50 protein-coding genes (2 of these 50 cut by a window edge) are annotated in these 57671 nt (G+C 42.9%); 15 read left to right on the forward strand and 35 right to left on the reverse strand.

Annotation, left to right across the window (positions count from 1 at the left end):
- Positions 1-172: the beginning of an energy-coupling factor ABC transporter permease gene (locus L2747_RS11730; protein ID WP_248999215.1), read on the reverse strand. The gene continues 530 nt to the left of window position 1, outside the view; the window shows 172 of its 702 coding nt (coding positions 1-172); its start codon is at positions 170-172; its stop codon lies beyond the left edge, outside the window.
- 97 nt (positions 173-269) lie between these two features.
- On the opposite strand from L2747_RS11730, the gene L2747_RS11735 reads away from it, so the two are divergent.
- A complete protein-coding gene (locus tag L2747_RS11735; RefSeq protein ID WP_248999216.1) occupies positions 270-773 on the forward strand; it encodes a hypothetical protein in 504 nt (167 codons plus the stop codon).
- Between the two features lie 164 nt (positions 774-937).
- Here the strand turns inward: L2747_RS11735 and L2747_RS11740 are convergent, their stop codons facing one another.
- On the reverse strand, positions 938-1519 hold the full coding sequence (locus L2747_RS11740; protein ID WP_248999217.1) for an SRPBCC family protein: 582 nt from the start codon (positions 1517-1519) through the stop codon (positions 938-940).
- A 470-nt stretch (positions 1520-1989) separates the two neighbouring features.
- On the opposite strand from L2747_RS11740, the gene L2747_RS11745 reads away from it, so the two are divergent.
- The gene (locus tag L2747_RS11745; protein ID WP_248999218.1) at positions 1990-2775 is read left to right on the forward strand and encodes a 5'-methylthioadenosine/adenosylhomocysteine nucleosidase; all 786 of its coding nucleotides are present in this window, start codon (positions 1990-1992) and stop codon (positions 2773-2775) included.
- A gap of 151 nt (positions 2776-2926) precedes the next feature.
- On the opposite strand, the gene L2747_RS11750 is transcribed toward L2747_RS11745, so the two are convergent.
- The 4 genes from L2747_RS11750 to yqfB all read right to left on the reverse strand — a co-directional run bounded on the left by L2747_RS11750 (position 2927) and on the right by yqfB (position 8499).
- On the reverse strand, positions 2927-6037 hold the full coding sequence (locus L2747_RS11750) for an efflux RND transporter permease subunit (RefSeq protein ID WP_248999219.1): 3111 nt from the start codon (positions 6035-6037) through the stop codon (positions 2927-2929).
- Complete coding sequence (locus tag L2747_RS11755) at positions 6034-7377, reverse strand: efflux RND transporter periplasmic adaptor subunit (RefSeq protein WP_248999220.1); 1344 nt, start codon at positions 7375-7377, stop codon at positions 6034-6036. The genes L2747_RS11750 and L2747_RS11755 overlap by 4 nt, the downstream gene beginning before the upstream one ends.
- A complete protein-coding gene (locus L2747_RS11760; RefSeq protein WP_248999221.1) occupies positions 7377-7994 on the reverse strand; it encodes a TetR/AcrR family transcriptional regulator in 618 nt (205 codons plus the stop codon). Before L2747_RS11760 ends, L2747_RS11755 begins: the two co-directional genes overlap by 1 nt.
- A gap of 190 nt (positions 7995-8184) precedes the next feature.
- Entirely contained in the window at positions 8185-8499 is a 315-nt protein-coding gene (gene yqfB, locus L2747_RS11765) for a N(4)-acetylcytidine aminohydrolase (RefSeq protein WP_248999299.1), read from the reverse strand.
- Positions 8500-8733: 234 nt separating this feature from the next.
- Here yqfB and L2747_RS11770 point away from each other — a divergent pair, with 234 nt between their 5' ends.
- On the forward strand, positions 8734-8976 hold the full coding sequence (locus L2747_RS11770) for a DUF2986 domain-containing protein (RefSeq protein ID WP_248999222.1): 243 nt from the start codon (positions 8734-8736) through the stop codon (positions 8974-8976).
- Between the two features lie 75 nt (positions 8977-9051).
- Here L2747_RS11770 and L2747_RS11775 read toward each other — a convergent pair whose 3' ends face one another.
- Complete coding sequence (locus L2747_RS11775; protein WP_248999223.1) at positions 9052-10587, reverse strand: MATE family efflux transporter; 1536 nt, start codon at positions 10585-10587, stop codon at positions 9052-9054.
- Positions 10588-10646: 59 nt separating this feature from the next.
- Entirely contained in the window at positions 10647-11480 is an 834-nt protein-coding gene (locus tag L2747_RS11780; RefSeq protein ID WP_248999224.1) for an ion transporter, read from the reverse strand.
- A 212-nt stretch (positions 11481-11692) separates the two neighbouring features.
- Here L2747_RS11780 and L2747_RS11785 point away from each other — a divergent pair, with 212 nt between their 5' ends.
- From L2747_RS11785 to L2747_RS11795, 3 genes are all read left to right on the forward strand, one after another.
- On the forward strand, positions 11693-12196 hold the full coding sequence (locus L2747_RS11785) for a L,D-transpeptidase family protein (RefSeq protein ID WP_248999225.1): 504 nt from the start codon (positions 11693-11695) through the stop codon (positions 12194-12196).
- Positions 12197-12280: 84 nt separating this feature from the next.
- Entirely contained in the window at positions 12281-12841 is a 561-nt protein-coding gene (locus L2747_RS11790) for a VOC family protein (protein WP_248999226.1), read from the forward strand.
- A 144-nt stretch (positions 12842-12985) separates the two neighbouring features.
- Positions 12986-13690, forward strand: a complete 705-nt coding sequence (locus L2747_RS11795) for an SDR family NAD(P)-dependent oxidoreductase (protein WP_248999227.1) — start codon at positions 12986-12988, stop codon at positions 13688-13690.
- Positions 13691-13739: 49 nt separating this feature from the next.
- Here L2747_RS11795 and L2747_RS11800 read toward each other — a convergent pair whose 3' ends face one another.
- Together L2747_RS11800 and L2747_RS11805 are read right to left on the reverse strand one after the other, a co-directional pair.
- The gene (locus L2747_RS11800) at positions 13740-14003 is read right to left on the reverse strand and encodes a hypothetical protein (protein ID WP_248999228.1); all 264 of its coding nucleotides are present in this window, start codon (positions 14001-14003) and stop codon (positions 13740-13742) included.
- An 89-nt stretch (positions 14004-14092) separates the two neighbouring features.
- Positions 14093-15007 carry a M14 family metallopeptidase gene (locus tag L2747_RS11805; RefSeq protein WP_248999229.1) on the reverse strand — a complete coding sequence of 305 codons (915 nt, stop codon included), beginning with the start codon at positions 15005-15007 and terminating at the stop codon, positions 14093-14095.
- Between the two features lie 214 nt (positions 15008-15221).
- Here L2747_RS11805 and L2747_RS11810 point away from each other — a divergent pair, with 214 nt between their 5' ends.
- A complete protein-coding gene (locus tag L2747_RS11810) occupies positions 15222-15602 on the forward strand; it encodes a SpoIIAA family protein (RefSeq protein ID WP_248999230.1) in 381 nt (126 codons plus the stop codon).
- 92 nt (positions 15603-15694) lie between these two features.
- On the opposite strand, the gene lolE is transcribed toward L2747_RS11810, so the two are convergent.
- From lolE to L2747_RS11825, 3 genes are read right to left on the reverse strand one after another with little or no spacing between them, the layout of a single operon-like run.
- Positions 15695-16948, reverse strand: a complete 1254-nt coding sequence (gene lolE, locus L2747_RS11815) for a lipoprotein-releasing ABC transporter permease subunit LolE (RefSeq protein WP_248999231.1) — start codon at positions 16946-16948, stop codon at positions 15695-15697.
- Positions 16945-17643 (reverse strand): lipoprotein-releasing ABC transporter ATP-binding protein LolD, encoded by a 699-nt coding sequence (gene lolD / locus L2747_RS11820; RefSeq protein ID WP_248999232.1) that lies wholly within the window; start codon positions 17641-17643, stop codon positions 16945-16947. Before lolD ends, lolE begins: the two co-directional genes overlap by 4 nt.
- Before the next feature lie 56 nt (positions 17644-17699).
- Positions 17700-18923, reverse strand: a complete 1224-nt coding sequence (locus L2747_RS11825) for a lipoprotein-releasing ABC transporter permease subunit (protein ID WP_248999233.1) — start codon at positions 18921-18923, stop codon at positions 17700-17702.
- Between the two features lie 218 nt (positions 18924-19141).
- Between L2747_RS11825 and L2747_RS11830 the strand changes: the two genes are divergently transcribed.
- The 3 genes from L2747_RS11830 to L2747_RS11840 all read left to right on the forward strand — a co-directional run bounded on the left by L2747_RS11830 (position 19142) and on the right by L2747_RS11840 (position 24314).
- Positions 19142-19738, forward strand: coding sequence for a hypothetical protein (locus tag L2747_RS11830; protein WP_248999234.1), 597 nt, complete (start codon positions 19142-19144; stop codon positions 19736-19738).
- An 89-nt stretch (positions 19739-19827) separates the two neighbouring features.
- Positions 19828-23301 carry a transcription-repair coupling factor gene (mfd, locus tag L2747_RS11835; RefSeq protein ID WP_248999235.1) on the forward strand — a complete coding sequence of 1158 codons (3474 nt, stop codon included), beginning with the start codon at positions 19828-19830 and terminating at the stop codon, positions 23299-23301.
- Positions 23298-24314: a peptidoglycan binding protein CsiV gene (locus L2747_RS11840; RefSeq protein ID WP_248999236.1), complete on the forward strand. Its 1017-nt coding sequence runs from the start codon at positions 23298-23300 to the stop codon at positions 24312-24314. Before mfd ends, L2747_RS11840 begins: the two co-directional genes overlap by 4 nt.
- On the opposite strand, the gene L2747_RS11845 is transcribed toward L2747_RS11840, so the two are convergent.
- The 3 genes from L2747_RS11845 to nagZ all read right to left on the reverse strand — a co-directional run bounded on the left by L2747_RS11845 (position 24311) and on the right by nagZ (position 26736).
- A complete protein-coding gene (locus L2747_RS11845) occupies positions 24311-24586 on the reverse strand; it encodes an acylphosphatase (protein WP_248999237.1) in 276 nt (91 codons plus the stop codon). The genes L2747_RS11840 and L2747_RS11845 overlap by 4 nt on opposite strands.
- 529 nt (positions 24587-25115) lie before the next feature.
- A complete protein-coding gene (gene ycfP, locus L2747_RS11850; RefSeq protein WP_248999238.1) occupies positions 25116-25655 on the reverse strand; it encodes an alpha/beta hydrolase YcfP in 540 nt (179 codons plus the stop codon).
- 73 nt (positions 25656-25728) lie between these two features.
- Positions 25729-26736 (reverse strand): beta-N-acetylhexosaminidase, encoded by a 1008-nt coding sequence (gene nagZ / locus L2747_RS11855; protein WP_248999239.1) that lies wholly within the window; start codon positions 26734-26736, stop codon positions 25729-25731.
- 393 nt (positions 26737-27129) lie between these two features.
- Between nagZ and L2747_RS11860 the strand changes: the two genes are divergently transcribed.
- On the forward strand, positions 27130-28506 hold the full coding sequence (locus tag L2747_RS11860; protein WP_248999240.1) for an L-serine ammonia-lyase: 1377 nt from the start codon (positions 27130-27132) through the stop codon (positions 28504-28506).
- A gap of 88 nt (positions 28507-28594) precedes the next feature.
- Here L2747_RS11860 and cysB read toward each other — a convergent pair whose 3' ends face one another.
- A complete protein-coding gene (gene cysB / locus L2747_RS11865; RefSeq protein ID WP_248999241.1) occupies positions 28595-29569 on the reverse strand; it encodes an HTH-type transcriptional regulator CysB in 975 nt (324 codons plus the stop codon).
- 226 nt (positions 29570-29795) lie between these two features.
- On the opposite strand from cysB, the gene L2747_RS11870 reads away from it, so the two are divergent.
- The gene (locus L2747_RS11870) at positions 29796-30572 is read left to right on the forward strand and encodes a hypothetical protein (RefSeq protein WP_248999242.1); all 777 of its coding nucleotides are present in this window, start codon (positions 29796-29798) and stop codon (positions 30570-30572) included.
- A gap of 136 nt (positions 30573-30708) precedes the next feature.
- Here the strand turns inward: L2747_RS11870 and topA are convergent, their stop codons facing one another.
- Complete coding sequence (topA, locus tag L2747_RS11875; RefSeq protein ID WP_248999243.1) at positions 30709-33390, reverse strand: type I DNA topoisomerase; 2682 nt, start codon at positions 33388-33390, stop codon at positions 30709-30711.
- Positions 33391-33728: 338 nt separating this feature from the next.
- Here topA and astB point away from each other — a divergent pair, with 338 nt between their 5' ends.
- A complete protein-coding gene (gene astB / locus L2747_RS11880) occupies positions 33729-35066 on the forward strand; it encodes an N-succinylarginine dihydrolase (RefSeq protein WP_248999244.1) in 1338 nt (445 codons plus the stop codon).
- An 82-nt stretch (positions 35067-35148) separates the two neighbouring features.
- Here astB and L2747_RS11885 read toward each other — a convergent pair whose 3' ends face one another.
- Positions 35149-37632, reverse strand: coding sequence for an Ig-like domain-containing protein (locus tag L2747_RS11885; RefSeq protein ID WP_248999245.1), 2484 nt, complete (start codon positions 37630-37632; stop codon positions 35149-35151).
- Between the two features lie 217 nt (positions 37633-37849).
- Here L2747_RS11885 and L2747_RS11890 point away from each other — a divergent pair, with 217 nt between their 5' ends.
- Positions 37850-39178, forward strand: coding sequence for a dicarboxylate/amino acid:cation symporter (locus L2747_RS11890; RefSeq protein ID WP_248999246.1), 1329 nt, complete (start codon positions 37850-37852; stop codon positions 39176-39178).
- A gap of 101 nt (positions 39179-39279) precedes the next feature.
- On the opposite strand, the gene L2747_RS11895 is transcribed toward L2747_RS11890, so the two are convergent.
- The 16 genes from L2747_RS11895 to L2747_RS11970 all read right to left on the reverse strand — a co-directional run bounded on the left by L2747_RS11895 (position 39280) and on the right by L2747_RS11970 (position 56412).
- On the reverse strand, positions 39280-39834 hold the full coding sequence (locus tag L2747_RS11895) for a sugar O-acetyltransferase (RefSeq protein ID WP_248999247.1): 555 nt from the start codon (positions 39832-39834) through the stop codon (positions 39280-39282).
- Positions 39835-39945: 111 nt separating this feature from the next.
- Positions 39946-41250, reverse strand: a complete 1305-nt coding sequence (locus L2747_RS11900; RefSeq protein WP_248999248.1) for an inosine/guanosine kinase — start codon at positions 41248-41250, stop codon at positions 39946-39948.
- 265 nt (positions 41251-41515) lie between these two features.
- Positions 41516-42511 carry a ferrochelatase gene (hemH, locus tag L2747_RS11905; RefSeq protein WP_248999249.1) on the reverse strand — a complete coding sequence of 332 codons (996 nt, stop codon included), beginning with the start codon at positions 42509-42511 and terminating at the stop codon, positions 41516-41518.
- Between the two features lie 162 nt (positions 42512-42673).
- The gene (gene adk, locus L2747_RS11910) at positions 42674-43318 is read right to left on the reverse strand and encodes an adenylate kinase (RefSeq protein WP_248999250.1); all 645 of its coding nucleotides are present in this window, start codon (positions 43316-43318) and stop codon (positions 42674-42676) included.
- Between the two features lie 179 nt (positions 43319-43497).
- Positions 43498-44343, reverse strand: a complete 846-nt coding sequence (locus L2747_RS11915) for a tetratricopeptide repeat protein (RefSeq protein ID WP_248999251.1) — start codon at positions 44341-44343, stop codon at positions 43498-43500.
- Positions 44344-44417: 74 nt separating this feature from the next.
- Positions 44418-46334, reverse strand: coding sequence for a molecular chaperone HtpG (htpG, locus tag L2747_RS11920; protein WP_248999252.1), 1917 nt, complete (start codon positions 46332-46334; stop codon positions 44418-44420).
- A gap of 200 nt (positions 46335-46534) precedes the next feature.
- On the reverse strand, positions 46535-47134 hold the full coding sequence (recR, locus tag L2747_RS11925) for a recombination mediator RecR (protein ID WP_248999253.1): 600 nt from the start codon (positions 47132-47134) through the stop codon (positions 46535-46537).
- Between the two features lie 182 nt (positions 47135-47316).
- A complete protein-coding gene (locus L2747_RS11930) occupies positions 47317-48240 on the reverse strand; it encodes a hypothetical protein (protein ID WP_248999254.1) in 924 nt (307 codons plus the stop codon).
- A gap of 2 nt (positions 48241-48242) precedes the next feature.
- Positions 48243-48920 carry a tetratricopeptide repeat protein gene (locus L2747_RS21500; protein WP_248999255.1) on the reverse strand — a complete coding sequence of 226 codons (678 nt, stop codon included), beginning with the start codon at positions 48918-48920 and terminating at the stop codon, positions 48243-48245.
- Positions 48921-49203: 283 nt separating this feature from the next.
- Positions 49204-49533 (reverse strand): YbaB/EbfC family nucleoid-associated protein, encoded by a 330-nt coding sequence (locus L2747_RS11940; RefSeq protein ID WP_202719971.1) that lies wholly within the window; start codon positions 49531-49533, stop codon positions 49204-49206.
- 99 nt (positions 49534-49632) lie between these two features.
- On the reverse strand, positions 49633-52572 hold the full coding sequence (gene dnaX, locus L2747_RS11945; RefSeq protein WP_248999256.1) for a DNA polymerase III subunit gamma/tau: 2940 nt from the start codon (positions 52570-52572) through the stop codon (positions 49633-49635).
- A 199-nt stretch (positions 52573-52771) separates the two neighbouring features.
- Positions 52772-53323 carry an adenine phosphoribosyltransferase gene (apt, locus tag L2747_RS11950; RefSeq protein ID WP_248999257.1) on the reverse strand — a complete coding sequence of 184 codons (552 nt, stop codon included), beginning with the start codon at positions 53321-53323 and terminating at the stop codon, positions 52772-52774.
- Between the two features lie 269 nt (positions 53324-53592).
- Positions 53593-53961 carry a YbaN family protein gene (locus L2747_RS11955; protein ID WP_248999258.1) on the reverse strand — a complete coding sequence of 123 codons (369 nt, stop codon included), beginning with the start codon at positions 53959-53961 and terminating at the stop codon, positions 53593-53595.
- Positions 53962-54243: 282 nt separating this feature from the next.
- Positions 54244-54999, reverse strand: a complete 756-nt coding sequence (locus tag L2747_RS11960; RefSeq protein ID WP_248999259.1) for an HvfC family RiPP maturation protein — start codon at positions 54997-54999, stop codon at positions 54244-54246.
- Positions 54999-55847, reverse strand: a complete 849-nt coding sequence (locus L2747_RS11965; protein WP_248999260.1) for an HvfB family MNIO-type RiPP peptide maturase — start codon at positions 55845-55847, stop codon at positions 54999-55001. Before L2747_RS11965 ends, L2747_RS11960 begins: the two co-directional genes overlap by 1 nt.
- Positions 55848-55989: 142 nt before the next feature.
- A complete protein-coding gene (locus L2747_RS11970; RefSeq protein ID WP_248999261.1) occupies positions 55990-56412 on the reverse strand; it encodes an HvfA family oxazolone/thioamide-modified RiPP metallophore in 423 nt (140 codons plus the stop codon).
- 374 nt (positions 56413-56786) lie between these two features.
- Here L2747_RS11970 and dusC point away from each other — a divergent pair, with 374 nt between their 5' ends.
- Positions 56787-57671: the 5' portion of a tRNA dihydrouridine(16) synthase DusC gene (gene dusC / locus L2747_RS11975; RefSeq protein WP_248999262.1), read on the forward strand. The gene runs 60 nt beyond the window's last position; only the first 885 of its 945 coding nucleotides appear in the window; it begins with the start codon at positions 56787-56789; its stop codon lies beyond the right edge, outside the window.

A 57671-nucleotide genomic window follows, 5' to 3' on the forward strand; every position in this document is an offset into this window, starting at 1 on the left:
GGATTTGAGATTGTCTTGGTGGATTTTTTAATAACCTTGCCAACTCTGCTGTAGGCCATAAAACCCAAAGCCACAAAACTAGCAAAAATAACGCTGCAAAATCTCCAGCCGTAAATATCCAATCAATATTGTTAACCCTTTCAAACCAAAATTGAGTAACACTTGCATCCATTGGCGGTAAAATCCTGTAATCATACTGCTAACTTACTTCAATATACGTTATGCTGATGACTAATAATAAAAATTAGCCTAAAAACTAGAATAAAAATATGACAGCTAACTTACCAAATTTAATCATTTCCCCTCGTAAAAGAGGCGCTTGTTTACCTCATAAGGCTACTAAACACCTTAGCGCACTTGCCTTTACCCTATTACTCAGTGCATGCAGTAGTAGCAAGCCTGAAATTAATCCGGAGGAGTTTGCAGGCTTGGTGACCGACTCTTTTAGAACTGATATCAAAAGTAATGGCCTTAAGCTATTTACCTATCGCGCCTTATTGTCGTTACCAAAATCACAAACAGCGGCTTTACCTCACGAAGTTCGCTCAAATCAGAAAAAGCGTTCACGCTCTAAAAAGCGCTATCAAGGGCCCGACTTAAGTGGCTGGACTGCGCAAATTGAACATGGTTTGCAGCAAACAATAAAGATGAATGGTTATTGCCGCGATGGCTATATCGAACTTTATCGAAGTATTCAGTATGATCGCGGCACAATCCGCGGAGAATGCAATGATGGTGCTAATGAAGCGGATCTCACTAAATTTGATTCTTAAAAAATAAAAGCCCATGGGAAAACCGTGGGCTTTATTATCTAGGTAAGTCCATTTAGGTAAAGAGCCTAAATTCAGTGAAGCGACAATACTTATTCCAACTTTATCAGCTATTTAAACAACTCAGTGTTATGCCCCCTTAAAAGGCGTTAACAGAGCTTAATGCACTAAGAGCAACCATCAAACTTCTCCTTTAACGACGGCGCAAACACAGTATTAAAAAGTTTTTGTATTTTGGCTTTTGTTGCTTCTTTCCTACTCGGAGGAACATTTATACTCCCTGACTGAGAAAATTTAATAAGCGTGTAATCAACAGGTTTATCTATAAAGGTAACTTTTTCCAATGTGACTTTCGTCGTCCATGGCATCAGAGGTAAGGTCGAGCGATTAAATGTTGTCACCAATTGATAATTATAATCGGAAAGTACAATCAGTCGCTCTTCACTCTGACCAGTTGCATTTTCCTGTCCAGTCCCTGTATCAACTTCATAATTAACAATAGTTTCTAGCTCTCTGTTTCCTCCAGTGACTTTAATGCTAACCAAAAAATCACCTAATACCGATTCAAACCAGCTTTTTACATTGTCGACAGTTTTCCATGTTTTATCTATTGGACACTGAACAATAACACTGCCAAATGTTTGCATATCAGAATATTTATTGACTGTAGGGAGAGAGTCCACTGATGCTGATGCTGATGCTGATGCGCACAATAAAACATAAGTTAAAAGATATATAACTCTTTTCATAACCATACTCCTTCGGTGCTTGTGAGTGTTAGATTTTACTTTTGTGTGAGCCTATCAAAACCTAGATCTATTTAGCCCAACAATGAAGGGCACATTCTTTAACTCTATGGAGCAAACACCGCTATTCAAGCCTTAGCGTAACCAATCAACGTCTGGATAGGCATCATCTAACATAAGCTCTTTAACTATTATTTCGAAATTAAAATCAATTACTTAACTATTATATACTTTTGCCTACATTGCCTTAATTGAACATTCAGATTCGATCAGATGTATGGTTGGCATGATTTTAAAATATCTTGCTTGATACCTATAATTGCGAAACGGCCCCATACCAATGTTTAATTAAATTGGATGATGACTATGCCTTAGTCACTTCACGTTAAGAGAATATAAGCGTGCCCCACATTTACTCTCTCAAACGATGTGATTATGATGCGCGCATCTAAACTCTCTGGAATCCCACTAAGATGCGCACCGCTGCTGTTATTATCACGCTACTTTCATCACTTATGACTATTAATACTCAAGCAAAACCTGCAGATACCGCTACTAGCTCACAACCCATCGCGATTTTAGGCGCAATGGATGCTGAAATTGAAAAGCTGCTACCTGAAATTAATCAGCGCCAAACTCATACTGTAGCCAAAAATACTTATTACACAGGCTTTATCCAAGGTAAACCTGTGGTTGTGGCTCGCTCTGGTGTGGGCAAAGTCAATGCCGCGATCACCACTTATGTGCTGATTAACCAGTTTGATGTAAACAGTATTATTTTCACGGGTATTGCTGGCGCAGCGGGAGCGGAACTCAATGTCGCCGATGTTGTAATTTCAACGGCACTGGTACAGCACGACGTCGACTTAACCGCCTTTGGCGCGCCAAAAGGTCAGCTTGATGGCTATGATGACCGCTTATTCTATGCCGATAAAAAGTTACAAGCGTTAGCACTTAACGCTGCAGAGGAGTCTGTGGGTAAAACGCGTGTTCACTCAGGCATTATCGCAACGGGCGATCAGTTTATTGCAGACAAAGCTGTGGTTAACATGCTACTTAAGGAATTCAATGCTATCGCCGTTGAGATGGAAGGCGCTGCGGTTGCGCAAGTGACCGATATGTTCAACATTCCGCTAGTCGTTATTCGCACCATCTCAGATAAAGCTGATGGTTCTGCGCATTTAACCTACGAAGATGCGAAACAAACCACCGCAGATAACTCTGTCGCTATTACACTCAATATGCTCAGCAAAATGTAATAAAGCACTAAAATATAATAAAGCAACAGCGGTCACGTAGCTAAAATCCGCTGATTGCAGATTAACGATAAAAAAGGCGCTAACTTTTGCAGTTAGCGCCTTTGTTCTATCTATCGGCTTACTCAGGATAATACTCAGTGAGTACTCAAGATTAAGCTTTTATTGCTTCGTCTTTTTTACTAAAACTCACCTTGCCAAAGTCTTCTAAAATTGCGTAGCAGGCGGGCACCATAAACAGTACTAGTGCGGTTGATGCGAAAATACCGAACACCATAGACACCACAAGAGGTTGCAGTACCTGCGCTTGAATACTGGTTTCAAGTAACAGTGGTAACATACCGGCGGCCGTGGTTAAGGACGTAATAAATACCGCTCTAAAACGCTCTTTGCTAGCACTCACTACCGCCTCATGCACCGATTGGCCCTCTTCCACATGGTAACGAATATATTGCACCAACAAAATCGAATCGTTAACCACTACCCCTGCCAACGCAACAAAACCAAGTATTGATGGCATACTCATTGAGTAACCTAGCAATAAGTGGCCCCAGAGTACGCCAATCAAACCAAGCGGAATAACCGCCATCACCACTAAGGGTTCGATATAGCTCTTAAACTGCAAGCTTAAGATGGCAAATACCGCTAATAGGCCAACAATAAAGCCACTCGCCATTGAGTTTTGGGTGGTTGCACTCTCTTTGACTTCACCTTCATAGCTTACTCTGATCCCAGGGTAGCGCTGTTTAAGCTCTGGTAATAACTCGTCCCTAAAGGCCTTATTAATCTCGCTGGCATTGGCTAAGTGAGTATCCACTTCGCCGGTAATGGTGACAAAGCGCATACCGTCTAGACGTGAAATTTTGACGTAATTTCGCTGCCATTTAAAATCAGCCACCGCCGATAATGGCACCTGCTCACCAGCACTGCCAATAGTGATAGGGAAATTAGCCAAGTTTTCAAGTTTAGCGGCATCGACTTTATCCAGCTGCACATCAATTTGAATGCTCTCTGGCCCCACTTGAATGTTATCAGCAGTTTGATGGAAATACGCACCGCGAAGCTGACTGGCGAGCATCATACCGTTAACCCCAAAAGCTTCCGCTCCCGGTTTTAAGGTCATCAAGATTTCGGCTTTACCCGGACGCATGCTGTCCATCACACCCGACACACCATTAAAGCCCTGCAAATATTGCTGCACTTCAATTGACGCAGATTTTAGCTCGCCTAAATCGTCACCGCGTACCCGAATTTCAATCGCGCGGCCAGCAGGGCCCATTGCACCTTGCTTGTAAACAATCGCAATTGGATCAACCAGTTCCCCCACGCCTTGCTGCCATTCGCGGATAAAGGTATTGATTAGCGTCTGGCGGATCTCCGCGCTCAATAAATCAATCTTAACCGTTGCCACGTGAGCGCCGCTTTCTCCAGCATCAGCGTTAAAGTTAAACCGCTCGGTAATATGTTGAATCAGTCTTTGATTGTCTTCTTTTTGGCTGTATTTATCATCCAGCTCGCGTGCAACACTCACTACCCGATTAACCACAAATTCAGTTTGTTCAAGCGTTGATCCTGGCGGCAATATAATTCGCGCTTCAGCAACATCGCCATCAAGCTCTGGGAAACCGATAAATTTAACCGCGCCACCCGCGGCTAACGAAATTGAGATAAGTAGCAGGCTTATCACTGAGCCCATAAATACATAACGCCAGTTAATCACCCACTCAACTGCTGCTACCAATTGCACCGTTCTAAAATACTCAAACTTTTGATTAAACTTTTGTTTAAAGCGGCTGGTTTTGCGCGCTTTACCTTTAGCGGCATGAGCTAAGTGATTTGGTAAAATTAAGAAGGCTTCCACTAAACTTACGGTTAAAATAAGCAGCAAAGTTTGCGGGATCACTCTAAGTACTTTACCCATATCGCCTTCCATAAAAGCGATACTGGAAAAGATGAAAACTGTGGTTAAAAACGATGACACTACCCCAGGCAATACACGTTTTACTCCTTGAATAACGGCATCAGCCTTATTCATACCCCGCTCAATGTGCGCCGCAATCGATTCGGCAATCACAATCGCATCATCCATCATGATGCCGATAGCCATTAAGAATGCCACCAGCGTCATAATGTTTATGGTTAATCCAACTTGCGCCATAAAGAACAAGCTACCCATAAAGGCAACAGGTAAACCCATTGCCACCCAGAATGAGTAACGCAAACTAAAAAATAACCACATGCATAAAAAGACTAACACTACACCTTGCCAGCCATTTTTAATCAGCATGGTTAAGCGATCCCACAATAGTGAGCTCAAATCATTAGAGGTACTGATGGTGATACCGTTTGGCGTGCGCAGTTTCTCAGCGTCTAAGAAGCCGATCACCTCCTCTTTAAGGCGCAGTGAATCTTGCGATTTATTCTTAAACACGGTCAAAATAGCCGCTTGCTCACCATCAAAGCGAATACTTTCTTCATCTAGCTCAAATCTATCAGTGATAGTGGCAATATCCCGTAGCCGCACTACCCCGCCTTGGGCATTTGAGCGGATAACGATATTACCAAGGCGCTCTGGTTCAACTTCACGTTGATCGAACCGAATTAATATATTCTTACTGGCCGTTTCAACAGTTCCGCTCGGTAGCTGCACGTTTTGTTGCTCAATTTGATTAGCTACATCAGCAACGCTCATACCTAAGCGCTTGATTGCACCGAGTGAGACTTCTACCAATAATTGATGTTGAGAAAAGCCAGCAATCTCAACTTGGCTAATACTGGTATCTAACTTTAAGCGACGTTTTAAGTCCTCGGCATAAGCTTTAAGCTCTGGTTTGCTGGTAGAGGCTGATACGGCTATGTCGATAATGCGTTCGTTAAAGTCTAGCTCCTCAACAATTGGCGGCTCAATTTCAGCCGGGAAATCTTTAATCGCCGAAATTTTAGTTTGCACGTCAACCAAGCTACGCCCAAGGTCGGCATTATCTTCAAGCTTTAATGTCATGCGTGCCACGCCTTCTAGCGCGTCACATTTGGTTTCAGTAATGCTGCCGAGACTGTCTACCGCATCTTCCATTCTCAGGCAGAGGTTTTCTTCTACATCTTGCGGCGACGCACCTGGAAGTACGACTTGAGCACTAATGTAGTTTTTTGAAAACTCGGGAAATGTTTCACGTTTAAGCTCGGGTAACGCCTTAATACCTAGCACAATAAACGCTAACATCAATAACGTTGTTGCGGTTGGATGGCGAACAAAAAAACCGATCACGGCTGCGTCTCCTCATTTGCAGGCTCAGATCCGCTAACATCATTACTTTTAGTGCGCAGCGCCATGCCATTAACTGCTGGAATAAGATCGGTCAGTACTAACTGCATGCCTTCAACTAACGCACCTTGTACAGCAGCTTGGCCTTCTTGACGAAATAGCACTTGTACATCAATAATTTGCAATCGGTTATCTTGATTCATGATATAAAGTTTATCGCCATGTAATGCACGCTCAGGCACCATCCAGTAGTTACGCTCGCCGCCTTTGATCCGAGCGCTAACAAACATGCCATTAACCAGCGGTGGTGACTGACCAATTTTAAGCTCGCGATACTCTTGCTCTACCTGCAAAACCACACTTACCGTCGCAAGCGTTGGATCAACGGTTTCGCCAATACGATTAATTGCTGCCGGCCAGTTAAATGAATATGTCGCGCCTTTCAGGGTGATCTCGGCCGTTAGTCCTAACGCTTCAGCGCGAGGCAGTTGTCCCTTTTCTACTTTGGGTTGATTAACGGTTTTCATTAATGTCATCACATCGCCTAACGAGACCTGCGCTTCAACTTCCATGGTCTCAATGCCATTAATACGCGCAAGAATTTGCTGTGGCGACACCACTTGGCTGGCTTCAACATTCACTTCGGCCACACGGCCTTCAAAAGGTAATCTAATTTCTGTCTTAGTTAGCTGACTCTGGGCTTCTTGTTCTCGGGCAATAGCTTGCTGTAACTGCGCCTTCAGAATGTCAGTTTCATTCGGCATTAGATTTAAGCTGTTATCTAATTCTTGCAGTTTTTGCTGCTGCGCTAAAAGGTTTTGCCTTTCACCATCAAGTTCTGATTGCGAAATCAAATTTTGCTTACGTAATGTCTCTTTACGCTTTAAATCTGATTTAACTAAGTCGTAGCGATTATTTTCGATTTGTAGTGATAGCTGTAGATTTTTAAGTTGCAACGCTTTACCGGCAAGCTGACCTTCAAGGGCTTTACGGTCTGCTTGTGCTTGAGACAGGCGAATTTGGTAATCAAGTGGGTCAATAGATAATAATAAGGTGTCTTTAGCGAGGATTTTACCCACTGCGAGATCAGGATGCTTATACACCACACGTCCGCCCACTTCAGGTAATAACTGCCACTGAATTTTAGGACTAACCCGACCAAACGCATCAACTTGAGCAATAACCGGGACTTGCTTAAGTGTGGTCACTTCAACTAATTTTCTCGGCTCAGACTGCAACTCTAGTGGCGGATGACTACGTAACTTAACCACTAAAATCAGCACCACAAAGCCAACTGCCAATGCAGGGAAAAAATACCAGCGCTTACCTTTAAAGCTAGACATTAGCGCTTTCCTCCACAGATCCCGTTTTCGAGCAGCGCAATATTGTGTTTGGCCAATTGTTGATAAAATTCTTCATTAAGTTGATAACCATGTAGTTTTGCCATTGGAATTGGCATGACAAAGGGGAAAATCATTAAGCTCAGTAACGACATTTTCAGCATTTGTGGATCAAGCTCTCCCCATCCTTCTAATAATTTATGTGGCATGGGAGTCAGTTCAGCGATTGGCTCAAACAATTTAAAAATGACCCCTTTAGCCTCGACAGAGTGCTCCGAGTTCATCAACTGAAACAGAAAACGCGGAAACTCAGGATTGGGGATCATTGTTTGGTAAAACTCCCCCATGATATCTGCCAAGGTCGGTTTATCATGGGATTGTTGTAAGGCTTTAGCGCGGCGATGAATCGGCTGTATATGCTCGCTCACCATCGCTTCAAATAAACCCAGCTTACTACCAAAGTAATAACGGATCATCGCCATATTAACGCCAGCTAACTCGCTAATTTGTCGAATGCTAACCTTGTCATAATCAGAGGCTGTGAAACACGTATAGGCGGCGCAAATAAGATTCGCACGTACGTCTGCTTGCTCTGCTTTTTTAGAGGGCTCAGTTGTCATCAGCGACATAGACCGTATTATTCAGTTGAATAACACAAGTCTACTGTCTGCTTTGGGATTTTGCATGAACTATCGTTATTCAAAAACCAGAGTTTTGAATAACCGCACACTAAAATAATTTAGTGAAAAAATAACGACTAAGAAGTTGAACTAAACGAGTTTACAAAGAATTAAACCCATTTAAATTGCATCAAACTAACTTAAAGTGAATTAAGTACAGCGCTTCAATACCAGGATAAATTTGCCTAATTAAGGTTTTAAGCTCAGCTAAACTCATATTTTCTTGCTCTGCGTGGGTGTAATTTAAGTCATCAAAAGCCACGCGGCTAACAGAGAGGATATCAAGCTCACCATAACAGCGACCATCTTCTAAGTTAGACACGCTCACACGCTGGCCCGCTTGATAGAAAGACTCAGACTCATCACGCAGGGTAATGGTTTTTTTACCGGCTAAAATATCGGCTTCAAATCGGCTGAAAAAAGTAATACTGTTTGGTGGATTCATACTGCAATAACTCATGGCTGCACCACTATTGATGCTTTGAAGCCATTTTAATCTGTTAGTAATCTGCGGTACATCATTTTTACGCTAACCTCACTCCTTAAAAAGTAATCAAGTTGTAATAAACACGACGGTAGCGATAGCGGCGCGTTTAGGGTAAAATCCGCATCCGATTTCTAGCTTGGCGCCTAATGTGCCACAATTGTCATACTATAGACGACATATCGTAGAGAACTCATGAACAGAAAACAGAAGATGATCAAAAAGACCGCTAAACGTGCCAAGGCTCGCCTTAATAAGCACACTGCGCCTACGATCAAAAAATATGTGTCTAAAGCAGAGCGTGCTGAACAGCAAGCGAAACTAGAGGCTGAAGCCGCTGAGCAAGCATTACTTGCAACAGAAGGCACCGCAGAAGCTGACCTTTCAGCTGCTGATACAGCAGAAACAAACGAAGAAAAAGCAAAACCTGCAAGCTAGCCCATTTTACGGTTAGCGAGTTGACCTCAAGCCAACTCACTCTTTTGCATCACTATGCGCTTCGTTAGATTGAGCTTACTTGGTTGACGCTTTCTCGTCTGTACCAATAAGCTCAGCCACTTTATTACTCGCAACGCAATCTTGCTCTTCATTCACCATTGCCATGTTAGCGCATGATGATGACATGGGATTTTGACTACTTAAGCTTAATTCCTCATCAAACTCTGTCTTATCTTCCGCTTGTGTGACGCTCTCGCGCAACTCACTCGCAGACACACTACCTGTCGCCATATTTTGCACTTTATCGACTAGTCGATAAGCCACCACGACACCCAATACACCAAAGATAATCGAGCCTATTGCTTGGCCAACAAGCACTCCATATACTCCACCCCATTGGGCGCCAAAATACACAAAAGGGATAGTGCCCACAGTGGCTTTACCCACGTTAAATAAGGTTGAATATTTGGCCTTGCCTAAATTGTTAAAGGAAGCATTAGCGACAAATAAAATCCCTGAAAAAACAAAAAACACTGCGATATACGAACAGAAGAATAAGATTAACTCTGCCGCATCACCTTTCATATCAAACACACTGACAATTTGATGGCGAGTAAGAAACAGCAGTAAAGACACTGCGATGACGTATACAGCACAAAATTGAATGGCTCGGGTGAGCGACTCTTTCACTCGCTCAAATTCCAACGCGCCAAAGTTTTGCCCAACAATAGGACCCACTGCGCCAGATAAGGCGAAAATCATCCCAAATGACACCGGAATTAATCGGCCAAGTACCGCCCAACCAGCCACGTAACTGTCACCAAAATCGGCAATAGCGCGGGTAACCACCGCATTACCAATTGGTGTTGCCACGTTAGTTAGCATTGCAGGGCCTGCAATTGCAAAAATGGGTTTTAAGTCTTCCACAAAGTGATCAAAGTTAAAACGGCCAAGTAAATTGTGCTTAACCACCACCCCTTTTGCAGCGACAGCGAATACCGCAAAACGCGCCATCACCGACGCAACCGCAGCCCCTTCAATACCCATAGCGAACATAAAGATAAATATCGGGTCAAATACAGCGTTAACACCGCCACCGATTAAGGTCGATACCATAGACAATTTGGCATCGCCCACAGCCCTTAGTGCGCTGCCTAACGCCATTGCTAAGCAAATAAGCGGTAGTGATGGCACCAAGATATTAAGATAACTTTCAGCCAGCTCAGCAGTTTTCCCCGTGGCGCCGACTAACTTTAATAAATCAGGGATAAAAAGATAAACGGTAATCGCAACTAAAATGCTCATCAGTAAGGTCACCACCAAACTGTTAAGCAGTAATCGTTTCGCTTTTTTCGTTTCTTTAGCGCCAATAGAGCGAGACACTAAAGCCCCTAGCGCAATAGATAACCCGATACCAATTGAGGTGGTGAAAAATGAAATCGTGCCCGCATAACCGACCGCAGCCGCGAGCTCTAACTCACCTAATAAACTAAGGAAAAAAATATCTAATAAGTCGACCACGAACAGCGCAGAGATCCCCACTGCCGCTGTTGAGCTCATAACTAAAATATGTCGTAAAATCGATCCCTGTACAAACTTGGCTACCGCCATAACACCTCTCAGCCTTTGGCTAGTCCTTTAACTGAATACATTCAAAACATGTAAGTGATTTACAATTCACTCTCTAATTCGCTGCCGCAATGATCGCAATACAATGCGTTGTTTTCATGACCAACTTTTAAACAGTTACTGCAACGTCTTAAATCTCTTGTACGGCCAATTTCTTGCGATATTTCTGCGGTCAAAATACCGGTTGGTATCGCAATAATTGAATACCCCAGTAGCATAGTAAATGCTGCGATGGCCTGACCTAATGGCGTACCCGGTGTGATATCACCATACCCTACTGTGGTAATGGTCACGATTGTCCAATAAATAGACTTGGGGATTGAAGTAAAACCATTATTCGGCCCTTCAACCACATACATTACGGCGCTCAGAACAACCACGATCAGGCTAACAGAGAAAAAGAAGATAAACACCTTACGCCCTGATTGCAGCATGGCTCGCAATAACAGATTACCTTCACTTAAATAACGCAGCAGCTTTAATACTCTAAAGATCCTGAATAAGCGCAAGATCCTAATAACCATAGTGAAGTTAGCACCCGGGAACAGCAGTGCCAAATACGTTGGTAATACCGATAAAAGGTCAACTACGCCATAAAAACTTCTCGCGTAACTGAGCGGCTTAGCCGAACAATAGAGCCTAAGAATGTACTCTATCGTAAAAATAAAGGTAAAGCCCCACTCCAGCATCACGATAATATCGCCATATTTCGCGTGAACACGCGCCACTGTATCAAGAAAAACTAACGCCACACTTAATACAATGCACACCATCAAACTGAGGTCAAAGTAGCGCCCTGCGGGAGTATCAGTACCGAAAATTACCCGACGTAACTTAAGTTTAAATTGGCTTTCTAAATCTTTCTCTGTTGCCATTATTGCAGCAACTCCTTACAAAAAAGTGATGTTTGCTCTCGTCGACTTAAGTCGACGGATCAATGTTTTAAAATCAATAATGCTAATAGTGTGACACGCAAAAGATCAGAGCTCAAAAATAATCTTAGCCTTTGCCGTCAACACGGGCAGTATTTTAAGGTAATATGCCATTATTCATTTATCGCTAATTCGTCTGTCTGCAAGGTTTTCTAATGCGTTTTTTAGCTCTATCACTTAGCTTAGTTCTATTGGCCGTCAGCGGTTTCTTATCCAATTTTGCTTGGGCAGCCCCAAAGATAGATTTAGTCGTTGTGACAAAGTCAGAATCCAGCATGAAGGTATTACGTCAAGGTAAAGTGCTAAAAACCTACCGCATTGCTATGGGCGATAGCCCTGTAGGCCATAAGCTCACCGAAGGTGACCAACGAACTCCAGAAGGTCGCTACATATTAGATTATAAAAAATCTGATAGCGCATATTACCGGGCGATCCATATCTCTTACCCTAACGATGAAGACAGATTACGTGCCAATGCGTTAGGCATTAGCCCTGGTGGACAGATTATGATCCACGGCGAGAATCCCAATTCCAGCCTGTCACCAGAAGAAGCACAAATGTATAACTGGACCGACGGTTGTATCGCTGTGACTAACGCCGAAATGGATGAACTTTGGCAAATGATTGATGCAGGCACACCTATTGAAATCTGGCCATAATAGGCCTCTTTGCAAGTCATATTTATCGGATTTTTTAATATTTTACCATCACTCTCCACGCCCTTTTAGCATTAAGGCTCACCCATGACATACCAAGAATTAATCAATAGCTGGCCGGTATTTAGCCAGCGTATACAAGCGTTTACTCAAGAGTTAGGCTTAGATAAGCTAACACTAGAATGTGATCATAGCGCCTTAAGAGTGAATACGAATGCAAGCGCTGACCAGCTTAGACAAGACTTCGCTAACGTCGGCACGATTATTTCAGACAACATGATTAATGGCCGCCCAATTTTAATTATTGAGCTAAACACGCCACTTTTGATGGGTACCAATACTATTGAATGTGTTGAACTGCCTTACCCTGGCGAAAAAGCTTATCCAAAGGAGGGCTGGGAGCATATAGAGCTTGTGCTCGATTGCGGCGCTAATAATTGCGACATGCTAACCCAATCCATGCTTGAACAAGCACCACAGCTAGCACCTGTATTAGCGGGACAAACTGATATCAAAGTGAAGCTAAGCTCACCACAAGGGGATAAAGAGCGCTTGCCCAATCCTACTATCGCCTTCAAGAAAGATGGCCTATGCGTAAAGGTTCACTCTCACGGTATTAAAGCTGTTATCGCCTCAGAAGCAGAGTAACCACTTAATCAATAAAAGTGCCCCACCAGCGCGTAAAGTTATCAGCCATTCAAGTACATCATGGAGACTGAGTTGATCCCTCAGCCTCCAATACCCGTATTTCTTTAAAGTCACGACATCGGTAACTTTGTAAGGACAACAAACGTGAATGTATTGATAGTAGGCGGCTCTGGTGGCATAGGCTTGGCACTGGTAGAACATTATTTAGCGACAAATACAGCAACCGTATTTGCCACCTATCGCACAAATAAGCCTGCACTTAATCACCCAAAACTGATTTGGTACAAGGTAAATGTCACGGTAGAAAGTGACATTGAAGAACTTGCTAAGCTTTTACCAAAGCTAAACTTATTAATTAATGCAGTAGGTATGCTGCATGATGGCGAACATAACCCAGAGAAAAGCGTTAAAGAGTTTGATAGCAACTTTTTCAATAAAAATATTGTTATTAATGTCACTCCGAGTTTATTACTCGCTAGTCATTTTGCAGAGCACTTGAAATCGAAAGCCACAAGCCACTTTGTGACTGTTTCCGCCAAAATTGGCAGTATCGAAGATAATCGTCTTGGGGGCTGGGTAAGCTATAGAAGCTCAAAGGCGGCGCTCAACATGGCAATGAAAACCATCAGTATCGAGTGGCGCTTTAAGCAGACTAATACCTGCGTATTGGTGTTTCACCCTGGGACCACTGACACAAAGTTATCAAAACGATTTCAGCGTAATGTGCCTGAAGGAAAACTGTTTACTGCTGAATATGTGGCCGACTGTTTAAGCAGCATCGTCCGTAATACCAGTGCGAGTGATACAGGAAAATTCTATAGTTATGACGGCTCGATTTTACCTTGGTAAGTAAACACTGAATATTAAATTTACCGAATCGAAGATTTGAAAATACGCGCTAATCAAGATTTAAACTAGCGGTACCGGAAAGCTTGGCTTTGCCATGCCTGATAGAACGTAAAAACTCAGAAATAGCACAAATAGCTAAACTCAGTGTTATCACTAACTCAATACCTACATGGCTAGTTAAACTTTGAGTAAATGGTTGCTCGCTATATATCAATAATCCCATTATACGACCTGCGTTAAATACGCTCACGATAATAATAACGGGGCAAATAATCAAACCGAACCAAAACCAGAATCCTTTGAAAAATCTCAACGCTATATCCCTTAACTATTTGGTTGTTATAAAAAGCCCGAACTTCATTTCAGGCTTTTTTGCTTTCGCGCTCCTCAATACCTGATGATTTACAAGCTCAGCAAGTAGTCTAAACCACCTGTGATTGCCGCTACTTGGGCGACAATGCAGTTTTCATCATCAGATAATGGGCTGTCTGGGTACACTTCTGTCGTCGTTACATATTTAGCATCCGTTACACCGGCACATAAACCAAGGGCTTTAGTGGCGTAATTAATCACGCCAAACTGCGCTAAATCAACGCCAATTAGCTTGCCGTCATCATCGGCTGGGGCAATATGGGTGACTTGCTCTACTGATTTGATAATCGCAGTTTGAAATTCATCTTGCGGATGAATGGTGTCACCAACAAGATAAAAACCATCCGGGATATTCCAGTTAGTATGCTCAACAGCATCACGTGCCGACAATGCAGGTCTAAATTCGCTGTTATCGGTATCAGTGGTTTCATGTAGGTCAATATGAGCAAATATCTCAACATCTAAATCCGCTAATAGCTTAATTAACGCTGCCGACTCCTCAGCAGGGCTATCAGCATAGAAAGAGCGGTTCGGGTCGATTGCTTTTGGGTTCCAGCGGTTAATGGTTTCATATCCCCAAGGGCTGATACACGGCGCCACTAGAATATTAAAATGCTTGGCATAATCAGCGGCTTTAGTTTCAGCAAAACGGATGGCGCCTTGTACGCCACTTGTTTCATAACCGTGCACGCCACCAGTTACCAAAATCGTCGCTTTATTGGCATCCCAATTTTTTGATTTAACCGCCAACAATGGATAACGCTCAACATCATAAGAAAGAGCGCCATACTGCTCAACATCAAATAGGTCTTTTAACGCCTGTACCTTAACGAGTACTTCATCTTGATAAGAGCGCTTAATCGACTGAACATTGATCCACTGAGCTTTTTCAGCGTCGCCCCATTTCTGACCTTTTACGCCTATTGCGTACACTTGCTGATCCATTTTTGATTCCTTTTGGCTTGGTTTTGTCTCCAAGCTCTTCTATACCTAATACAGTAAAAAGACTAACCTGATCCCAGCGCCTTTTAACTCCAGCGCTAAATTACTCGAGAGCATAAACGTGATATAGATTGATATCAATGTCGTTATCCGTAATAGTTTTCAATCAGGTAGTTAGAGCTGCCAACCTATTCTTCATTTTACAAGGATGAATTTTATGAATGCATTAAGACATGGATTTTCAATTGGAATAGAAAGAGTTGAGGATGAGTTTTTCCTCACACTCAAAGCAAAGGGTAAATTAACTCACAGTGACTATCTTGCTATCACACCGGTCATTGATTCCGCATTAGCCGAAGTTAAGCAGCCAAAAATTAAAGCCTTGTTTGATGCTACTGAACTTGAAGGCTGGGAGCTTAGCGCTGCTTGGGATGACCTTAAACTGGGGCTTAAACATGGCAATCAATTTATAAAAATTGCACTTTATGGCAATAAAGGCTGGCAAGAAACCGCGACTAAAATAGGTCGCTGGTTTGTCGCGGGTGAAATGAAATACTTTGACAATGAAGCCGATGCATTTGCGTGGCTAAATGAATAATACCAATTAATTAATAAGCCCTTTAATCAAATAAAAAACGCCAGCAAATGCTGGCGTTTTTTATTTTAATCCACAATGTTAAGCAAGATTAATCACCTACCTGCCAAGGCTCTTGCTGGCGGTGTCTGGCTTGCCTTCCACGCAGGGTAAAGCGTGGCTATCACGCTCATCACAAACGCTAAACACACCACAGTAATGACATCATTCACTTGTAACTGTGAAGGTAAGAAGTCAATAAAGTACACATCCGCCGATAACAACTGAATACCTAATATTGATTCAATACCACGGGCAATAGCGCTTAGGTTTATTGAGATTGTCACACCTAACACCGCGCCGATTACGCAACCTAAAACACCGTTAAAGGCGCCCTGCACCACAAATATCAGCATCACAGAGGCCTTTCTCATGCCCATAGTCAGCAAAATAGCAATCTCAGATTGTTTATCTCGTACAGCCATAACCAAGGTTGAAACGATATTAAAACATGCCACAGCAATAACCAATGCCAGTACTAAATACATCACCATACGCACTAATTGAATATCTTGGTATAAATGCCCTTGGGTGCGAGTCCAGTCGGAAATATACACATATTGCTGCTGGCTATAGCCCAAATCACGAATTAACCGCGGCGCAGCAAACACATCATCAGCCTTAATCCGCACGCCTGAAACGCTATCACCTAAATTTAATGTTTTAGCGGCATATTGCATCGGAATATAAGCGGTGCTCATATCGAGTTCACCGCCCAGCTCAAAAATGCCCGACACCACAAAACGGTGACTCTTAGCTGCACCGATTTTGTTTTGTGACTTGCCATTCAGATTGGGCATATAGAGGTTGAGTGACTGACCGACGGTTAAATCTAAACTCTTAGCAAGCCCCTTACCTAACACAATGTTATTGCTGTTATGTTCACTGAGGCTTTGCCAGCTCTTAGGTGACATAAATTGCTGGATGTTAGACACTTTGGCTTCATTGCCAATATCTATGCCCATCACGGTGAGGCCCTGAAAACCGCCCACCTTTTGTACTAAACCTTGCATACGCACAAATGGCGCAGCAGCAACAATACCAGGCACTTGGCTGGCATCATCCACAATTGATTGCCACTGATGAATAGGCTCATTCACCCCAACTAGTTCACCATGCGACACCACGCCCAATAAGCGTTGCTCTAACTCTTTTTCAAAACCATTCATTGCCGATAGCACAACAATGAGCACCATCACGCCAAGGGCAATACCCGCCGTTGAAGCAAACGAGATAAAGTTAATAAATCGGTTTGATTGGCGCGCAAGATAAAAGCGCCAACCGACCCACATGGCTAACAAACTTCTCATGCAGTCAATTCCTCCGCTTTAACTAAGCGGCCATCTTTCATGTGCAGTTGTCTATCCATTCGCGCGGCTAGCTTTTGATCATGAGTCACCACCACAAAAGCTGTGCCTAGCTGCGCCGCAAGCTCGGTAATGAGCTCATACACGGCTTCACCGCTATTGGCATCCAGGTTACCTGTTGGCTCATCAGCGAGGACCAATTTAGGATCATTAATTAACGCCCTTGCAATCGCCACTCGTTGACGCTCACCACCAGACATTTCAGCCGGGGTGTGAGTTAAACGGTGACCTAAACCAACCCGCTCAAGCAGCACCTTCGCTTTAGGCTCCACCAGTTTACGACGCTGACCTTGAATAAGTGCGGGCATAGACACATTTTCAAGCGCTGTAAACTCAGGCAGTAAATGATGAAATTGATAAATAAAGCCAACGTTCTCATTGCGGACTTTAGCTTGACGCTGACTCGATAACTGATACAGATCTTCGCCCAACATAGTAACGGTACCGCTTGTAGGGCTATCGAGTGTCCCCATAATATGCAGTAAGGTACTTTTACCTGAGCCAGAGCTACCCACTATCGCTAATTGCTCACCTTTAAATACTTGCAGGTCAACATTGTGTAGCACCTGAGTGTCTACCGACCCTTCTTGGTAACGTTTACTAACATTACTCACTTGTAGCAATAATTCTTGCGTCATTGTTAACTCGCTATTCATCTAAATCTACTCGTATCATCGCTTCTTGGTGTCTAGGCTTATTCATATCTAAGCGCAGTAGCTGGCTGCACATTAGCAGCGCGAATCGCAGGGTAAATGGTGGCTAATAACGTCATCACTAACGTGCCGACCACAATCCAAGTTAATTGGCTAAGCTCTAATTGCACAGGTAAGTTCTGCCCTGCGCCTAAAATAGAGATCCCTAAAAAGTGGGTAATACTATTTAAGTTAAAGGTTAACAACACGCCAACTGTAACGCCGGAAATCAAGCCAAGAATAGCGTTGAGCGAACCTTGAATAAGGAAAACCCCCATCACATTAGGCGTTGTCAGCCCTTGGGTTTTTAACACAGCAACATCGGTGGTTTTGTCGACCACCATCATCACTAATGCAGAAACAATATTAAAAGCAGCAACCGCAATGATAAGACTCAACATTAAGCTCATCATATTTTTTTCCATTTTTACCGCGCCAAAAAGATGACCATAGGTATCACGCCAATCCGTTGTGGTAACAGGCGTTGCAAATTGTGCGGTTACTTTTGGAGCAATTTTAGCGGCGTTAAATGGATCATCTAGATACAAACGCAGCTGCTTAATTTCGCCTGGTGTTTGTCTCATCAGACGCTGCGCATCATCATGATGAACATAAGCAAGCGTGCCATCAACTTGCGAGCCCATTTCAAATATGCCAACAACGGTAAATTTACGCTGACTTGGCACAGGGCCTAACGGCGTATATACCACGCCGTCACCACTTAATACGCGAATTTTATCGCCCGGAGCTACATCCAGAACGCGCGCTAATTCTGCGCCTAAGATAATTCGATACTTACCGGCTTCAAGTAAATCGAAATTGCCGGAATATACATTCTGGGTGGTTTTTAATAAGCTTTTTTCTTGGTCTGGGTAGATCCCATAAACCTGCGCCGCGCCAATATTACTGGCTGACTGCAGCATAGCTTGGGTCGAAATACTTGGCGTAGCGCCCACAACGCCAGGAAGCAGGCTAAGCTTTTCAACTTGCTTTTGCCAGTCCGCTATAGAGCTAGAAGCATGCACGGTTAATTGCGGCACCGCGCCCAAGATACGCTGCTTAAGTTGGCCTTCTAAACCATTCATCACCGAGCTCACAACAATTAATGCCGCCACACCCAATAAAATGCCAGAAACGGAAAATAAGGTAATAAAGGATGCAAATGCATTGGTTTTCTTTGCGCGCCAGTAGCGATAACCTATGTAAAACGATAATGAAAAATTCATTAAAAAACCCAAATAAAATCGACTGATGCTGAAGCCTCAGAGCCAGAATTTAGTCACCCACTAATGCCCCGTTTGCACGAAGAATCATTGCATAACTAGTAATAAGAACTGTAGAACTCAGCGCCAAAGCAAGACATTTTAATGTCTAACCTTGCTAAATCATAAAGATGCGCACGATAATAGGGGTATTAGCCCCCTAAAAACAAGAGGCAACTCCCTTGTTATCCGACTCTACCGCCTATTTTAGTATTATTCACCCATTTGATGCCTATTTGAGTCCTTGGGACAGCGCTAAACCTTTACCAACCGCTGAGCAGTTAAGCATGTTATTACCCACCAGTTTACAGCTGATCAGCGATGTAAAAGCGTTAGAGTCAGATTGTTTATTGCAATTGCGTCATTTAGACGATGATGCAAAAACAGTGGTGGAATTTTTAAAACTGCAATCACGCAAAATCGATATGGTTTTGCAGCATATTATGGCCAAAGAACAGTACGAAGGTACTCGTTATCAAGGCAGTCATTTTGGCGGCAGTGGATTAGCCATTACTAGCCCTATCGCGCTTGAACTTGGGCAAACGTTTCAAGTGACCTTGCATATCAAAGAAGAGCTGATTGCTATTTTATGTGTTGCTACAGTGCAAAGCTGCCAGCAAAAAGCCCTTGAGTCGTCAACGACTCAATTAGTAGAAGCTGCGCCTTATGTCTGTGAACTCAGTTTTAGCGTGATCCAAGAAAATGATGTCGAGCAATTGGTCAAAGCCAGTTTAAGTTTGCAACAAAAGCAACTCAAATTACGCCAACAGGCTCGCTAGCACAAAAAGATTTTTCGCTGGCATGAGTTGAAACAAGCCTCTACAATACTTAGCAACTTTACTGCAAATGGACTTGTTTCCTCGCCTTAATGAATGCTTTCTCTGTATTGACTCCGCCAGCTGTCAAAAGTGCCAAATTGGCACAAACGCTGTGTACACTCGGCGGCGCTGACCAAGCGCTAACCATCGCAAATATTGCTAAGCAACATCAAGGGATCACCCTAGTTGTTACCGCCGACACCCCAACGGCTATAGCGCTCGATACCGAGCTTAGTTATCTGCTTAGTGAACAATCAATATCGATTTGGCTATTTCCAGATAGAGAAACTCTGCCCTACGACAGTTTCTCACCGCATCAAGATCTGGTCTCGCAACGCTTAGAGGCATTATCGCGTATTCCCCAAGCCCAACAAGCTGTGGTCATTGTGCCAATCACCACCTTGATGGTGCGCCTACCACCGCAATCATTCTTAACTGGCAATGTGTTAATGCTAGAAAAAGGCGATAAATATCGCCTGTTAGATGTGCGCGAGCAGCTCATCAATACCGGCTACCATGTGGTTGAGCAGGTCTATGAGCACGGCGAGTTTGCAGTACGCGGCTCGATTATCGATATTTTTCCTATGGGCTCTAGCCAACCTTATCGAATTGAGCTGTTTGATGATGAAGTGGAAACCATTCGACATTTCGACCCGGAAACCCAACGCTCAAGTAAAGAGATAGATTCAATCCGCCTGTTACCGGCTAAAGAATTCCCAACTGATGACGCTGCGATTGAAGGCTTTAGACAAAGATACCGCCGCCGCTTTGAAGTCTTAGTCAAAGAACCGGGCTCTATCTACCAAATGGTCAGTAAAAAGACCATGCCGGCCGGTATTGAAAATTACCTGCCATTGTTTTTCGACGAAACGGCAACGCTATTTGACTATCTGCCTGACTCAACTCAGCTTGTTAGCGTTGGCGATATTGAAGCCGCGACTCAGTCGCACCTTAAAGAAGTTGAAACACGCTATGAAGATAGACGCGTCGACCCATTAAGACCTTTATTAGCGCCGCAAGAGCTGTATTTACTGACGGAGCAAATTTTTGCTAACTTTAAAGCCTTACCTCGCTTTGGGCTTAAAGATCTCAGTTATACCGGTACAGCAATACCGGCAAAGGTCAGCAAGCTGCCGGATATCACAGCTAACCATAAGCTTAAACAGCCACTTGCAGAGTTAGAGCAGTATGCAACGCTGGGTGAGCGTATGCTATTTAGCGCCGAATCTGAAGGTCGTAGAGAAGCGCTATTAGAGCTGCTCGGCAAGATTAATATCAAGCCTAAGCTATTTGCACATTTTGATGAATTTGCCAGCAGCAAAACCAAAATAGGTTTAATCGTATCGCCGCTGGCACAAGGCTGCGTGATTGAGAAGAAAACCGGCGGTAAGTTTAGCTTAATCTGTGAAACCGAACTATTTGGTCAGCGGATCTCCCAGCGCCGTCGCCGTGATAAGCAACGCCAAATTAGCTCTGACGCATTAGTTAAAAACCTTGCCGAGCTTAAAGTCGGCCAACCTATAGTGCATTTAGATCATGGTGTTGCCCGTTACCAAGGATTAGAGACCTTAGATACTGGAGGCTTAGTTGCAGAGTACTTAGTATTAGAATACTCAGGCGGCGATAAACTTTATGTACCGGTTTCATCTCTGCATCTTATTAGCCGTTACAGCGTTGGGCCAGATGAGGAAGCAACGCTTAATAAACTCGGTAATGAAAGCTGGGCTAAGGCGAAGAAAAAAGCCGTTGAAAAAATTCGTGATGTAGCAGCAGAGCTGCTCGATGTTTATGCGCGCAGACAAGCCCGTCCAGGTGAAGCTTGCCGTATCGACCAAGAAGAATACGCCCAGTTTGCCAATAGCTTCCCTTATGAAGAAACCGTTGACCAAGAAACGGCTATTGAGGCGGTTCTTGAAGATATGCGTAACCCAACAGCCATGGACCGACTCGTTTGTGGTGATGTGGGCTTTGGTAAAACAGAAGTGGCAATGCGCGCCGCTTTTGTTGCGGTGAACGATGGCAAGCAAGTCGCGATATTGGTGCCCACCACCCTCCTTGCTCAACAACATTATGAAAACTTCAAAGACCGTTTTGCCGATTGGCCATTTAAGATTGAAGTGATGTCGCGTTTTAAAACCGCCAAAGAGCAAACCCAAGTTATGAAAGACTTGCTCGACGGTAAAGTCGATATCGTGATTGGTACGCATAAACTGCTGCAATCTGAGGCTAAGTTTGAGAATTTAGGTTTACTCGTTATTGATGAAGAACACCGTTTTGGTGTCAGACAAAAAGAGAAAATTAAAGCGCTACGCGCCAATGTGGATATTTTAACGCTTACGGCTACGCCAATCCCACGTACTTTGAATATGGCGATGTCGGGTATGCGTGACTTATCGATTATTGCTACGCCCCCTGCAAAACGCCTTGCAGTTAAGACCTTTGTTAGAGAGTACGATGAAGCGACAATTCGCGAAGCTTTGCTGCGTGAAATATTAAGGGGCGGCCAAGTTTACTTCTTGCATAACAGTGTTGAAACCATTGAAAAACGCGCTGCTGAAATCAGTGAATTGCTACCTGAAGCGCGTGTAGTTACTGCCCATGGTCAAATGCGTGAGCGTGAACTTGAACGAGTCATGTCTGATTTTTACCATCAGCGCTTTAATGTGCTGGTGTGTACTACCATTATTGAAACTGGTATTGATGTACCATCAGCCAATACGATTGTGATTGAACGCGCCGATAACTTTGGTCTTGCGCAGCTGCATCAGCTACGTGGCCGCGTTGGTCGCTCGCATCACCAAGCTTATGCTTATCTCATGACGCCTCATCCAAAGCGAATGACCAAAGATGCTCGTAAGCGCCTTGAAGCCATTGGCGCGTTAGAAGATCTCGGTGCAGGCTTTATGCTTGCCACTCAAGACCTTGAGATCCGCGGCGCCGGTGAGTTACTCGGTGATGAACAAAGTGGTCATATTTCGAAAATCGGTTTCACTCTCTATATGGAAATGCTCGAAGATGCAGTGAAATCGTTAAAGCAAGGCAAAGAGCCTTCGCTTAACCAGATGCTGCGCCATCAGTGTGAAATAGAGCTAAGAATCCCAGCACTTTTACCCGAAGATTATGTTGCCGATGTGAATATGCGCCTATCTTTATATAAGCGCATTGCAAACTGTGAAACAGCCAAGGCTTTGGATGAATTGAAAGTCGAGCTAATCGATCGCTTCGGTATGTTGCCTGACGCCACCAAAAACTTGATGGAAATGACACTTTATAAGCACTTAGCCACGCAGTTAGGCTTAAGAAAAATCGAAATGCACGCTAAAGGTGGTAGTATAGAGTTTGGTGAAAATAATAAGGTTGATCCAACCTTTATCATCGGCTTACTGCAAACTCAGCCCCAAGTATATCGAATGGACGGGCCCAATAAGCTAAAATTTGCTATGCCGTCTGAAACAGCAAAAGACAGGCTTGCACTACTAAAACTGTTAATTGAGCAGTTGTTTCAACATCGTCTTGGAGAATGATCGTGTTAAGACTATCTAAAAACAAGCTAAGCGCAGCTTTAGCTGTTAGCCTTTTATCTAGCCTATCTGCCAGTGCCGTTGCTGCAGCTGAACGCTGGTTTGAGGTCGAAGTCTATATCTTTGAACGGGATACTCCAACGACCGAACAATGGCCAACAACGGCGGCGACTAAGCAGAATCGTAAGACTGTCGATTTTATTACACCTATGATCAGCACTGATTTAACTGCGCTAAATATGGGTCTCAACGGTTGTACCTCAACTGATTGGGCAACCGATAGCGTGAACTGTAATGAACAACTAAGCAGCGCTAACCATAAAGCGATGGCCGATGTTCCAATGCAAATTTCTGCGTCGACGCCAGCGGTTGCTCATTTAGGCGATGGTGCCGTGCTACTTGCCGAGAGCCAAAGTCAATTTAAAGATATTATGGCAACCATTTCACGTGAAAAAGGTACTTCAAGCCTGTTACACATGACATGGCAACAGTCGATGTTACCGCGAAACCGTGCCGTACCCGTTAAATTATTCTCTGGTCATGACTATTCTGAAGAGTTTGAATTTAATGGCCAGCCTATTGAGGCAAGCTCAACGACCTCAGAGTTCGGTAACTTTGATTTTATGGGCAGTCAGTTTGCAACTGATAACAACAAGCCTGTTTGGAAGTTTGACGGAACGATAAATATTTATTTGCAGCACTATCTGTTTATCGAAACAGACTTTAGATTACGTGAAGCGGGCAGTAAAACCGTGTTACTCGCTAACAACGAGTTAAGAGCTAATCCTAATACGTTGGAAAACACTGGGGAAAATGCAGAATCACAAGCGGTCACAACACCGTACCTGTACTCTATTCCGATGACGCAAAATCGCCGGGTACGCAGTGATGAAGTCCATTATTTTGACCATCCTAAAATGGGCATGATTATCCAGATCCGTAAAATGGAACAACCAACAGCTAAAGTCGTTGAACCAACAAAGGACGTTGCTGAATTACCTGCAACAACACTTTAAAGCTGAATGATTGAAAAATCGAGGTAGATATCATCTGCCTCGTCTTCTTCTACAAAGACCTCATCAACCAGTGATGATGGCGAACCGATATGGCACCAACTAATCAGCTTATCGACTGCGGGTTGCCCACCTTGCGCTAAAATCTGCACCGAACCATCACTTAGATTACTGACATACCCCGTAACTCCTAAAGTGTTTGCTTGAGCGAGTGTATTTTGCCGGTAGGAAACGCCCTGAACCCTACCTTTCACTTTTATAACCACACGTTTCATCACGTATTCCTTTTAAGAATCACTCAACTTAGACACTGCCTACAATAGTCATTACTGATCTCAAACAAATATCTGTTTGTATAATACCAATTAGTATAAGAAGTTGATCTACTCAGAGCGTTTTTGGCAAACTAATTCAAGGCGAATAACTGAAAGAATGGTTGTTCCCTTGTGAAGTTATTCAACGTAGAAGTAGGCAGCCAAAAATGCTCCAGAATGGCGAGTTTTAGCGGCTCTGATACTGCGTTAACAAGTTTGAACGTAGAATAACTATGCTCTTCACTCGTTGCCTTGTCTCAGTGCCGCTAAATTCTCGCTGAGCGACCAAATCTTAATACTAATTGGTATAAGAAATAACATAGCCTAAAGCACACAGTTCAGCAAAGTAAGCTAAACCATTAACCTGCCGACTGCTGCTATCTAGCGATTGTTGTGTTTCATACTTTAAAAGTCTTCAGTCTGCATATAAAAAAGCCGCCACAAGCGTCAATTGCTTGTGGCGGCTCTATTTATATTTACGACAAAATAGTTAGCTTGCTTTAAATGCCTTAATAAGTTGTAACTGACTCGCAAGCGAAACAAACTTGTGCTTCTGATCTTCATCCCACTCTATCGAGTAATACTCTTTAAGTGTAGATTCAACTTTCGCGTTATCATTCACATCATCTTGACGAGCCAAAATACACAATGCTTTACCAGCATTTAGCGCCCGAAAATCTTTAACGCATTTATTAGCGATATCAGCATATTCTTCAGGACGGTCAATATGTTCAGCCATATTGTCTTCAGGCTTTAAATTAGGATTAATCAGGACCGACTTAATACCGTTTAAGAAACCAATCCGTTCAGCCCAAAAACCACCTAGCCCGACACCTAAAATCAACGGCGCTTCATCATCAGAAGAAGCAATTTGTTTACTGACCTCATTCAACAAATACTGCATATCATTTTTAGGGTGTTGCGTACTGTAGCTGATTAAACGCACATCATCGTCGATAAATTGCAGCTGACGCATTTTATCGTGATTACCCGGGCTCGTTGCGTCAAACCCATGAAGATAAAGGATCATTTTGTCCCCCAGACAATAAATACAACGGTAATTATGACTTAACCTATCAAGCTGCGCCTGTTTTTATGTTGCGCTAAGTCAAACTTTTCGCGATTGCTTTAGCACGTTCCCAGCGGGCGTTGTCTTCCAGCGCCTTAGCGACTTTTTTGGCGTCTGGCTTTAATAAGTTAGCGCTTAAGCCTTTGTCATCAGTTGGCCAGTTAACCGTGTTTAACACCTCGGTGGCGCCAGCGCTATCGTTACACACTAAGATCATATTACAACCAGCATCCAGTGCAGCTTGTGCTCGAGCTGCATATCCACCAGCCACGGCAGCGCCTTTCATACCTAAGTCATCGGAGAATATTACGCCATTAAATGACAACTGCTTGCGGAGTACTTCTTGTAACCAATAGGGAGAAAAGCCGGCTGGCTGACTGTCTACTTTGGGATATATGACATGCGCTGGCATAATGCCTTGTAAGCGCTCTTTTCCAATCAAGTTAACAAATGGCTGCATATCTTCTGCAAAAATCTGATCTTTGCTACGCTCATCAACAGGTTTAGCAATATGAGAGTCCGCCTCTACACTGCCGTGTCCGGGGAAGTGTTTACCAACAGCGCACATTCCTGCTTGCTCCATACCATCAATAAAAGCACTAGCAAGCTCAATCACTTCGTCTTTTTCAGAGCTAAAACTACGAGTGCCAATAACCTGACTGATGCCGTTTAAATCAAGCACAGGTGCAAAGCTTAAATCAATATCAACAGCTAATAATTCAATAGCCATTAAGTAACCTAGCTCTGTAGCCCAAGCTTTGGCTTGGCTCATGTCACCTTTCGCTGCCGGTAAAATATCGCCCATTGCTGGCAATACGGTAAAACCGTCGCGAAAACGCTGCACTCTGCCGCCTTCATGATCAACAGCAATTATAATATCGGGGCGAATCGCCCGTATCGATTTTATCAGCTCAACTAATTGTGTACGGTCAGCATAATTGCGACTAAATAATATTAATCCGCCTATCATAGGGTGAGTTAACTGCGACGATTCAGCAACATTTAGCGTCGTGGACTCAATATCTAACATCAAATAACTCATATAACCCTCTAAATTTTTAATCAATATGTAGATAATATCTACATCCGCTATAGCAAGACTCACACCTTGCTATAAGCAAAAATACTCTATAAATACATGTTAAATCGTCACTAATATAAAACTCGTCTAGTAAAAAAACATAATAACAGCGACTGGTTTACAATTAGTTTATCTAATGCCTGAAAATTGGATACAAAAAAACTAATGCTAGAGAAAAAGCTAAAGTATGGGATACTTTTTTACACCAATTAATTCAAGCGACTAAGATTAACAGCAGGCGTTGTTTTAACACGCTGGATAGACGAAATATACCAAGAATAGCGTCATTCCTCCATCCAGTAATTTCTTAGTGATTGGTTATAACTATAACGACTAGAGCAATAAAGGTTTAGCATGATTAGTGTATTCGACATGTTCAAAATCGGCATCGGGCCGTCAAGTTCGCACACTGTTGGCCCAATGAAAGCCGGCAATATCTTCATCAATCAATTACAAACTCTAGGCCATCTAGATAGCATTGATGAATTACGTTCTGAATTGTTTGGCTCTTTAGGCCAAACAGGCAAAGGTCACGGAACAGGTAAAGCGGTAATTTTAGGCCTGATGGGCGAAGCGCCTGATACGGTTGATACTGACACCATTGATGATATTTTACAGCAAGTGAGTGATTCAGAGCGTCTCAAACTTACCGATGGTCGTGAGGTACTCTTTAGCCGCGCTAACGGTATTACTTACCATAGACGAAAAAGCTTACCTGCTCATGCCAATGCCATGACGCTATATGCTTACAGTGAGGGGAAATGCATATATGAGCGCACCTATTACTCCGTAGGTGGTGGCTTCATACTTGATGAAGATGAAATTCAAGCGCAGGATGCATCGCCAGCAACCCCCATTAAAGCTGCTCCTTACGATTTTAACTCGGCGCAACAACTACTCGAACTTTGCACGACTAACGGCTTTAGCATTTCATCATTAATGATGGCTAATGAGCTAAGTATCGCAAATGCGGATGAGATCAACGAGCAGCTATGGCAGATCTGGCAAACCATGAAAAACTGTGTTGAACGTGGTTATCAGAAAGAAGGCATTTTACCAGGCGGCTTAAAACTAAGACGCCGCGCACCTTCACTGTATCGCCGCCTAAAAGCCGAAGGCAAAAACTGTGTTGATCCATTAACCGCCATGGACTGGGTCGACTTATTCGCTCTTTCCGTTAATGAGCAAAATGCCGCTGGCGATCGTGTTGTAACAGCCCCGACCAACGGCGCTGCGGGTATTATCCCTGCCGTATTGTGCTATTACGATATGTTCGTACAAGAAGTCGATATGGACGTTTGTTGTCGCTACTTATTGACCGCGGCAGCTATCGGTATTCTTTATAAAAAGAACGCGTCTATTTCAGGTGCTGAAGTCGGATGCCAAGGTGAAGTGGGTGTAGCTTGTTCTATGGCTGCGGCAGCACTCACCGAAATTATGGGTGGTACTGTCGAGCACGTAGAAAATGCAGCAGAGATTGGTATGGAGCATAATCTAGGATTAACCTGTGACCCTGTCGGCGGCCTTGTACAGGTACCTTGTATCGAACGTAATGCCATGGGTGCTGTAAAAGCGATTAATGCCTCACGCATGGCAATGCGCGGCGATGGTAATCACAAGGTTTCACTCGATAAAGTGATCAAGACAATGATGGATACAGGTAAAGATATGCGCAGCAAATATAAAGAAACCGCTAAAGGTGGCTTAGCTGTAAATATTGTCGAGTGTTAAACCAAAGTCTCATCTGTCATTAAAATGATTTAGTACACCATAAAAAAACCTCGCTATGGCGAGGTTTTTTTTGGTTTAAAGTGCAAGGCTATCTAACTGGCAATTCAACATCTTTAAACATAGCTTCAATCTGTTGCGCATCTCTTAGAGCCACAGCCTGCTCAACCACTGTGCGTGTCAAATGTGGGGCGAAATGTTCGATAAAATCGTACATATAAGTACGTAAGAAGTTACCTTTTCTAAAACCAATTTTGGTGGTGCTATGGGCAAATAAGTGACTTGCATCAATTGCGACTAAATCCTTATCCATATGCTCATCAATCGCCATTGAAGCAATAACCCCAACTCCTAAGCCTAATCTCACATAGGTTTTAAGTACATCAGCACTCGTTGCACTAAATACGACTCTTGGTTCTAATCCTGCACGATTAAAGGATTTTTCAATTTCTGATGCGCGGTCAAAACCAAAGACATATGTCACCAATGGGAAACGGGCTAAATCTTCAATGCTAATATTGCTTCTTGCAGCTAACGGATGGTCCCGAGTAACGACTATTGAGCGATTCCAGTGATAACAAGGCAACATGATCAAATCGCTGTAAAGGTGCATAGCTTCAGTAGCAATAGCAAAATCGGCATCACCTCTAGCCGCAAGCTCGCTGATCTGTGATGGCGTACCTTGATGCATATGTAAATTAACTTTAGGGTAGCGATCGATAAAGCCTTGAATGATATGCGGCAACGCATAACGTGCCTGAGTGTCAGTAGTGGCAATATTTAGCTCACCTTGATCAGGCTTGGTGTACTCTTCAGCGACTTTTTTAATACTCTCAACTTTCCCAAGAATATCATTCGCTATGCTAATCACTTGTTGACCCGCTGGGGTCACATGAGTTAAATGCTTACCACTGCGACCAAAAATCTGGATCCCAAGTTCGTCTTCTAGCATACGCACTTGTTTACTTATACCAGGTTGAGATGTATACAGGTTTTCCGCAGTGGCGGAAACATTGAGGTTGTGATTGACGACCTCTGCTATGTATCTAAGTTGCTGCAACTTCATCTTTTATCCTTCCTATGGGCAGGCTTGTTACCTGTCTAATAAATAAGTAATGACGCATTTAAGTATAATTATTGGTTATAGTACATCTCAATATTTATATCAAATGGAATATAGCATAATAGTCATTCTCAACGAAACACTTATCGAGAAAGCATAGTGAAGATTACTACCCTAGAATGTTGATTTATAGTAGCATTAGCCGAATTGTGAAATTATTGGTTCTGCTATGATATTTGCTTCAGTCTTAGTTTTAATCGGCGTGCTCTTACTTCTAGTAATTGGCATTAGCATCATTCAGCAACAAAAAGCCCGTGCTGAAGCTGAAAGGCGGACAGAGCTTGCCCGTCACCGCGCTATTATCGATGAAACTGAAGAAGTGTTATCAAACACAGGACTTATTCCCTGCTCTTCGAATATCATTTTAGTGCTTTACAAGCGAGTAGAAGAAGCTCTTACTGGTGCACTGCCACTTGCAGGTAATCAAAGTAACGACTACCAACGTCGTTTAGGTGATCTTAGCGCCCAAATACAAGCCCTGCAATCAGGTACTAAGTCTGCACCAGCGATTGAGTCATTTCGTTTACCAGATAATGACCGACAAGTGCTAAATCTAGTCAAAACTCTTAAAAAAATGAAAGCCATTCTTCGTGCAGAGCACAATAAAGGCAAAGTAGAGCCCACTATATTTAGTGAAGAAGAGCTGCGTATTGATAGCTTACAGCTACGTATTAACGTCGATTCGATGCTAGCAAGAGGACGAGCAGCCTGTTTTATGAAGCAATACGGGTCTGCAAAGCAGATGGTCACTAAAGCGCTGGCAACCTTACACACGATAAAATCGCAAACACCAAACGACCCTTTCATTACTCGTAAGGTAGATGAAGCGAAAACAATGCTAGAAGAGATCACTGGGGCACAAAAAAATGCCCAGCCTTCCGTTACTAAAACCAAGACGGAAGACGACGATATCGATGTGCTATTTCAGCCTAAGAAGAAGTGGTAGTAAGTTATCAATAGTCTTACTTTGAACTTTTAGTACGTACAGCCATATTGTTTTACTCATTTAAGCTTCTATCGTTTATACCGACCACAAAAAAGCCCCGTTAATACGGGGCTTTTTAATGCGTAATAAAAGCTAATTACTCAGCTTTTTTCGCTTTAGCTTTAGGCTTTGCCTTGGCTTTAGGCTTAGCTTTTGCCTTCGCCTCTGTCACCCATTTACCGTCGATAAACTTAGATGACCAACCAGTAGCTTTACCATCAACATCAGTAGCAACATACTGCTCTTTTGTCTTACGACTAAAACGCACTGACGCCAAGTTACCATCATCATCTGCAACGGGTGCATCTGCTAGGTACTGGTACTTTGGCCATAATTGCTCACGGTACTTAATTAGCTCCTCCACTAACGGACCACGCGTCTCACGTGATTTAGGGAAAGTGCTAGCCGCAAGGAAAATACCTGCAGCGCCATCACGCAATACAAAGTATGCATCAGATTTAGTACACTTAAGTTCAGGAAGATGAATTGGATCTTCTTTTGGTGGCGCAGCTTCACCGCTCTTAAGCAGTTTACGGGTATTCTTACACTCAGAATTAGTACAACCAAAGTACTTACCGAAGCGACCATTTTTAAGTTCCATATCGTTACCACAACGATCGCACTCAATAATTGGGCCTTCGTAGCCTTTGATCTTAAACTGACCCGCTTCGACTTCATAACCATTACAGGTAGGGTTATTACCACAAACATGTAATTTACGCTTTTCGTCGATTAAATAGCTGTCCATCGCGGTACCACAAACCCCACAGCGATGCTTAGCACGTAATGCTTCAGTTTCTGCGTCTTCACCACTTTCACTTATCGCTTCTTCACCTGGCGTTAAGTTTAGTGTGGTTTTACAGCGCTCTTTTGGTGGTAATGCATAGCCTGAACACCCTAAGAATACCCCTGTCGTCCCAGTACGGATCCCCATAGGACGACCACAAGTAGGGCACTTAATGTCATCGGTTATCACCATTTCGTTAGGGCGCATACCGCCTTCTTCTGGCGGTAACTCGGCAACTTCTAACTGCTTAGTGAAGTCTTTATAGAATCCATCGAGGACTTTTTTCCAGTCAAGCTTACCATGAGCAACATCATCTAATGTTTGTTCCATGCTTGCTGTAAAATCGTAGCTCATTAAATCTTCGAAACTACCAACTAAACTATCACTAACAATTTCGCCCATCTTTTCAGCAAAGAAACGACGGTTTTCAACTTTTACATAACCACGGTCTTGAATTGTTGAAATGATCGTTGCGTAAGTCGACGGGCGACCAATGCCACGCTTCTCTAGTTCTTTAACTAAAGAGGCTTCGCTATAACGCGGCGCTGGCTTAGTGAAGTGTTGCTTAGGTAGCAGCTCTTTTAGGGTAACTGAGTCACCTTGCGCTACGTATGGCAGAGTATTATCTTCTTCGTTTTTCTTTTTGATGGCAGTTTGAACGCGAGTCCAACCATCGAAACGAAGAGTACGGCCCGTCGCTTTTAATTCATAATCACCCGCGTTTACAGTCAAACGCGTGGCATCATATTTAGCAGGTGTCATCTGACAAGACACAAACTGGCGCCAAATAAGCTCATACAAGCGCTGAGCGTCGCGCTCCATGTCTGAAAGCGAAGCCGCACTAACTTTTACATTAGAAGGACGAATCGCTTCGTGAGCCTCCTGAGCGCCTTCTTTGCTACCGTAGCGAATTGGCGATTCTGGCAGATATTTATCACCATACTCATTGCCAATCATTTCACGCACGCTATCAAGAGCTTCTTGACTCAAATTAGTCGAGTCAGTACGCATATAGGTAATATGACCCGCTTCGTATAAACGCTGCGCCATCATCATGGTTTTCTTCACACCGAAACCTAAGCGAGTACTTGCCGCTTGTTGCAGTGTTGAAGTGATATAAGGTGCAGATGGCTTACTTGAGGTTGCTCTGTCTTCACGAGCAGCAACAACAAAGCTAGACTGAGAGAGTTGGCTAACCGCAGTTTGCGCTTCAGTTTCGTTTACTGGGCTAAATGCTTTACCTTGAAACTTCACTACCTGCATTTTTAGCAAGTCGTCTGTTAAAGTATTTAGCTCAGCGTGCACGTCCCAAAACTCTTCAGGCACAAACGCTTTAATTTCGCTTTCACGTTCAACAACTAGACGCACAGCAACCGATTGCACACGGCCAGCAGATAACCCACGAGCGACTTTTTTCCACAATAATGGTGATGCCATAAAGCCAACAACGCGGTCGAGAAAACGACGGGCTTGCTGAGCATTAACCATATTGGTATCAAGTACCGAAGGCTGACTAAAGGCATCTTGAATCGCAGTTTTAGTGATCTCGTTAAACACCACGCGCTGATAACGAGATTCATCACCACCAATTACTTGCTGTAAATGCCAAGCAATCGCCTCTCCCTCTCTATCCAAATCGGTTGCGAGATAGATATGGTCAGCATTTGCTGCCAGAGTTTGAAGTTCTTTAACGACTTTTTCTTTGCCCGGTAAAGTTTGATATTTAGCTTTCCAGCCTTTTTCTGGGTCAACCCCCATGCGCGCAACTAATGCTTGCTTCGCTTTTAAGCTCTTATATTCAGCCTTCTCCTCTGGAGACATCTTCTTCACTTCAGCAGCTGTTTTACTGACAACTTTAGCTTCTGAAGTCGACGATGTAGGCAAGTCACGGATGTGACCTACGCTCGACTTAACGATGAAATCTTTGCCTAGATATTTATTAATAGTCTTGGCTTTGGCCGGTGATTCGACGATTACTAGCGATTTACCCATAGATTAATTTGCGCCAACGAGTCTCAAAAATCGGAAATTTGGCTCCATATATAGAGGGTTGTGTACAGAGTTTCAAGCTAATCCCTCTTTTATTTGTACTGGAGTACCAATTTTTAACCGTTTTTTAAATAAATGTGAAAAAAAAATAGTGCGTATTTAAAAACTAATATTTCATTATTAGTCAGCAAGCAAGTAATAGTTGTGCATTTCGATGCAAATTTAGTGTTTTTACCGATTTTAGTTCGCTTGTACAGCACTCACGCTTAAGTATACTGACCACAATAATTACAACTCAGAAAAGATATAACAACCTGAGATACCCTTAAGGATAAAGAAGAATGAAGCATTTTGAAGCGAACTTCGACGGACTCGTTGGGCCAACGCATAATTACGCTGGTTTATCATTTGGTAACGTCGCCTCATTAAATAACGCTGCCGCAACCTCAAGCCCTAAAGATGCTGCGAAACAAGGACTCAAAAAAGCCAAAGCGCTCGCTGATCTTGGTTTAGTGCAAGGTGTACTCGCACCACAAGAACGCCCAGACTTACATTCTCTACGCAGAATCGGTTTTAGTGGCACAGACGCTGAAGTTCTTAATAAAGCCGCCAAAGAAGCACCAGCCCTATTACGCGCCTGCTGCAGTGCGTCAAGTATGTGGACAGCAAACGCCGCAACGGTGTCTCCTAGTGCTGATACCCACGATGGAAAACTACACTTTACCCCAGCAAACCTTGTCGACAAACTACATCGCAGTATTGAACCAATCACAACTAGCAATATACTCCAAGCTACATTTAACGATAGCCGCTATTTCAAACATCACCAACATTTACCTGAACATAGCAGTTTTGGTGACGAAGGGGCAGCAAACCATACTCGTCTTTGCAGTGAATATGGACACGCTGGTGTTGAACTATTCGTTTATGGGCAAGAAGCTACCAATCCAAGTGCACCACGCCCACAGAAATTTCCAGCACGCCAAACATTAGAAGCATCACAAGCAGTTGCTCGCTTGCATCAGCTTGACGATGACGGCACTGTTTATATACAGCAAAACCCCGATGTGATTGATCAAGGCGTTTTTCACAATGACGTGATTGCAGTAGGTAACCAAAACGTACTCTTCTACCACGAGCAAGCATTTTTAAACACCCAAGCAAAACTGACAGAGATCAAACGTAAATTTGGCGAATCAGCACTACATTTTGTTGAAGTCCCAACGTCAAAAGTCGCTATTCAAGATGCAGTTAAGAGTTACCTATTTAATACTCAAGTAGTGACCTTACCTTCTGGCGAAATGGCAATTATTGCGCCAACTAACTGCCAAGAGAATCCAGCCGTTTATGCTTACCTTAACGAGCTAGTCACGTTAGACACACCGATTAAGCAAGTACTTTACTTTGACGTGAAACAAAGCATGCAAAATGGTGGAGGGCCTGCTTGTCTTCGCTTACGTGTGGCAATGAATCAAGATGAAGTTGCAGCAGTAAACCAACACACTTTAATGAATGATGCATTATTTACTCGCTTAAACCTGTGGGTGGACAAGCACTACCGAGATCGTTTATTGGTGGAAGATTTAGCCGACCCTCAGTTAATAATTGAATCGCGTACAGCTCTTGATGAACTGACCCAGATCATGCATTTAGGTAGCGTGTATCAGTTCCAGAGATAACAGATAAAGTATTACAAATAGAGCTGCACTGTTATCCAATATAAAAAAGCCCCGCTATTGCGGGGCTTTTTCTTTTCATTAATTATTTAATGGATATTGGTAAAGAAAGTACCTGAGTTTTTACGCCACTTGGCGTTTCGACCGTAACAAGGAAGGTACCAGAGTTTGGTTCGTCCTCTCCTTTTAACGTTACACTAAACTCACGACCACCATTATAGTTGGTGCTAGGCCATACATATTCTGAACCACTTACTACAGAGCCGGCACTTGCAGTAAAGCTGACCTTTGAACCTGCTGGCATTTGCTGGTTATGAAGATCTGAAATAGTAAAATAGACCGTTCCGGTTGCCTTACCAATTATATCAATACTTTGGTCATACGAGCCATCAGTACCACTATAGCTATCAACTATTAACACACGCGAACGTTCGGTAGCTAAAGCTGTACTGCCTGACATAACGATCACTAAGCTTCCACGAACATATAATGACTTAGAGTCGGTAATGCCGTCAGCACATGCGTCATGAACAGGATCAGAACATAGCACGCCATTATATTTACCATCTTTAAGATCAAATACACCGTTAGAATTAAAATCAACTAATTCCTCTAACTCACCACCTAGTTGACCATTGGCTTGTTGCGGGTTAAAGCGACCATCTTCATTGTAGTCATTAAACACATCGTCTAAGTCAAATGACATACCACTTACATCGGTTTGCGTTTTAAATGCTTCAACTTCGCTCGCATCAAATCGACCATTGCCATTTAAGTCAGGAAATGACTCTTCTCCAATAGCCGTTGCAGTAATCGTTGCTCGTCCACCATACTTTTGACCGTAATGGTTGCCATAGATACTCAATGCAGAGTCAAAAGATAACTCAGCACTAGGATCATCAACCATTAAACCTGCACCATTTATTAATTGATAGCCCTCAGGTCTTGCTTGCTGACTTGTCCAAACGACGCTACACGCACCTTTACTTGTTTGACATGCGTCTTCAATTGCACCACCTTCGGTTGTAAATGATATTGTTGTACCGTCTGGAACAGGGTTGTTAAATGCATCGGCTAAACGCGCCGTAACTGTCACTTCAGTTCCATCCACATCCCAGCCTTCGGCATTTAATACCGTTGCAGACAAGGAAAAACTATCCTGATCTGGAATACCTGTTGATATAACTAACTCACTCGACTGACTTGAGATTACAGGGCTAGAGCCATCAACAGTAGCTGTTACACGCACAGATGTAGCCACCGTACCCGTTCTAACTACTGTTTGAGCAACACCTTGATTGTTTGTTGTTGCGGTAGCAGGATCCAAACTAATTCCGCCTACTTCAGTATTTAAAGCAAAAGATACCGACTGATTGCTTACAGGGTTACTATTTGTGTCTAGAACTTTAAACTGAACCACTGAAGACTCAACACCACCGGTGCCAAGAATACTAATATTTTGAGGTGTAGCAGACAAGAATACGATACTACCAACATCTGCTGGTAATACATTAATTGTTGCTGTTGCAGCTAAGTTCAAACCACCAGCATTAGCTGTAACATTAATTGCATCGTCCCCTTTACAACCTTTAGCTAAATAGGTCGTTGTCGCAACGCCATTAACCGACGGCACCGGAGAACTGATCTCAGCTTCTGGACTTGTCTTAGTCGAGCAAGTTGAAGAAAAATTAACATCTACGGGCTGAGTAAAAGGATTTCCACTATCATCTTGAATTGCAACCGAGATAGTTGCAGTGCCTCCTGCAGTTAACTCATCGACACTGACACTCGCAACGCCCTCTTCAAATGGTGTACCACTTCCCATTAGAACGTTTGTAGCTCCAATCACAACAACGACTTTACCTTCTTCACCACTCGATAAAGATGCCGTCACTTCCCCTGCACCTAAAGAACTACCCGCATAAATATCGACAGTGGCTTTACCATTAGCATCGGTAACCGCCGATTTAATAGGAAGATCTCCTATCGTAGTATCAAATGTCACAATAGAAGGCTTATTAATACCACTAACGGTCGCTGTGACCTTACCTGGTTTAGTTGTTGTAATTGCATCGATGGATTCACCATTAGTGCCTGTTAACGCTACAACAATTGATGCTCCATTACTAACTTCGCCACCATCGCCTTCCATGACAAAAACTAGCGGCTCTACAGTAATATCACTGTACCCAGCAACATCTACGGTAAGAGATCCTGCACCAGGGATATTAGAAGTTGCGAGCAGAACTTTGGCAGTACCATTTCCATCGGTCTTATCAGTACCGATTCCCGGAACAAATGTACCTATAGCGCTATTATCCAGCTTAAAAGTCACAAGTTTTCCAGCTAAAGCACCATGAAGAGAGCTTGTTACCACAGCTGTCACTTCAGCAGGGGCTTCAGCTTTAATAGATTCTGTATTAGAAATAGAAAGAGCAACGGTAACGACTTCTGTCGGCTCTGGTGTACCGCCACCATCAGGATCGGTTGAAATACTCCCCCCACCACCACAACCAATGAGAAAAAACGACCATATAAAAGCAATAAAAATGCTATAAGCTGACTTCATTGTCAGACTCCCTGTTACTGAGTTTATTATTTTTGGCAATTACTTGATTACCTAGGGTATAACATTACACAATTTCAGCATAACCTTTCCACAACAAAAGGCTTTATTTTCCAACAAATCACGGAAACTTTAACTTTTAAAGCATTTCCTCAGTCTGACTTTCTTGCTAGGCTTTAATGCGCAAATTGAAAAGCATAAAAATTATACAGGAAGCACTATGTCTGCTACGAAAACCAAAAAACTCGGCCTCACGAGTAAGATTATAATCGGTATGTTTACCGGTATTATTCTAGGACTACTATTACGCAATCTGTTTCCAGAGAGTGATTTTATTAAAGAGTACATTACCGAAGGCGTACTCAATGTTATTGGCACCATCTTCATCTCCAGCTTAAAAATGCTAGTTGTTCCACTGGTATTTGTATCACTTGTCTGCGGTACCTGTTCGCTAAGCGAGCCTTCTAAAGTTGGTCGTTTAGGCGGTAAAACCATTGCGTTCTATCTATTCACCACGGCTATTGCGCTTTCAATGGCGATTCTTGTCGCGGTTGCGGTTCACCCAGGAAACGCCAGCATGGTGGTCGAAGGCATGCAGTTTGATGCCAAACAAGCACCTAGCCTTTCAGATGTGTTAATCAACTTAGTACCGACTAACCCTCTGCATGCAATGAGTGAAGGTAACATGCTGCAAATCATCATTTTCGCGGTGATTTTTGGTTTTGCTATATCACACATCGGCGAACGTGGTGCACGCGTAGCAGCGCTGTTTAATGACCTAAACGAAGTCATTATGCGTGTTGTAACGCTTATCATGCAGCTTGCACCTTATGGTGTATTTGCCTTGATGGCGAAACTTGCGCTAACTCTGGGCATGGAAACATTTGGTAGCGTGGTTAAGTACTTCTTCGTTGTACTCGGCGTATTACTTATTCATGCTTTTGTTGTTTACCCTACTTTACTTAAACTGTTCTCTGGGCTAAACCCATTCACCTTTATCCGTAAAATCCGCGATGTTCAATTGTTTGCTTTTAGCACTGCTAGTTCGAATGCAACGCTACCAGTAACCATTGAGACAGCTGAACACCGCATGGGCGTAGACAACAAGATTGCCTCATTTACCTTACCGCTTGGCGCCACCATTAACATGGACGGCACCGCGATTATGCAAGGTGTGGCAACGGTGTTTATTGCGCAAGTGTTTGGTATTGAACTAACAATTACTGATTATGCGATGGTGGTTATCACTGCAACTTTAGCGTCAATCGGAACAGCAGGTGTACCAGGCGTTGGTCTTATCATGCTTGCTATGGTACTTAACCAAGTGGGTCTGCCAGTTGAAGGTATCGCGCTGATTATTGGTGTCGATAGACTGCTTGATATGGTCCGAACTGCAGTTAACGTAACCGGTGATACCGTTGCTACTGTTGTGATTGCAAAATCTGAAGGCGAGTTTGATGAAGCTCTCTTCAACGATACTCAAGCAGGTAAAGTCGCTCCAGGCTTTAATGCACAGGTGCATGCTGAAGAGCATAAGTTAAATCGATAAAAACAACGCGATTTAACTAAAAAGGCATCCAAGTGGATGCCTTTTTTATCGCTGATGCTTACAGAAGCTTTTTAATATTGCTGCATAATTTAAGAAACTAATTAATTAGCTGAACTCAGCTGCTTTAATACTCTAGCAGGCACGCCGCCCACCATAGTATCGGGTGCAACATCTTTATTGACTACGGCACCAGCAGCAATAACCGAACGCGCACCAATAGTCACACCTTGATTAATCACCACGTTACCACCAATCCAAACATCATCTTCAATGGTGATCGGTAAGCAAAATGTTTCCCAGCGGCGTCGACTCATATGATCAACGCTGTGAGAGGCGGTATAAAACTGGCAATTAGGACCTATCATCACATGGTTACCAATAGTAATATGGGCACCATCGAGCATCACTGCGCCCATATTGATAAAACTGCCGTTACCAATGGTAATTTGTTTACCAAACTCGCAATTAAATGGCTCACGCACAATCGAACCTTCACCGATATTAAGTAACTGCTTCATCAAGCACTGAGTTTCACTAAAGCCTAAGCTATTATTAATTTGCTTTTGCAATAAATAGGCATTGTCTCGTACAGCTGAAATCTCAGCATCAGCGCCAGCAAACACTTCACCATTGAGCATTTTTTGGTATTCGGTCATCGCTTTATTTTTCTTATATTATTTAGAGTAGATTCAAAAAAGGCATAACTCAGAATGCTAAGTTATGCCTTTCAAAATTATGTCACTGCAAGCCTTCAGCGGCTTCTCAGCTTATCTTTCCCAGTATGACTCTTCCAAGCTATCTTCACGCTCTGGTAAGCCACGTGAAAGTCTTGGGCTATGCTGTGCAAGTACTTCATAAGCAACGCGGTTAGCGTACTTACAAATTTGCGAGAATGATGAATAGCATAAGCCATCGCGCTTATGCTTACTTGAACCCGGCACGTTGGTTTTATGGAAAGTGTTTGAAGCCAAGTCATGTAATAGCGCAGCTAACGCACCGTCACCAGCACCATTAGTATTACGGATGATTTCAGGACCGCCCATATAAGGAGAAATATGCGCGTATACCTTTAGTGGCGACTCACAATCAATCTTTAATTTAGGGCGAGAGAATTCATAACGGTTAAACTCAGGAATAGAACCTGGTAATAGCGTATGGCTAGTTTCACGCTTTTCTGAGTCTTCAGTGTAACCCGCTGTATATAGCCCTAAAGGACCTGCGGTAGTTAGCACCATATCGCACCACTCAAGTGCAGCTTCACTCGCTAGTAAAGGATCGCTAAAACCAGTTAATGCTTCACCTTCATCTTCATTCATCGCAAGAATGGTCACATGTTCTTTAATGAACTCTTGCCACCATTTTGGATCTTCTTCGATTAAAAAACGGGTGCCAAGTGTTAGTACCACTGGCACTTCAGCTTCTTTAGCGTAGTTAATCGCTGTCATTGCCGCATCAGTGATCTGATCGCCACCGCTAGCACGCATCAAGTAAGCTGTTAAAATCAGCGCTGAGCCGCCCTGAACCACGTCTTTGTCAATATAGGTAGGCGTTAGTTGATCCATTGAGCCTTTACTGATCGCAAAAGTACGCTCGCCGCACTCAGAGATCAAGGTAAAGCAACGGCCAATAGGACCCGCTACCGGTTGCAGGTAGTTCAAATCCACTTTAGATGAGGTGTTACATAGATAACGGTAAGCATAGCTACCGACTTCAATATTTTTGCTCATGACGCCAAATAGTACAGAACGGTCATCCGCTAAAATAGAGTAATTGTGTACTGTGTTACCAATTGTGCCACCAGCAAATTCATCGCTGATCAGCTCTTTGGTTTTAAGCTCAGTATAAAGTGCATGGGCCTTGTCATCGTCAATCAAGGTTGAGTTACCTTTTGGTAGCTCATATCGAGTCAATAATTCATCTTCCACTTTCGCTTCAATATCCACTAAAGTCTGGTCAATACCAGAAATATAAGTAGAGATTGGTAAAGGCTGCTGGATCAATTGCGCTAGCAATGGATCGCGATTTTTAACAGGAAAATAATGTTTAGACTTACGCTGACCTGGAAACTTCATATAGAGCTCTCTTTCATTCGGCATCCATGCAAAATATCAATTTAAACGGGTAAGTTATCTCAACCTGTTTATACAAATATGCATAAACAGACACAACACTTCTCAACGGCTGACCATAATAGAAATTCAGACTCCGTCATTTGTTTATCTTTGTCACAAGTTAAACAAAATAGTGAGTTAAAGGACCTAGCTACGCAAAAAGGTGGGGGATTTTACCACACGCCACCTCTTTCGCTAGCTGAAATCACTACAGAAGTCAGAAAAATTAATTCCAACCTTTTGTTTGTTGCTCAACAATTTTAGCCAATAACTCGATATGAGGCTCAGAATCATTTAAACAATCAATAAATTCATAACGCTCACCGCCAGCCGATAAGAAGTCTTCTTTGCCTTCTTGAGAGATTTCCTCGAGTGTTTCTAAACAGTCACAAGAGAACGCTGGGCACATGATATCAACTGACTTAATTCCGTCTTTTGGTAACGACTCAAGCAGTGCATCTGTTGCCGGGCCAATCCACTGCTCTTTCCCAAATTGCGACTGAAAACAGATGCGCCATTGCTGCTGAGTTAAACCAAGCTCGGCAGCTAACAATTCAGCTGTAGCTTGGCACTGGGCTTGGTAAGGATCGCCCTCGGTGATATAACGCAGCGGGACGCCATGAAACGACATTAATAAAACCTCGGCCTGACCTTTGGCTTGCCAATGTTTTTTTACCGACTCGGTTAGCGCCTTAATATAATCCGCATGGTCAAAATATTGCTTATTGAAACGCAGTTCTGGAATATTACGTTCTGCTTTTAAAAGCTCTGCTATTGCGTCATAAACTGGAGCAACAGTAGAGCAAGAATATTGCGCATAAAGCGGCAGTACAAAGATCCTTTCCGCGCCTTGCGCTTTTAAACTATCGAGGCCTGACTGCAATGACGGGTTTCCATAGCTCATACCAAGCTCAACAGGAATACTCTGCCCTAGAGTTTGTTGTAATTGGATTTTAAGCTTATCGCGCTGCTTTTGGCTTATCACCATCAGTGGTGAACCTTCATCCCACCAGATAGACTGATACAGCTTGGCCACTTTTGCTGGACGAGTATTAAGAATGATGCCGTTTAAGATCGGCTTCCAGATCCATGGCGAAAGGTCAACAACACGAGGGTCGCTTAAAAACTGTTTTAGGAATTTTTTTACATCAGGAGCAGTCGGTGAGTCAGGCGTACCTAGGTTAACGAGTAAGACACCGAATGGAGGGACAGATTTGCTCACATGAATTCTCTTTTTAGCAAGATATTCAGCTCAGGCTATCACCGCAAAACGCATAAAAAAAGCCCATTTGCATGGGCTTTTTAAAATATGAGAACTAGCTCATAAACACATATTCACTCGGGTATTTTTTATACTCGGTGACTATGAAATTAGTTATGCATATTAGCTAAGAACAGTCACGATTTCTTCGCTAACAGTTGCAACTGATTTAGTGCCGTCAAACTTGTTGTAAGTTACGTCACCTTTAGCTGCAACTGCGCCGTAGTATTCTACTAGTGGCTTAGTTTGCTCATGGTAAATATCAAGACGCTTGCGTACAGTTGACTCTTCGTCATCTGGACGGATTGCTAGGTCTTCACCAGTTACGTCATCTTTACCTTCAACCTTTGGTTGGTTGAATACGATGTGGTAAACACGGCCAGAACCTGGGTGAACACGACGACCGCTCATACGCTTTACGATTTCTTCGTCTGGCACGTCGATTTCAATCACGTGATCAAGAGCAATACCACTTGAAGCCATAGCGTCTGCTTGTGGAATAGTGCGTGGGAAACCATCTAATAGGAAACCTGCAGCGCAATCATCTTGAGCAACACGCTCTTTAACTAGACCGATGATTAGCTCATCAGATACCAATTGACCAGCATCCATCACTTTCTTAGCTTCTAAGCCAAGTGGTGTACCCGCTTTAACGGCTGCACGTAACATGTCGCCTGTTGAAATTTGAGGAATACCGTACTTTTCCATGATGAATTGGGCTTGAGTACCTTTACCGGCACCTGGGGCACCTAATAGCATAATGCGCATCTGAATCTTCCTCTTAATTTCGCACTGTGATACCCACATCGTCTATAAACGAGCAAAAAGCCGTCAGCGTGATGGGTATTGTATGTTTAGGGCGGCGATCTTCGCATAAATGGCCGCCATTTTGAAGCAATTTGTCGTTCGACTTTAGCATCACAACTAACAAATATCCTTGATGCGAATCAGTAAAGTAAAGTGTAAAGCTTACGTCGGTATTGATTAGCCAAAGCGTTGCCTTGGCCGAGCGCCGTTAAGATCTCTAAGAATGACTGTTTCACTTTGCCATCTTGTGCCGAAATATCTTTTTGCAGCGGTGCAAAAAGCAATTCTAGTGCTTCATCATTGCGCCCTGCTTGATGCAATGCTTTGGCAAGCTCAATCACTAACTCTAAGTTAGATGGATCATTTTCAACATCTTGCTGTAGCTTTCTAATTTCTGGCGTGTCTGCTGCATCAAGCGCTAACGCAAGCTTGGCTTTTAAACTTTGGTAATAACTATCTTGATCGGCAAGACCAACTGAATCTAACAAGGTCTGAGCATCTTCCAGCACATTTAGCGATAAATACACATCGGCTAAGGCTAAAGCGATTTCAGCAAGCTGTTTTTCGTTGTAAGCATCTTTTAGCAGTGGCAATGCGGCAATAGCATTGTTTTCAGCTAAAAACACTCGTGCTTGATTAAGCTTTAACTGCCACTGGGCTGGTAAATGCTTATCAAGCATCTCAGTAATTTGCGGAGCCTCTTGCACACCTGCAAAACCGTCTACCGGTTTACCTTCGTGTAAAACCAAGGTTGTAGGCAAACTCTGGATCTGGAAGTAATTGGCAATTTCCATTTCCGTTTCACAATTAACCTTAGCTAATACAAAGCGGCCATTTTGCTGCTGGGCGATACTTTCAAGGGTTTGCATTAAGCTTAAGCTTTCAGGGCTTTGACTTGCCCAAAACGCCATCACTACGACCTTCTCCATCGAAGCGTCGACCACTTGCTGTATATTTTCTTTTGTCAGCTCTAGAATCGATTGCATAACATTTCCTTCGCTTTTAGCGAGTGACCATAAAAAAGAGGCAGTATAACTGCCTCTTTAATCATAGCTGTTGTTTACTTAACGCTAGCTAGTAGCATTTGGTTCATTAGCTTAATGAAGGCAGATGGATCAGCAAGGCTACCTTTTTCAGACAACAATGCTTGTTGCAGTAAAAGCTCTGACCACTGCGCAAATTGCTGTTCATCTTGCTCGTCATTTAAACGGGCAACTAACGGATGCTCTGGGTTTAGCTCAAATGTCGGCTTAGACTCAGGTACGTCTTGTCCAGCAGCTTGCATCAACTTGATCATCTGCGTTGACATTTCGCCTTCACCGGCAACCACACATGCAGGCGTATCAGTTAGACGCGTTGTCACCTTAACCTCAGAAACCTTATCACCTAAGCTGTCTTTAACACGCTTAACTAGGCCTTCTGATTCAGTTTGCAGTTTCTCTTGTGCTTCTTTTTCGCCAGCATCTTCAAGCTCACCTAGCTCAAGATCGCCACGGGTAACAGAGTGCAGTTTCTTGCCATCAAACTCAGTTAAGTGGTTAATTAGCCACTCATCGATACGCTCAGACATTAATAACACTTCAATGCCTTTCTTACGTAACACTTCAAGATGTGGGCTGTTAGCTGCCGCTTCATGGCTATCGGCAACAATGTAGTAGATCTTAGACTGACCTTCTTTCATGCGCTCAATGTAATCTGCTAGTGATACGTTAGCCGTAGCTTCACCTGTGTGAGTCGATGCGAAACGCAGTAGACCAGCTACACGCTCTTTGTTAGCAAAATCTTCAGCAGGGCCTTCTTTTAGCACTTGGCCAAATTCTGTCCAGAAAGACTGGTACTTTTCAGCATCATTCTTAGCAAGCTTTTCAAGCATGCCTAATACACGCTTAGTCACAGCAGTGCGCAGCGCCGTGGTAACCTTGTTATCTTGCAAGATTTCACGCGATACGTTTAGTGGTAAGTCATTTGAGTCAATCAAACCTTGCACAAAACGCAGGTAGCTAGGCATAAACTGCTCTGCGTCATCCATTACGAATACGCGTTGTACAAATAGTTTTAGGCCATGCTTGCGGTCACGGTTCCACATATCCCAAGGCGCTTTAGCCGGGATATACAAAAGGCTTGTGTACTCCTGCTTACCTTCAACACGGTTGTGGCTCCACAAAAGTGGGTCTGCGAAGTCATGGGAAATATGCTTATAAAATTCTTGGTACTCTTCATCCGACACATCACTCTTGTTACGTGTCCAAAGTGCTGTAGCCTTATTCATTGGCTTCCAGCTACCTTCTGTAGCAGCTACAGCTTCTGTATCGTCGGTCGCTTCAACCGCTGGCGTGCCTGCTTCAAACATCTCTACAGGAACTGAGATATGGTCAGAGTATTTAGTAATAATTGAGCGCAGACGATAGTCATCAGCAAACTCTTTCTCGTCATCACGTAAGTGAAGCGTAATTTCAGTACCACGAGTTTGCTTAGAGATTGTCTCAACTGTAAAGTCACCTTCACCAGCTGACTCCCACAGCACAGCTTCATCAGCGCTATGGCCAGCAGCGCGAGTGCGCACAGTTACACGGTCTGCCACAATAAAGGCTGAGTAAAAACCAACACCGAACTGACCAATTAGCTGTGAATCTTTTGACTCATCGCCTGATAGGTTTTTAAAGAAGTCAGCCGTACCTGATTTAGCAATCGTACCTAGGTGCTCAATTACACCGTCACGAGTCATACCGATACCGTTATCTTCAATAGTAACAGTACCCTTCTCTTTATCCGCGCTAATGCGAACACGCAGTTCACCATCGCCTTCATAAAGATCGTTATTAGTTAGGGCTTCATAGCGTAACTTATCTGCAGCATCGGCAGCGTTAGATACCAATTCACGTAAAAAGATCTCTTTGTTTGAGTACAAAGAATGGATCATCAAATGTAATAGTTGTTTGACTTCAGTTTGAAAGCCATGCGTCTCTTGTTGTGACATGAAATGTTCCCTTTAAAAATCAGTTTAAATAAAGCTTACAAATAAGATGGGGCTATAAAATCGCTTTTCAAGGGAAAGAGTGCGCATTGATTTCAATTGCACAAAAAAAATCCAGTTTGTGATAATCACAAACTGGATTTGGATAGCATTTAACTTGTAAACAGCTATTTATAGTCGCTTAAAGTAAATTACTACTGAGATTAAATCGGTAAACGACCATTAAAAGACAGGGCCAGTGTGGTGCTATCAACATATTCAAGCTCACCACCAACCGGCACGCCATGAGCGATGCGGCTAACTGTCAATTGATGGCGCTTTGCCATATCGGCAATATAGTGCGCAGTGGCATCACCTTCAACGGTTGGATTGGTCGCTAAAATAAGCTCACTGACATCGCCCGACGCTAAATGCTGCTCAAGTAAATCAAGCCCCAGTTCATCAGGACCAACACCATCAAGCGGTGACAAATGTCCAAGTAAGACAAAATAGCGACCAGTAAAATGCCCACCCGCTTCAATCGCAAGCACGTCCGCAGGAGTTTCTACTACACAAATTACTTCAGAGTGACCACGCTTAGTGCTGACACAAATCGGACAATAAGTTTCTTCAGTAAAAGTACGACATGACTGACAATGACCCACATCAGACATAGCTTTGCCTAGCGACTCTGCCAATTTAGCGCCCGCTTTACGGTCACGCTCTAATAGCTGAAATGCCATTCTTTGAGCCGATTTAGGGCCAACGCCCGGTAAACAACGAAGTGACTGGATGAGCTCATCAACGAGTGGACTAAATTTCATTTAAGGTTCCGCTTAGAAAGGCCTAGATATGCCTTATAAAATATAACGATAGCTTGTACAACACCCGAGGAAATACCCAGTGGATACAAGTCATCATAAAATTAGCGCCAAATACTAGCATAGAATAAGGAAGTTTTATCCCTATCTTGTCACCCATAAAACATAACATTAGCCAAATGCGATTAATAAAGCTCGATAGCTTTCACATCAAAAGCGATTGCAGATGAGTCACCTTGTACGGTGGCGTGCATTCCAGGGCTGATAACCTGCCAATAGGCTTTATCCTCTAAGCAAACGGCGCCAAAGAAGTGCTCAAAGTTAACGCCGCCCTTGCAGTTTTTACCCCAATAATCTCGATGTTTATCGCTAAAAGTAACATCCATTTCTACCGACTTTGCAGTAACCTTGTGTAGTAAATGACAACCACCTAAAATGACCGCACAACTCAAAATAACGTTACCAACCAGTATCGCTATGATTTGTCTACTCGTGCTTTGCCCCACCAGCGCAGCCCGCTCTTTTCCTTCTTGAGACAAAGCCTTAAATAACAATACCGGTAAAGTCATGATGTAAGTAACGCCTGCAGCGATAAATGCGCTTTGAAAAAAATCATCGCGCCAAATCAAATCAGCAAAAAATACTAATGAAAGAAGCCCAAAACAAGCTGCACAAATATAAGCAATGCCAGCATATTTAAGCGCTTGGCTAACTCGAGTTTGCTTAGGAAAATAGTATTCAACAAACTTACTCTCACTCTCTCTCAAGAGTCTCTGCAAATGTTGTTCTAGTTCGGCAAAACTCACAAAGCCAAATTCCTTTTGCCGCTGTTTGCCTTTTTTAGCATTGGTGTAATACAACGCCAATAAACCTTCCTCTTTACTGAGCAAGTCGTAAGTAAAGGTTATTTCAACCTGTTTAATCTTTGCCTGCACAATCAGCATAGGCATAGTAAGCGCATCACCACTGGCATCAACTGCAAGCTCTTCAAAGACCACACTATCAAGGATCTCTTTAAGTCGAACCTTTAGCCCGGTCAGGCTAGTTACTCCACCAAACTGCTGAGTTTCGCCTGATACTAACTCCAATGAAAGCGTGCTTATCTTCATAATTAAAATACCTGATCTAACAATGAGCTGATCTGTTCATCATCCCAGCGATGTTTGGCTTTAGTGTTTCTGTAAGTTTGGTCAGCATTGGCTTTTTCAGCTAGCGATAAGTGTTCGCCAGCTTGTTTCACTAGACTTCGTGACTGTGAGAAATCATTCCCTCTCGCATACATAGCCCAAAGATAGGCCTCTCGATAATCGCTTAGGTTAAAATAGTAAACAGCCAAATTATGCTGAGCGGCAGGGAAAGACTGCGCTGCTGATTTTTCAAGCCAAAATAGCGACTTTAATGGGTTTTGTGGGACGTAATGACCAAAGTGATATAACAGACTTAAATAGTATTGCGCAAAAGCATTATCGCTATTTTTGCTAAACCAACGATACGCTTGCTGATAATTGTCTTGAGTCGTCAAATCATAGAAATAGAGTGTAGCCAGTGCTAGTTGACTTCCCACATCACCTTGCTGAGCTGAAGGTTCAAAAAATACTCTTGCTTGGGGATACTGTTTATTATTAAAAAGGATATAGCCTAACTCTCTAGCCTCTTTAATTGATACTTTATTACTGTATTTTTCAATGCCACTAAGTGCGATAGGCGGGGTACCAAACAGAGAGTCAAAAAGAACAATGCCGATGAATATAGCGATGGATAATCCTAACCCTTTAAGCTTTTGCTTCACACTTTCAATCCATTTAGGTTAATACTGATTAAGGTCGACTAAAACTACACAGCCAAGTAGGCGTAGCAAAGGTGAGTCATAAAACGGTTGCAGTCTGACACAAGGCTATTAAGCTCGCAAGGCTTTGAATATAATCATATAAGAGCTTGATATTTATATTTGTAGCGCTTTTACCAAAATGAATAGAAATCAGAAACAGAAAAGCCCAAGATAAACTTGGGCTTTATTACTTTCCACCAGCTATATCAGCTAACTAAGACTGAAATAGACCGTTGGACAGTCCTTAGAACGGCATCTTCATGCCTGGTGGTAGTTGCATACCGCCAGTCACTTCAGCCATTTTCTCTTTTTGATTCTCTTCCACGCGACGTGCAGCATCATTACAAGCTGCAGCGATAAGATCTTCTAGCATCTCTTTGTCGTCTTCTAGTAGGCTTGAGTCGATATCAACTTTACGTACACTGTGAGAACCCGTCATAGTGACTTTAACTAGACCAGCACCAGCTTCGCCGGTAACTTCCATGCGTGCGATTTCTTCTTGCACTTTGGCCATTTTGTCTTGCATCATCTGGGCTTGCTTCATCAAGTTGCCCATACCGCCTTTTCCAAACATACTCTAATTCTCTTCTATTATGTATTACAACAAATAAAGTCGGCTAATCTTACTAAAAAATGAATGATTAGCAATGAAAGCTGAAATTCAATTATAAAATTATGACTCAGTTAACCGCTTAAAGTTCGCAATATCGATTAACTCAATCAATTTTCCTTTCTGTGCCAACAACTCAGGCGCATAAGTTAACGAATCATCAGTCATCTGTGCCCCCATGTTTTGACTTAACCAGCGCACATTGTCATCTGTCATTAAATCGTGATGTGCCTGAACTAAAATCTCTTTATTAAAGCGTCGCCTTACTTCTAGTGGCGTTTCACGGTCATTATCAGCACCGACTGTCACGCTTACCGTACAATGCTCACCTAAAGCACCACTCATAGCCTCTTCTAACTGTTTAATAGCAACGTCTGCAGCTAAATGCTTTTGATCTGGTTTAAGCAATAATGATAATGGCTGCTCAAACCGATGACAGACAGAGTTAACAGCTAACTGGCGAACTCGACCACCGACCTCAAGCTCAGACATAAAGCGATACCACTTTAAATCCACGTCGTTACCGGTTAACTCACCGCTTGGTAATGCAGGTAAGTTTAGCTCAATATCCTGAACAGGAGATGAACCGCTAACGCTTTGTGGCTGTTCGCTATCGATATCAGCTTGCTCGGCGGATACATTAGCTTCAGTCGCTTTACTGTCAACGAATGTTTCACTATCTGATTCACTATCAAAACGTGCGCAGGGATCTTGTTCATGAGGATCTTCCCATGGCGGTCTATCAATGATCTCTTGCTCCGTCTCACCATTATCAATCTGTGTAGGAGTTGTAGCAGACGCCTCTGACTTATTCGAAAACGGTTCACTGCTTTCAATCTTGTCACCTGTATTAACAGGCTCTTTTCTCACTGGCGGCGTAAAAGGCTTACGAACCTCTAATGACTTTTTTGATGCCCCTTCCTTAGGCTCATCCTCTCCTAGCCCTTCAAGTAAAGTCGCTCTCGCAGCTAAAACTGCGTCGAGAAGATCATCTCCCGCATCGATAGTTGAACTTTGTGAAGTATTGCTTAGCGCTTCAGCTTGCTCTGGTGCACTTACCTGCTGATGAGCTGGAGTTTGATTGGACTGATAGCTTGCCTCTTGACCAAAGCCATAATCATCTTGGTCGGCAGCAGCGAAAGCATCACCATAAGCACCAGCGTAATCAGCATAAGAAGCCAACTCATTATCGGCATCATTAACATACGAATGTTGCTGGTAATCGCCGCTATTGCTGACGTCATCACTAATAGTGCCGCTATGAGTTCCACTGCGGTCATTAAAGTTATCGTCAGTATAATTGGAAGCAACAGGCTGCTGTTTAATGCTGGCTTCAAGCTCTGGGCTAAATTCAGCCTCAGTGCCCTCGACGGTATTAGCTTCTAACGCTAATTTTTCGCTTGCGACGACAACTTGATTCGATGCTGACGCCACCGAGTCTGTTTGACTAATATCCAACTCAGAGGTGGAGCTCTCACTAGATTCTTGCTCTAGTTTCTGATTTAGCGCTGTTTGTGATTCTGAACTTAATTCGCTGATGAGTTCTGGCTGGACTTGCTCAAAGCCTTGGCTCTCAGCTTGACTCATTATCACAGCCATTTCGCTATTTAAGCTATCTAATGGCTCATCTGCAGCTTGTTCTTTCTCATCCTGTAACGGTTCAGTTTGCACTGAAGCAGCTTTTGTTTCATCAGTGTTGACGTTTACAGATGCAGTAACCGGCTCAGCTTGTTGCTGATTTGTCTCTGCAGCGTTAGCTTGAGAACTTAACCCCGTTAAGGCAGGTTTCGAGCTAGGTGCTACAGATTCAAGCGTTTTTTTTTGAGTCGAAGTCGCTGCGTTCGCCACACTATTGACTTCGGGATTGACATCAGGGATCTGAATCGCTGCTTGGCTATCAACAGCCCAACGAGTCACTGGCTTTTCAGGAACAAAAGTCACCGCTCTTAGCAATGCCATTTCAAGACCCGATTTAGGATCCGGTGCATGGGGCAAGTCTTTACGGCCCGTTAATAATAACTGGTAATAAAGTTGAACTTGTTCTGCGGAAAGTTGTTGGGCAAAAGCCGTTATTTGCTCACTATAAAGTGACATCTGTGCAGCTGCAGGTGCGAACTGAGTTAAAGTCACTTGATGCAACAATTCAAGTAAGCTGCGCAGCACTTCTTCTGGCTCCGCGCCAAATGACAAGACTTTAGCGGTTACCTGCATCAAGTTCATAATGTCAGCTTTGGTGAGTGCTTCAAGTAGTGCTATTACATGCTTTTCGTCAATACTACCAAGCATGGTTTGTACTTGCCCAAGATTAACTTGGCCAGCACCAAAGGCTATCGCTTGATCGGTTAGACTCAATGCATCACGCATACTACCGTTGGCCGCTTTAGCTAATAGTGTCAGTGCTGTGACTTCAAAGCTTAACTGTTCTTGAGTCAAAATATGCTCAAGCTGAATGGCAATTTCGTCTTGGGTTAAACTCTTTAAGTTAAACTGCAAACAACGTGATAAAACCGTAACAGGCAAGCGTTGCGGATCCGTCGTCGCGAGTAAAAACTTTACATGTTCTGGCGGCTCTTCAAGGGTCTTAAGCAACGCATTAAAACTGCTGCGCGATAACATATGCACTTCATCAATAAGGTACACTTTGTATCGGCCACGACTTGGACGATATTGCACGTTATCAAGTAATTCACGCGTGTCGTCAACTTTGGTTCTTGAGGCGGCATCGACCTCGATAAGATCAACAAAACGACCTTCGGCAATTTCAACACAGGCAGAACATTGCCCACATGGCGTAGCTGTGACACCTTGTTCGCAATTTAAGCCTTTAGCAAAAAGACGGGCAAGACTGGTCTTACCGACACCGCGAGTACCGGAGAACAAATAGGCATGATGTAATCTTTGCTGAGTGAGCGCATTGGTTAAGGCATGTAAAACATGCGACTGGCCAACCATTTGCTCAAATGTGGCAGGGCGCCATTTTCTGGCCAACACCTGATATGACATGGAACTCCCCAACGTGTCATTAATACGGTTTCGGGAGCACGCTCCTCGACATCTTTGAACAATAGCATGCAACGCTTTTACATGCTATCTCAAGCGCCTGAGGAGCGATTTGACGGCGATAAATTCACCTTTACAGATTAAAGAGTAAACAAAATCGCTTATTCTTTAATAAAGAGATTTTACTACACCGTCGAAAGGCTTATTCGCCTTCGAACTCACAAAGGCTTAATAGATTCAGATCCATTGCCTTTAGACGTTCTTCACCACCTAAGTCTGGCAATGAAATAACAAACGCAGCATCGTTAACAGCACCACCAAGCTTACGAATAAGCTTAACCGTTGCTTCGATAGTGCCGCCCGTTGCCAGCAAATCATCAATAACAAGTACTTTATCATCAGCAGTGATAGCGTCAACATGGATCTCTAGCACATCATGACCATATTCTAGCTCATAGCTTTCAGAAATCGTTTCTCTCGGTAACTTTCCTGGCTTACGCACTGGTACAAAACCAATACCTAGCTCTAAAGCTAGAGGCGCACCAAATAAGAAACCACGAGCTTCAGTACCAACAACTTTAGTAAAGCCTTGATCTTTATAATGCTCAACTAAAAGGCCGATGGTGAGTTTATAGGCTTGTGGATCTTCTAATAAACTCGTCACATCTCTAAATAAAATCCCTTCTTTTGGGTAGTTAGGGATAGTTTTAATGCTGTTCTTTATTAGTGCCAAGCTATCAGTATTCATTACCATAATTCTGTACTTTATCTAATTTAATTTTGCTGACACTAACTGACCCAAGTACTAATAAAAGAACCAAAAGAGTCTAAAAAATGTCACCTAAGTGTAAAAATCGGCGTCAAGCTTAAGCCGCTTTATAGTGAGTTGCAACCTTGTAACTGCAGAAGTGTAGCCTCTGTCGAAGCAAATTGACGATTTGATTGTTCGCCTAGCAAAAGGCTTTACCCATTGCATTGAAATAATGCCTTTATTTCAATGCAATGGCTTAATACAAACTTGGGCTAATCTTCAATCTCTGGGATGCTACGCAAATAAATAATTAATCCCGTACCAAAACAAGCTAGCATTACTTTTACCCAAATCAACGGCACCACAGCAATACTAACTAAAAAGCTCAAACTACTTACAATGTAAGCTTTTCTTTTAAGGCTTTTACGAATAGCACCTTGTGCCTGCCAATTATTGAGAGCGTCAGCAAACCATGGATGATTCATCAACCACAGGTAAAGCCTGTCACTGGAACGCGCAAAGCAATAGGCTGCTAGCAGTATAAATGGAACAGTTGGCAGTACGGGCAGTAATATTCCCAGCAGGCCTAATACTAAGCTACACAGGCCAACAATCAGAAAAAAGCCACGTTTTAACGCCATTTAACAGTCCTAAAATAACAAAAAGCCACTCGAAAGAGTGGCTAGTATACCTGAGCTTGGCTTAAAGGCGGATTAAATTAACCCCATTACCTTTAACCATGAAAGGCTTGCCGGAAGTGTTGGTATCAACATAACTAAAACAAAACCAATAAAATAAACAATGTTAAATGGGTCTTTAAACGGCTGACTCATGACGTCCTCTACTTATTATTGTTGACTGCATTTATTGATCTAGATCAATTTTTGAGATCATTATAAAGATCCGTCACCCTAATAGAAAGCCTATTGCCCTATAAAATGTTTAATAATGCCTTTCTCACTTAAGTCAGCAAGCAACTGCAAACAACCTTGTTCAAGCGTTGCGGCATCGATATGGCTATAAGTCTGTACTAACCACTCTATTAACAATGTAAATTCTACATATTCATACTGCGCGATATAGGCTAATACTTGTGCAGTTAATGGATTAAGCTGCAAAAAATTCACTTCTTCATCTATATCGCGATAAATACAGAAAAATTGCGGTGTATCCCCTGGCGCTTTTGGTTGATGCTCTGGACTAATATGCTGCACATCATAGGCATACTGAGCAATTTGCGACGTTGCTGATACACATAATTTTATTGACTGCAGATCCCGTTGTTTTTTATCTATTAGTTGTTGTTCTTTATCTTCTTGAGCAACGGCAACCACTAATTCTAACCATTCATAATGGGCTAGTTCGAGTATAAAAGCCGGGTCTTCCTCACGAGGTTGGTACTCTGTTTGCAGAAACAACAAAAACTCTTGTGCGATTTCAATGAATATAGGCGTATCGCAATCATGTGTGGCAAAGAAGTTTTGTATCAATTGCTGCCATTGTTGCTCTTGATAAAGACTTTTTAAAACGGGGAATGCATTGGAAACAAAACCATCAACATTATTAAAAAACAATTCGCGATATATTTTCATCCTTCGCGCTTCTACCCCCTCCGGTAGCGGCAATGATGGATCTTTAATGTAATCCATAAAGTTTTGCTGTACTTCAAAAAAGCTCATTAAGCGCTCCTTTTTAAACTAGCAACATGACGATTTTGATAATCGTGGATCTGATTTATTTCTAACAACAATTCACTGGTTTCAGGAATGTTAAAGTCACGCTCTAATAAAGTAGGGAACACGCCATGATATTGATGACAAGCGTCAAGTAATTTCCATACAGGGTCAACTATGTCAGCCCCATGAGTATCAACAATCAGATCTTCAGCCTCTTCATAGTGCCCTGCAATGTGCAGGTAAGCGATGCGCTCTGTTGGCATCGCCTTTAAAAACTCAACGGCATCATATTTATGATTAATTGAGTTAACGTAAATATTATTAACATCTAGCAGCATCTTACAATCTGCTTCTTGCATCACTGCAGTGACAAATTCTGCTTCAGACATTTCTGCGCCCGGCGCCGCATAAAAAGAGACATTCTCTAGCACTAACGGCCTTTCGATAATGTCTTCGACTTGCTTAACCCTTTTCGCTACGTGAAAAACGGCTTCGGAGGTAAATGGGATTGGCATTAAGTCATACATATGCCCACTGCCCGAGCAATAACTGAGATGCTCTGAATAAGTACTAATTTGATGAATATCTAAAAAGTCTTTGATATTTTTTACAAACTGTAAGTCTAACGGTGCAGGACTGCCTATAGAGAGTGACAATCCATGGCAATAGAACTCATGTTTTTCTGTAAGTTCCCTAAACTGACGGCCAAATTTTCCACCTAAAGTCATCCAGTTCTCAGGGGCAACCTCAAAAAAATCGATATCACTAGGGACTTTTTGGCAAAACTCATCAAGCATTTCGCGCCTGAGTCCTAAGCCGACTTGTCCTTTATTCACCTTATTGTTTGTCATACTGCATGCCCACTAGATTAGGGATTTATACCCATAAGTATAAGAAGTTGATCTACTCATAACGACTAAATCTTGATACTAATTGATATTATAAACAAATAGGGCCAGCGATTAGCTGACCCCATATTAATGCTGGGAAAGCTTATTTAGCACCACCGCATTTACCTTCACCACATTTACCTTCTTTGGCTTTGGTTTTAGCTTTATCGCCGCCACACTTACCTTCGCCGCACTTACCTTCTTTGGCTTTAGCTTTGTCGCCACCACATTTACCTTCGCCGCACTTACCTTCTTTGGCTTTAGCTTTATCGCCGCCACATTTACCTTCGCCGCACTTACCTTCTTTGGCTTTAGCTTTATCGCCGCCACATTTACCTTCGCCGCACTTACCTTCTTTGGCATCTTTCTTCTCGCCGCCGCACTTGCCTTCACCTGCAAATAATTGGTAACCAGCTTGCATTTCACTATAACCAAATGGGCTTGCTTGTACACTAGCAGTTAATGCACTCCCCATTACAACAGCACCTACAGCGACGGTCATTGCAGTTTTATTTACTAATTTCATAATATCATCCTTTTACTTACTCAATTTTGTATTGGTTACCAACAAAGCATTTTGCTGGCTTGCTTAACTAGACCTGCACACCAACAAAATAATTTCATTTTTTCTACAACTATCACATTTATGGCCCATAAAACCTGATAGTGCAAATAATCATCTAGTTGAAATCGATTGATATTTAGGTTTTTAAACGTTTCCGCCATAGTCAATTAGCAACAAATCTAGCCAAGAGACTAGCTGGTAACATTCAAATAACATTACGCAATTAAAATAAAAAACGATTGGTTCCTACCATTTTATTCATCACCCTATTTGGTTGTACTTAACCGATAAGGTAGAATGCAGCGCTTAAAAATATTGATATATTGGACACTGCAGTGCGAATAATTTTGGCGCCTATGGAAGGCGTTGTTGACGATTTAATGCGAGAGATCCTCTCAGCAATCAACCCTTATGATCTTATGGTCACCGAATTTGTGCGGGTAGTTGATCAACTTTTACCTGAAAAGGTTTTTTATCGTATTTGCCCAGAGTTACAACATGGCGGACAAACCTTATCAGGTACACCAGTACGTGTGCAGTTGCTAGGCCAAGAACCTGGTTGGATGGCAGAAAATGCTATAAGAGCAATTGAGCTAGGCTCGAAAGGGGTTGATGTTAACTTTGGCTGCCCTGCAAAAATGGTTAATCGCAGTAATGGCGGCGCAGTTATGCTGCAGTATCCTGAGCAGCTTTATAATGTAGTCAAAGCTATGCGCGATGCTGTTCCGAGTGAGCACCCTGTCACCGCAAAGATTCGCTTAGGATTTAACGATAAGTCGTTATATATGGAAAACGCGCTTGCAATATATGAAGCTGGTGCAAGCGAACTAGCCGTACATGCCCGCAGCAAAGTAGATGGCTATAAACCACCTGCGTATTGGGAATACATAACCGATATCAACAATAAACTCCCTATTCCTGTTATCGCTAATGGTGAGATCTGGAATAAGGATGATGCTGAGCGTTGCATGCAGGTGACAGGTTGCGATACCGTTATGGTTGGTCGTGGGGCTATCTCTTTGCCTAATTTAGCTGCAAGTATCAAAGGTGAAACCCCGTATACTTGGCAGCAGTCACTCGAACTCATGCTTGAATACACAGATCGAGAATTAGAAGGTAGAAAAAGTACTTATTATCCAGCGCGGATCAAACAATGGTTTGGCTATTTAAACCGTCAATACAGTGAAGCTGACGAGTTATTTAGAGAGCTGAGAGTCTTT

The sequence above is a fragment of the Shewanella marinintestina genome, assembly GCF_023283845.1.
GTDB classification, from domain to species: Bacteria; Pseudomonadota; Gammaproteobacteria; order Enterobacterales; family Shewanellaceae; genus Shewanella; species Shewanella marinintestina.

Bases quoted from the DNA above. Each gene is read 5' to 3' on its own strand.
- yqfB (WP_248999299.1), bottom strand. From the start codon at position 8,499: ATGAATCCACCAAACAGTATTACTTTTTTCAGCCGATTTGAAGCCGAT.
- L2747_RS11770 (WP_248999222.1), top strand. From the start codon at position 8,734: ATGAACAGAAAACAGAAGATGATCAAAAAGACCGCTAAACGTGCCAAG.
- dnaX (WP_248999256.1), bottom strand. From the start codon at position 52,572: ATGTCATATCAGGTGTTGGCCAGAAAATGGCGCCCTGCCACATTTGAG.
- L2747_RS11860 (WP_248999240.1), top strand. From the start codon at position 27,130: ATGATTAGTGTATTCGACATGTTCAAAATCGGCATCGGGCCGTCAAGT.
- L2747_RS11930 (WP_248999254.1), bottom strand. From the start codon at position 48,240: ATGAAGATAAGCACGCTTTCATTGGAGTTAGTATCAGGCGAAACTCAG.
- L2747_RS11780 (WP_248999224.1), bottom strand. From the start codon at position 11,480: ATGGCAACAGAGAAAGATTTAGAAAGCCAATTTAAACTTAAGTTACGT.
- ycfP (WP_248999238.1), bottom strand. From the start codon at position 25,655: ATGATCCTTTATCTTCATGGGTTTGACGCAACGAGCCCGGGTAATCAC.
- L2747_RS11805 (WP_248999229.1), bottom strand. From the start codon at position 15,007: ATGGATCAGCAAGTGTACGCAATAGGCGTAAAAGGTCAGAAATGGGGC.
- L2747_RS11960 (WP_248999259.1), bottom strand. From the start codon at position 54,999: ATGAGCTTTTTTGAAGTACAGCAAAACTTTATGGATTACATTAAAGAT.
- L2747_RS11870 (WP_248999242.1), top strand. From the start codon at position 29,796: ATGATATTTGCTTCAGTCTTAGTTTTAATCGGCGTGCTCTTACTTCTA.
- L2747_RS11845 (WP_248999237.1), bottom strand. From the start codon at position 24,586: ATGAAACGTGTGGTTATAAAAGTGAAAGGTAGGGTTCAGGGCGTTTCC.
- L2747_RS11840 (WP_248999236.1), top strand. From the start codon at position 23,298: ATGATCGTGTTAAGACTATCTAAAAACAAGCTAAGCGCAGCTTTAGCT.
- L2747_RS11740 (WP_248999217.1), bottom strand. From the start codon at position 1,519: ATGAAAAGAGTTATATATCTTTTAACTTATGTTTTATTGTGCGCATCA.
- lolE (WP_248999231.1), bottom strand. From the start codon at position 16,948: ATGAGAAGTTTGTTAGCCATGTGGGTCGGTTGGCGCTTTTATCTTGCG.
- apt (WP_248999257.1), bottom strand. From the start codon at position 53,323: ATGGTAATGAATACTGATAGCTTGGCACTAATAAAGAACAGCATTAAA.
- lolD (WP_248999232.1), bottom strand. From the start codon at position 17,643: ATGACGCAAGAATTATTGCTACAAGTGAGTAATGTTAGTAAACGTTAC.
- L2747_RS11810 (WP_248999230.1), top strand. From the start codon at position 15,222: ATGAATGCATTAAGACATGGATTTTCAATTGGAATAGAAAGAGTTGAG.
- L2747_RS11955 (WP_248999258.1), bottom strand. From the start codon at position 53,961: ATGGCGTTAAAACGTGGCTTTTTTCTGATTGTTGGCCTGTGTAGCTTA.
- L2747_RS11895 (WP_248999247.1), bottom strand. From the start codon at position 39,834: ATGACCGAATACCAAAAAATGCTCAATGGTGAAGTGTTTGCTGGCGCT.
- L2747_RS11970 (WP_248999261.1), bottom strand. From the start codon at position 56,412: ATGAAATTAGTAAATAAAACTGCAATGACCGTCGCTGTAGGTGCTGTT.
- htpG (WP_248999252.1), bottom strand. From the start codon at position 46,334: ATGTCACAACAAGAGACGCATGGCTTTCAAACTGAAGTCAAACAACTA.
- recR (WP_248999253.1), bottom strand. From the start codon at position 47,134: ATGAAATTTAGTCCACTCGTTGATGAGCTCATCCAGTCACTTCGTTGT.
- L2747_RS11755 (WP_248999220.1), bottom strand. From the start codon at position 7,377: ATGTCTAGCTTTAAAGGTAAGCGCTGGTATTTTTTCCCTGCATTGGCA.
- L2747_RS11760 (WP_248999221.1), bottom strand. From the start codon at position 7,994: ATGACAACTGAGCCCTCTAAAAAAGCAGAGCAAGCAGACGTACGTGCG.
- L2747_RS11885 (WP_248999245.1), bottom strand. From the start codon at position 37,632: ATGAAGTCAGCTTATAGCATTTTTATTGCTTTTATATGGTCGTTTTTT.
- L2747_RS11900 (WP_248999248.1), bottom strand. From the start codon at position 41,250: ATGAAGTTTCCAGGTCAGCGTAAGTCTAAACATTATTTTCCTGTTAAA.
- topA (WP_248999243.1), bottom strand. From the start codon at position 33,390: ATGGGTAAATCGCTAGTAATCGTCGAATCACCGGCCAAAGCCAAGACT.
- L2747_RS11790 (WP_248999226.1), top strand. From the start codon at position 12,281: ATGACATACCAAGAATTAATCAATAGCTGGCCGGTATTTAGCCAGCGT.
- L2747_RS11940 (WP_202719971.1), bottom strand. From the start codon at position 49,533: ATGTTTGGAAAAGGCGGTATGGGCAACTTGATGAAGCAAGCCCAGATG.
- L2747_RS11890 (WP_248999246.1), top strand. From the start codon at position 37,850: ATGTCTGCTACGAAAACCAAAAAACTCGGCCTCACGAGTAAGATTATA.
- mfd (WP_248999235.1), top strand. From the start codon at position 19,828: ATGAATGCTTTCTCTGTATTGACTCCGCCAGCTGTCAAAAGTGCCAAA.
- L2747_RS11965 (WP_248999260.1), bottom strand. From the start codon at position 55,847: ATGACAAACAATAAGGTGAATAAAGGACAAGTCGGCTTAGGACTCAGG.
- L2747_RS11735 (WP_248999216.1), top strand. From the start codon at position 270: ATGACAGCTAACTTACCAAATTTAATCATTTCCCCTCGTAAAAGAGGC.
- L2747_RS11775 (WP_248999223.1), bottom strand. From the start codon at position 10,587: ATGGCGGTAGCCAAGTTTGTACAGGGATCGATTTTACGACATATTTTA.
- nagZ (WP_248999239.1), bottom strand. From the start codon at position 26,736: ATGAGTTATTTGATGTTAGATATTGAGTCCACGACGCTAAATGTTGCT.
- L2747_RS11745 (WP_248999218.1), top strand. From the start codon at position 1,990: ATGCGCACCGCTGCTGTTATTATCACGCTACTTTCATCACTTATGACT.
- L2747_RS11825 (WP_248999233.1), bottom strand. From the start codon at position 18,923: ATGAATTTTTCATTATCGTTTTACATAGGTTATCGCTACTGGCGCGCA.
- cysB (WP_248999241.1), bottom strand. From the start codon at position 29,569: ATGAAGTTGCAGCAACTTAGATACATAGCAGAGGTCGTCAATCACAAC.
- L2747_RS11785 (WP_248999225.1), top strand. From the start codon at position 11,693: ATGCGTTTTTTAGCTCTATCACTTAGCTTAGTTCTATTGGCCGTCAGC.
- astB (WP_248999244.1), top strand. From the start codon at position 33,729: ATGAAGCATTTTGAAGCGAACTTCGACGGACTCGTTGGGCCAACGCAT.
- adk (WP_248999250.1), bottom strand. From the start codon at position 43,318: ATGCGCATTATGCTATTAGGTGCCCCAGGTGCCGGTAAAGGTACTCAA.
- L2747_RS11915 (WP_248999251.1), bottom strand. From the start codon at position 44,343: ATGCAATCGATTCTAGAGCTGACAAAAGAAAATATACAGCAAGTGGTC.